The organism is Tsukamurella sp. 1534 (assembly GCF_000312385.1).
In the GTDB taxonomy this organism is placed as follows: domain Bacteria; phylum Actinomycetota; class Actinomycetes; order Mycobacteriales; family Mycobacteriaceae; genus Tsukamurella.
Genome location: NZ_HE997626.1, coordinates 1,651,702 through 1,708,892, shown reverse-complemented (window position 1 = coordinate 1,708,892; position 57,191 = coordinate 1,651,702). Strand labels below are relative to the sequence as shown.

Sequence of the window (57,191 nt, the reverse complement as noted above, 5' to 3'; positions counted from 1 at the left end):
ATGAACACGTCGATGCCCTGGCCGTCACCGCTCGTCGTGCCGACGAGGTGGCCGTAATCGAGGGGGTAGACGGCGCGCGGGAAACGCGGGTGGGCCGTGCCGGCCCGGCGGTCGACGATGACCTCGGACGTCCGGGCCAGCTCGTCGAGCGCGGCGAAGAAGCCGTCGGCACCATCAGTCATGCCGCAAGCGTAGGCGTCCCGCGACGGAGCCCGCATCAAGCGGAAGTACACGAACCCGCGCCCGCGCGCATGGTGTTCCTTCCCACAGCGCGACGGGGTAACGCGCGCGGCGGACCGACCGATTTCTCCCGTGAGGCGGCGTATGCCCCCACCACGACTATGACGCGAGACAGCGGAGGGAGAACACGACTGTGCAGGTAGGAACAGCCATCGCCGAACGGTACGAGCTCCTCCGGCTCATCGCGACCGGCGGCATGGGTCAGGTGTGGGAGGCCATGGACACGCGTCTCGACCGGCGCGTGGCCATCAAGGTGCTCAAGGCCGAGCTCTCCGGTGACCAGGACTTCCTGGCCCGGTTCCGCACCGAGGCCCGCACCACCGCGGCCCTCAACCACCCCGGCATCGCCGGCGTCTACGACTACGGCGAGACCGCGGACCAGGCCACCGAGGCTCCCCTCGCCTACCTGGTCATGGAACTCGTCGACGGCCAGACCCTGCACAGCGTGCTGCACCGGCACGGCCGCCTCAGCCAGGCGCAGACCCTGGACCTCATCGCGCAGGCCGGTCGCGCACTGCACGTCGCCCACAGCGCCGGACTGGTGCACCGCGACGTGAAACCCGGCAACATCATGATCACCCCCACCGGCCAGGTGAAGATCACCGACTTCGGCATCGCCAAGGCCGTCGACGCCGCCCCGGTCACCAAGACCGGCATGGTCATGGGCACCGCCCAGTACATCTCCCCCGAGCAGGCCTCCGGCGAGGACGCCACCGCCGCCTCGGACGTGTACTCGCTCGGCGTCGTCGGCTACGAGTGCCTCGCCGGCCGGCCGCCGTTCCGCTCGGAGTCGCCGATCGCCATCTGCGCGAGCCACATCCGCGACACCCCGGACCCGCTCCCCGCGGCCGTTCCGGCGCACGTCCGCGAGCTCATCGATAACGCCATGGAGAAGTCGCCGCACGCCCGCTACTCCGACGGCGGCGCGCTCGCCGAGGCGGCGACCGCCACCGCGAACGGACTGCGGCCCGCGGCGACGGGGAGCACGCAGCCCCTGCACACGGTGACCACGGCACTGCGGCCGTCCAGCGACCGCCCCGTTGCCACGACCGCGCCCTCGCGGAACACGAAGGCGCACCGTCGCACCGCGGTCGTCTACACCGCTGCCGCGACCGCCGTGATCGCGGCGCTCGTCACCGCCGCGACCGTCCTGTTCCCCGGCGCTGGGGATTCCGGCACGGACACACCGGCTTCCGGCCCGACCGCGAACGCAGGGGCGGCCCCGAGCGGGCAGGCGATCGCGCCCACGACGGGTGCGCCTGTCCCCGACCGGGTGGTCGGCCGGCACGTGCAGGTTCCCGCGCCCACCACCCCGCCTCCCGGGGCGACCTCGACGTCACCGTCGCCGACGACGACCAGCCCGAGCACACCGCCCAGCTCCACGACGACGCCGACCACCGAGCCCACGACGCCGACGACGACCACCACGGAGCCCACCGAGACGTCGACGCCGACCACGACGGAACCCGTCCCGACAACGACGACCGCCGCCGGCGCCGACGAGCAGGTCTAGACCCCACGCCGGCGCGGGCGACGGCCGCCCACCGGATCAGTGCAGCGCGATCAGTGCAGTGCGTCCCGGAGCGTCTGCTGGGCCACGCGGATCGCGAGATCGGCTCCGCGGGTGGAGCGGAGCGCGTTGAGCATCATGAAATCGTGGATGACCCCGCCGACGCGGATGTGCGTCACGGGGACGCCTGCCTCGCGCAGTTTCGCGGCGTAGGCCTCGCCCTCATCGCGGAGGACGTCGGCCTCGGCGGTGATGATCAGCGCGGGCGGGAGGCCCGCGAGCTGCTCGAGCGACGCCCGAAGGGGTGACGCGTAGATCTCCGCGCGCTGCGCCTCGTCGGTGGTGTACTGATCCCAGAACCACTGCATGCCCTCGCGGGCCAGGAAGTAGTGCTCCGCGAACCGGTGGTACGACGGGGTGTCGAACGCGCCGTCCGTCACCGGGTAGAGCAGCACCTGCTGCGCGATCTTCACGTCCCCGCGGTCCTTGGCCATGAGCGTCAGGACGGCGCTCATGTTGCCGCCCACCGAGTCCCCTGCCACGGCGAACCGCGACGCGTCGAGCCCCTTCTCCGCGCCGTGCGCGAACACCCACTGCGCCGCGGCGTAGTTCTGCTCGATCGCCGTTGGGTACTTCGCCTCCGGCGACAGGTCGTACTCCGGGAACACCGCGGCGGCGCCGGCGCCCACGGCGAGCTCACGAACGAGCCGGTCGTGCGTGTGCGCGTTCCCGAAGACCCACCCGGCGCCGTGGATGAAGAACAGGACCGGGAGCACGCCGGTGGCCCCGGCGGGCTTGACGATGCGGGCCCGGACCGAGCCGGTGGGGCCGCCCTCGACGGTGATCCACTCCTCGTCGACGTCGGGCTTGTCGACGTCCCCCGACTGCACCTCGTCGACGGTCCTCCGCCCCTCCTCGGGCGGGAGCTGATAGAGGAACGGTGGAGCATCTGTGGCCCGCGCGAACTCGGCCGCCTCGGGCTCCAGAACGGGATTGATCTCGGTCATGTCGCTCTCCTTCTGTGGTTGGGTCACTCAGCGGGTCACACATCGCCGGGCAGCAGGAGCACCTTGCCGACGGAGTCCTTCGATTCGAGCAGGTCCTGTCCCTTCTCGGCGTCCGCCAGCGGGAGGGCGGTGGAGATGACCGGCGCGATGAGGCCTCGTCCCACCAGGGGCCACTCGTCGGCGGCGACGGCCGCGACGATCTCGGCCTTCGAGCCCGGCCCGGTGAGGGGCCGGTTCCGCACGTTGAGCCCGATCACCCTGGCCCGCTTGCCGATCAATGCGCCCACGTTCACCTCTCCGGTGAATCCGCCCTGCATGCCGATGACCACGAGGCGGCCGCCGATGCCCAGGGCGTCGACGTTGCGCGCGAGGTAACTGCCGCCCATGATGTCGAGGATGACATCGACCTGCCCGGCGAGCTCCGCAGCGAAATCCTGCTCGCGGTAGTTGATCACGATGTCGGCGCCCAGCTCGCGTGCGCGCTCACCCTTGCCCGCCGAGCCGACGGTGACCGCGACGCGGGCACCCAGCGCCTTCGCCACCTGGATGGCGTGCGTGCCGATCCCGCTGCCGCCGCCGTGCACCAGGAACAGCTCGCCGGCCCGCAGACCGGCGTCCATGACGACGGTCGACCACACCGTGCTCGCCACCTCGGGCAGCGCGGCCGCATCGATGAGCGGGACACCGGCGGGCACCGGAAGCAGTTGCGCCGCCGGAACGACGGCGTACTGCGCGTATCCGCCGCCGGCGATGAGGGCGCACACCTCCTGCCCGACCGCGACGCCGTCGACGCCCGGGCCGAGCGCGGCGATCGTGCCCGAGACCTCCATGCCCATGATGTCGGTGATGCCGGGCGGCGGCGGGTAGAGGCCCTGGCGCTGCATGAGGTCGGCGCGGTTGATGCCCGCGGCGGCGATGCGGACGAGCACCTCCCCCGCGGCGGGGACGGGCGTGGCCACGTCGTCGAGGACGAGGTTCTTCTCGCCGTCGACGACGATGGCGCGCATGGTTTCCGGGATGCTCGTCATATCGGAGCCTTTCTGTGGAACGGGGTCAGCGGACCGAGAACGGGGCCGGCATGTGCAGTGCGGCCTGCGCCGAGGTGGTGGCGTCGAACCGGATGGCGCGCAGCGGTTTCAGCGAGCGAAGGTCATCGGCCATCCGGCCCTCACCGAGGGTGAGATCGAATCCCCGGGGCAGTAGCGAGGACCCGCCGGCGAGGACGTTCGTCTGGTTGAGGGTGGAATGCCACGCACCGTCGCGGCGGGTGTAGGAGGTGAGAGTGGAGACGCGCTCGCCGGAGGGGAAACGCTTCTGCTTCGGAGTTGCGGCGGAGAACCCGACATCGACGCCGCCGTCGCCGTTGGCGATCCGGGCGGTCGTACGCTCCTCGCCCACCGAGACGTCGAGGTCGGTGACCCACTTGGGGAATCCGTATCCGTCGTGACCGCGCACCTGGGCGATCTCCGTGTTGACCGGCAGCGCGAGGACGTAGGCGTGGATATGGTCGTCACCGAGCGCGGATGCGAGGTCGGCGACGCCCGGGCCGCCGTGCCGTGCTGGCCGGACGGCGACGCCCACGGCGGCCTCGGTGTAGAAGTCGATGTCGCACACGTCGTACCGGAACAGCATGAGGGAGACGACGCCCAGGCCGGGCGCGATCTCCAGTGGCGCGAGTTGCTCGGGGAGGCGCCCGCGGAGCGCCCGGCTCGGGGCGATCATCGTCAGCCTCGCCGAGGACATCGCGTAGTAGAAGTTCGGGGTGAACGTCGGCCCGATCGGCGACTGCACCCGGGTCTTGGGGAGCGAGCGGAAGAAGTCCACGCCCGGCACTCGGGGGTCCGCGGCGACCTCGTCGAGCGGGGTTCCATCCGGTAGCGGTCGAACAGGCCGCCCTGCGGGACCGCGACCGTCTTCCCTCCCAGCTCCACCTCGACGGTGCCTCCTGCTGTGTACGTCATTCCGGACTCCTCGCCATCGCCTGATGTATGCGTTGCTCACATCAGCGTACGACTCGATGTAAGCAGTGTCAACACCCGTCACGACCTGGGAGGGCCATGGTGCGCGGGGTAGAGGCGAGAGGTCAGCCGCGAACGCGGAGGGTGGCCTCGACGGTGGAGCGCACCGTGGAATCGACGACCTCCGCCGAGGAGGAGTCGAGCTTGCCGTCGATGAACAGGAACGCGAGGCCGTGCACCATGGCCCACGCACCGGTCGCGACAGCCTTCGGCGAATCGGAGGGGATCCCCCTCTCGACGATCCCGAGGAGGTACGCGGTGATCGCCTCGACCGCCGCGACGCGGTCCGCGTCCTCGGTGTCGCAGACGCCGCCGAACATCACCCGGAAGATCCCGGGCCGGTCGAGTGCGAACCGCACGTACGCCACGGCGATGTCCGCGATATCCGATGGCGTCGCCGGATCCGGGTGCGCCGCTTGAAGAGTCGCCGCGAGCTCACGGTAACCGACCGCCGCGACCGCGGAGAGCAGGGCGTTGCGATCGGCGAAGTGCCGGTACGGTGCGCCCGTCGAAACGCCGGCCCTGCGGGCCACCGCCCGCAACGACAGGTCCGCGTCCGAGCCGTCCTCGTCGAGTTGCTCGATCGCGGCGCGGACCAACGCGGCGGGGAGGTCGCCGTGGTGATAGGCGGGACGCGATTGCATAGTGCGAATCTACAACGCCCGCTCCGCGATCGCGGAAACCCCATGGTTGACGGACCCGTCGGACGGCTCTAATGTAAGCGGTGCACACATCAATCGTCCGGGGCGGCCGACACCCGAACCCGCTGGTACGGATCCCTTTCGGTCACGAACACCGGTATCGCACAGGAGGCACTCATGACAAAGCGCGTACTCACGGTGGTGACCAACGTCGGCCACTACGACGACCCGTCGCACAAGACCGGCCTGTGGTTGTCCGAGCTCACCCACGCCTGGCACGTCTTCGAGCAGGCGGGTTTCGAGCAGGTCCTGGTGAGCCCCGCGGGCGGCGCCGTACCGCTCGAGCAGCGGGCGCTGAAGTTCCCCAACTACGACAAGACCGCCAAAGCATGGCGCGCCGACCCCGAACGGATGGCGCTCCTGGAGAACACCGCCCGCCCGGACCAGGTGGACTCGGCCGATTTCGACGCGATCTACTTCACCGGCGGCCACGCAGTCATGTACGACTTCCCGGACAGCGAAGGGCTGCAGCGGATCACACGCGAGATGTTCGAGCGCGGCGCCATCGTCTCCTCCGTCTGCCATGGCTACTGCGGCCTGTTGAACACGACACTGTCCGACGGCTCGTACCTGATCGCCGGGCGGAGGATGACCGGATTCGCCTGGCAGGAAGAAGTTCTCGCGCGCGTCGACAAGCTGGTGCCGTACAACGCCGAGGAACGCTGCAAGGAGCGCGGCGCCGTCTACGAGAAGGCGAAGCTGCCGTTCGTCTCGTACGCCGTTGTGGACGGGAACCTGGTGACCGGACAGAATCCCGGGTCCGCCAAGGAGACCGCGCAGAAGGTGGCCGCGCTGCTCTGACCGCACCGGGACCGAACCGCCGCGGGCGGCACCGTCGCCCTCGTACCCTGGCACCATGCGCGAGGACACGGCCACCCGCACAGTGACGGCCGCGCCGGCCCAGGTCCGGCGCGCGTTCGCCGACGCCGACCTGCTTGCCCGGTGGCTGCCACCGTCGGGCATGACGGGCGTGCTGGACCGGCACGACCTGAGGCCCGGCGGCGGATTCCGGCTCCGGCTCGTCTACGACGGGCCGCACGGCGCGCCCGGCAAGCACGGGCCCGACGAGGACGTCTCCGAGGTGCGGATCCCGGAACTCGGCGACCGCGCCGTGTGGCTCGTGGACTTCCCGTCGGACGACCCCGCCTACGCCGGAACGATGACGATGACCTGGACCTTCCTCCCCGTCGACGGCGGAACCGAGGTGACCGTCCGCGCGACGGGCGTGCCGCCGGGCATCTCGCCCGAGGACCACGCGGAGGGGCTGGCCTCCTCGCTGGCGAACCTGGCGGCCGCAGTCGAAGACCGGTGATGCGCGACAATCGACGCCGACAGATCGGAGCGACGATGCAGCAGACCTGGCCCGAACCCTCGGAGCGGGTGAAGGAGCTGATCCGGCGCGGCGCGGAGATCGCGAGCAACCCGCCCGAGGAATGGGTCGCAGAGATCCACGCCGCGACGCTCACCGGTGCGATCACCTCCGTCATCGCCGCCGACCCCACCCTGGCCGAACTGGTACGGAAGTCCAACACCGCCGCGCTGCTGCTCTGGGCCACGCACAACCTGCGCGCGCCCGGCACCCGAGTACCGCCCAACACCGACGCCGAAGCCCTCGCCGTCTCCCGCGACCTGGTGCGCCGGGGCCTCGACCTGCACGGCATCGACTCCTATCGCACCGGCGTCAACGTGGCCTGGCGGCTGTGGATGGAGGTGTGCTTCGGCCTCACCGACGATCCCGACGAGTTGCGCGAGCTGCTCTCCGTCACATGGGAATCCATGTCCACCTACATCAGCGACACGATCAACGCCCTGGCGATCCGGATGGCCGGCGAGCGGAACCAGCTGACCACCGGCACCAACGCCGACCGCTTGGAGACCGTGTCACTCCTCCTCGAGGGCGCACCCCTGTCGCGGGACACCGCGGAACAACGCCTCGGCTACCGGCTCACCGGCCCGCACACCGCGGCCGTCGTGTGGACCACCGGCGACGCCGGCGACCTCGACGCCGCCGCCCGCGCCCTCGCCCGGCACGCCGACAGCCCGCGACCGCTCACCGTCGTCGCCAGCGCCTCGGCCCTGTGGATCTGGCTGCCCGGCACCGTCGCGCCGCCCGCGGCCGAACTGGCCCGCGACCTGTCCGACCACCCCGACGTGCGAGTCGCGCTCGGCCGGCCGGGCCAGGATCTCGACGGGTTCCGGCGCAGCCACCTCGACGCCGGTACCGCGCAGCGCCTACTGACCCGCCTCGGATCGCCGCGGCGCGTGGCCCGCTACGACGACATCGCGCTGATCTCGCTGGTCACCGGCGACACCACTAAGGCCGACGAGTTCGTCCGCGACACCCTGGGCGACCTGTTGAGCGCCGATCAGGACACGCGGGACACCGTCGCCACCTACGTGGCCGAGCAGTTCAACACCTCCCGCACGGCGGAACGCCTGTACACCCACCGCAACACCGTGATCCGCCGCCTGACCAGGGCGGACGAACTGCTCCCCCGCCCGCTCGCGGAGAATCCGACCGGCGTGGCCGTCGCCCTCGACGTGCTGCGCTGGCTCGGCGACGCGTGACGTTCTGCACCACCCTTCACCTGATCCGGGTGCACTCTGCGCTGGCCCGACCCGCCTCCGAGGCGAGAGAGTTAAGCATCGGTTCTATCACTGAGCCCCCGGACCAGGAGAGACACGTATGACGAGCACCATCCCGACCGAGCACCTCGACATCCTGGTGATCGGCGCCGGCATCTCCGGCATCGGCGCCGGCCATTACATCCGCACCGAGCTGCCCGCCAAGTCCTTCGCGATCCTCGAGGGCCGCGCGACGTTCGGCGGCACCTGGGACCTGTTCAAGTACCCCGGCATCCGCTCGGACTCCGACCTGCACACCTTCGGCTACGAATTCAAGCCCTGGGAGGCCAAGGATTCGATCGCCGACGCCCACAAGATCCTCGACTACCTGCGCGAGACCATCGAGGAGAACGACCTGGGCGACAAGATCCGCTACGACCACAAGGTGCTCTCCGCCGACTGGTCCAGCGAGGACGCCCGATGGACCGTGCAGGTGGAGCACGCCGGCGAGCAGTTCGCGATCACGGCGAACTGGGTGTTCTTCGGCAGCGGCTACTACGACTACGAGCAGGGCTTCACCCCCGAGTTCACCGGCCGCGACCGCTTCCAGGGGCAGATCGTGCACCCGCAGTTCTGGCCCGAGGACCTGGACTACGCCGGCAAGAAGGTGGTCGTCATCGGTTCGGGCGCGACCGCCGTGACCCTCGTCCCGTCGATGGCCGACGAGACCGAGCACATCACCATGCTGCAGCGCACTCCCACGTACATCATGCCGGTGCCCAAGCAGGACCCGCTGACCAACCTGTTCCATCGCGCGTTCGGCCACAAGATCGGCCACGACCTGTCCCGCAAGCGGTTCATCTGGCAGCAGCGCGGCGTGTACGTGTTCGCCCAGCGGTTCCCCGACCTGGCGCGCAAGATCATCCGCAGCGAGAACGCCAAGCGGCTGCCCAAGGGCTACCCGGTGGACGTGCACTTCAACCCGCCGTACAACCCCTGGGATCAGCGCCTGTGCGCCGTGCCCAACGGCGACCTGTTCACCGCGATCCGGCACGGCAAGGCGTCGGTCGCGACCGACCGGATCGCCACCTTCACCGAGACCGGCATCGAGCTGGAGAGCGGCGAACACCTGGACGCCGACATCATCGTCACCGCGACCGGCCTCAAGCTCAAGCTGTTCGGCGGCGTGCAGCTGTCCGTCGACGGACGGCCCGTGGACGTGACCCAGTCGGTGATCCACCGCGGCGCGATGCTCTCCGGCGTGCCCAACGTCGCGATCGCGATCGGCTACACCAACTCGTCGTGGACCCTCAAGGTGGGCATGCTGTTCCGCTACGTCACCACCCTGATCCGCTCCATGGACGAGAACGGCCAGGACGTGGCCGTGGCCGTCGCCGACCCCGAGATGCCGACCCGTCCGGCCCTCGACTTCGAGGCCGGGTACGTGCAGCGCGCGCTGCACGAGCTGCCCCGGCAGGGCGAGGCCGACGACTGGCGCATGTCGATGAGCTACTTCGAGGACGCCAAGCGGCTGAACAACGAGCTGTCGCTGGGCGAGGAGTCCGGACTGCGTCTCTCCTCCAGCAAGCGCATCGCACCCGCCGGGGTCTGACCAGCACCTGAGGCCGGCCGGCGCCCGGGGTTCCCGTTCGCAGCGACCGCCGCGCAGCCGCGCGGTAGCGTCGCTGCGGACGCCGAGAAACCCAGGGCGTCGGCCGTTTCCACGTCAGGGAGATCATGGGCAGCATCCACGCACACGAATTCGTCACGCTCGACGGGTTCTTCGACGACCCCGGCTTCACCGTCCCGTTCGGCTTCGACCCCGCGATGGGCGAGACGCTCGGCGCGATCACCGGAGCCGCCAGCGACATCCTGTTGGGCCGCAACACCTACGAGATGTTCGCGCCCGCGTGGCGCGACCGCACCCCGGACGACGACCCGGGCGCGCCGTTCTTCAACGAGACGCCGAAGCACGTGGTGGGCGCGAACCCGCTCGTCGAGGAGTGGAACAACACCCGGCCCCTCGGCGGCTACGACCCCGCCGCGATCGCCGGGCTCAAGGCCTCGGCCGCCGGCGACGTGTACGTCAGCGGCAGCGGCCGGCTGGTGCGCGCCCTGCTGCGGGACGGCCTGCTCGACTCGCTGCACCTGTTCGTCTACCCCGTGATCCTCGGCCGCGGGGAGCGCCTGTTCGGCGACGACGGGCTCACCCTCGCGCTGCAGGAGTCGCAGGCGTACGCCAACGGCGTCGTGCATCTCGCGTACGGGCGCGCCGGGGACTGATCCTCGTTCCTCGCGCTCGCCCCGTCGGGCACCCGCTGACCTGCGGGAATCCCTTTCAGGCGCGCGTGCCGCTACCGTAGTACGGATGCGTCCGACGGTCGGCCGCGGCGTGAGGGAGTGGATGAACGAGCAGCAGATCGCGGGCTACCGGGTGGTCCGTCGACTCGGTGGTGGAGGCATGGGCGAGGTGTTCCTCGTCCAGCATCCGCGGCTGCCCAGGCAGGACGCGCTCAAGCTGCTGCACACGTCCGTCAGCAGCAACGAGCAGTACAAGGCGCGATTCGAGCGCGAGGCCTACGTGCTGGCGCAGCTCAACCACCGCAACATCATCCACCTGTACGACCGCGGCGAGTTCGAGGGACGGCTGTGGATCTCGATGGAGTACGTCGCCGGCCCGGACACCGCGCGGATGCTCTCCGACCGGGGACCGATGCCCCTCGGGCTCGCGATCGAGATCGCCGACGGTGCCGGCGCGGCCCTGGACTACGCGTACCGCCAGGCCGCCATCACGCACCGCGACGTCAAGCCCGCCAACATCCTCGTCTCCTTCGACACCGACGGTTCGCCGCAGGTCAAGCTCGCGGATTTCGGCATCGCCAAGGCCGCGAGCGAAGCGGCCGGCGTCACGTCGACCGGGGTGACCATCGGGACCATGTCGTACATGTCCCCGGAGGCCTTCGACAACAAGCTCCTCGATAACCGGGCGGACCTCTACTCGCTCGGCTGCACCGTCTTCGAGCTGCTCACCGGCGCGCCGCCGTACCCGGGGGACTCCCCCGCCGCGGTCATCGCCGCGCACCTGAACCAGCCGGTGCCGCGGATCACGTCGCGTGCCCCGCACCTGCCGCCGCACCTCGACGCCGTGTTCCGCACCGCCCTGGCCAAGCGGCCCGAGGACCGGTACGCCTCGTGCGCCGACTTCGTGGCCGGGCTGCGCGGCGAGGCACCGGCTGTGCCCCCGCCCGGGACCGCCCCACACCCCGCGCCCGGCTTCACCGGGCCGCACACGGCCCCCTACACGCAGGCCGGGCCGGCCACCCGCGCCGAGCCGCCGAACGCGTCGTACACGGGCCCGTACACCTCGCCGTACCCGAGTCCCGAGCCGCAGGTCGCCGCTGCGCGAGGGGCGCTGGCGGCGTCGGGCGGCGGGCAACCGGCCCCGCAGCCGCGGCGGCGGAGCAGAGCACTGCCGATGGCGCTCGGCGCCATCGTCCTGGTGATCGGCCTGGTGGCCGGCGCGTTCTTCCTCATGAACCCCACGGGGGCCGGGAGCGACTCGTCGGGCGGGGCGCTCACGGCGCAATCCGTCCGCCAGATCACCTTCCAGGGCGATCAGGAGGCCTCCAAGAACCTGGCCAACGTCCTCACCGGCGACCAGCCCGCGTGGCGCACGGACCAGTACTTCTCCGGGCCCCAGTTCGGCGGCCTCAAGAAGGGCACGGGCTTCGTCATCACCCTCGACCGGGAGGCCGTCGTGAAGTCCGGCACGATCACCTCGCCCAGCTCCGGCTCGACGGTCGAGGTGCGCACCGCGTCCTCATCGTCGATCAGCTCGCTGGACGACACCACGAAGGTGTGGGACGGGACGCTGAGCAGCGGCACCACCGATTTCGCCGCGAGCGACGCGCCCAAGACCCGCTACGTGCTGATCTGGATCACGGGCCTGACCCAGGCGAACAACGGGAAGTGGCAGACCACCATCGAGCAGGTGCAGCTGCGCGGCGACTGACGGCTACCGGCGGTAGTCCCGCAGCGCCGTGGACACACCGGCGGCCATCGCGTCGAGCGCCACCACGGGCTTGACGTTGAGGTCGATGGCCTCGCGACAGTCCAGCACCGACTCCACGCACCGCAGCAGCCCCTCGGGCCGCGCGTATCCGGCCAGCCTGCGCGTCTGCTCCGCCTCGTCGGGATGCATGAGCGTGACCTCCGCGCCCGTCCCCTGCACCAGCGCGTCGCGGAACAGTGCGGCCAGGTCGATGAGCGCCCGGTCGAGGGAATCGCGGACGGTGCGCGTGCCGCGCGCCTTCTGCCGGCGCTCGAGGTCCTTGAGCTGGCCGGCGGAGCCCCGCATCACGCCCGCGGTGCCGCGGCCCGAGCCGCCCGCGCCGAGGGCCGTCTTGAGCTCCTCGGTCTCGCGCTCGTTGAGATCGGCGTTGATCTCCTTGGCCACGGCCTCGGCGTCCCGCAGCAGCTGCTCCACGACGCCGTAGACGCCCTCGGAGGTGGCCGCCCGGGCCAGCCCCAGCGCCTGCCGGCGCTGTTTCTGCGCCTCGGGATCGGTCGCGAGGCGCTTCGCCCGCCCGACGTGGCCGCCGGCGACGCCCGCCGCCCACTGCGCCCGCTCGGGTTCGATGCCGTCCCGTTCGAGCACTGCGGCGATGGCCGGTGCCGACGGAGTGACCAACGGCACATGCCGGCACCGGGACTTCAGGGTGACCGAGATGTCCTCGGGATCGACCGTGGGCGCGCACAGCAGGACGATGGTCTGCGCGGGCGGTTCCTCCACCATCTTCAGCAGCGCGTTGCCCGCCTGTTCGGTGAGCCTGTCCGCGTCCTCGATGAGCACGATCTGCCAGTTCCCGACGGACGGCCGGCGGGATGCGTCGGCGACCACCTCACGCATCTGCTTGACCGCGATCGACAGCCCGTCGGGGGCGATGGACCGCACGTCGGCATGGGTCCCGGCCAGCACCGTCGTGCAGGCGCGGCATTGACCGCAGCCCGGCACCGTCGGGTCGTCGCACTGCAGCGCCGCCGCGAGGGCACGCGCCGCCACGGAACGGCCCGATCCGGGAGGGCCGGTGAACAGCCAGGCATGGGTCATCGCCGAACCGGCGAGATCGGCCACCGTGCCGGAACTCTCGACCACCACGCGTGCGGCCGCGGCGGCGGCCCGCAGCCCCGTCACCACGGCCTCCTGGCCCACCAGCCGTTCGAACACCCCACTCACGCCACCCAGCCTAGCCCTCCCGTTCGAGACGAAGCGCACGCTAAGTTGGACCCGTGGCCACACCAGACAGCAGACTCAGTCGCGGGTTGCGGCTGGCGCGCTGGCTGGCCAAGACACCGTGGCCGATCTTCGCGCTCGACATCCTGCGCTCGAACATCCTCGGAGCGGTGTTCGTGTTCGGTTTCCTGCGGTTCGCGCTGCCCGTCAACCAGTCGGTGCAGTTGCAGGGGATCAGCGTCCTCAACCTCATGGTCTTCGTGGTGTACCTGCTGGTCTCGACGATCGGCGGCGCTTTCGTGGGGCTGCGCATGGTGCTGCCCGTGCTGCGCTGGCACAGGCGCAGCGCACCGAACGATCCGGACATCTCCCGTCGTGCCCTGACCCTGCCCGGCCGGATGGCGATGCTGCAGGCCGTGCTGTGGCTCATCGGCGGCGCGATCTTCGTGCTCATCAACATCGACGCGCCGCGCGGAACGCCCGTGGTGATCGCGATGACGGTGTTCCTCGGCGCCACCACGACCTGCGCCCTGAGCTACATGCAGACCGAGCGCGTGCTCCGCCCGATCACCGTCGCGGCGCTGGCGCAGGAACCGCAGGGCACCGCGGGGCTGTCCGTCACCAGCCGCATCCTGCTGAGTTGGGTGCTGGGCACCGCGACGCCCATCCTGGGCATCCTCATGGTGGTGTTCTCGCAGAACCTCGGCCTGGTCGACGAGGACGCCGACACCGCGATCGACCCGGTGTTGCTGCTGTCGCTGGTGGCGCTGGCGGCCGGCCTGCTGGGCACCGTGCGTGCCGCGAAGTCCATCGGCGACCCCATCCGCGACCTGTTCCAGGCGCAGCGCAAGGTGCGCGACGGGGACTTCCGGGCGTCGGTGAAGATCTACGACTCCAGCGAGCTGGGCCTGCTGCAGGCCGGGTTCAACGACATGGTGCACGACCTGGCCGAGCGGCAGCGGATGCGCGACATGTTCGGCCGCTACGTGGGGCAGGACGTGGCGCGCCAGGCCCTGGAGCACGGCACCCACCTGGGCGGCGAGATCCGCGAGGTGGGCGTGCTGTTCGTGGACCTGGTCGGGTCCACCCGCCTCGCCGTCACCGAGGAGCCCGCGGCGGTGGTGGACCTGCTCAACGACTTCTTCAAGGTGGTCGTGGACCTGGTGGACCTGCACGGCGGCTTCGTCAACAAGTTCCAGGGCGACGCTGCGCTGGCCATCTTCGGCGCGCCCCTGCCGCACCCCGACGCGGCGGGTGCGGCCCTCGCCGCGGCACGCGAGATGCGGTTCCAGCTGCGCGACGTGCTCGGCGGCACCGGCTTCGGCATCGGCGTCTCCGCCGGCCAGGTGGTGGCCGGGCACATCGGCGCGAAGGCCCGGTTCGAGTACACCGTGATCGGCGACCCGGTGAACGAGGCCGCGCGGATCACCGAGATCGCCAAATCGGAACCGTCGAGCCTGCTGGCCGCCGGTCGGGCCGTGGAGGCCTCCACGGAGGCGGAGCAGGCGCTGTGGAGCCTCGGAGAGGCCATCGAGTTGCGCGGGCGCGGCCAGCTCACCCAGCTGGCCCGCCCGCTCGACGTGGACTGAGCGCTAGACCGTCTCGTCGGCCGACGTCTCGGCGGCCTTCTTCGCCGGCGCCTTCTTCGCAGCCGATTTCGTGGCCGTGGCCTTCTTCGCGACGGTCTTCTTGGCCGCCGCCTTCTTGGCCGGGGCCTTCTTCGCCGCCGTCTTCTTGGCGGGCGCCTTCTTGGCCGCCGCCTTCTTGGTGGCCTTCTTCTTCACCGGACCGCGGGCGCGACGGTCCGCGAGGAGCTCGGACGCGCGCTCGTCGGTGATCGACGCGACCTCGTCGCCCTTGCGGAGCGAGGCGTTGGTCTCCCCGTCGGTGACGTACGGACCGAACCGGCCGTCCTTGATCACCATGGCGTTGCCGGAGACCGGGTCGTTGCCCAGCTCGCGCAGCGGCGGCGCGGCGGCGGCGCCGCGGCCCCGTCGCTTCGGCTCGGCGTACAGCTTGAGCGCCTCCTCGAGGGTCACCGTGAACATCTGCTCCTCGGTGGCCAGCGAGCGGGAGTCGGTGCCCTTCTTCAGGTACGGCCCGTAACGGCCGTTCTGGGCGGTGATCTCCTCGTTGGACTCGGGGTCGACGCCCACGACGCGCGGCAGCGACAGCAGCCGCAGCGCGTCCTCGAGGGTGACGGTCTCGATGTCCATGGTCTTGAGGAGCGAGCCGGTGCGCGGCTTGGGGCCGTCGGCCTTCTTCTTGCGCGTCTTCGGCTTCGCCGCCTCGTCGAGGTTCTCCGCGTCGGCGTCCTTCTCGGGCTCCGGCAGGATCTCCGTGACGTACGGGCCGAATCGGCCCTCCTTCGCGACGATCTCGTGACCGGTGGCGGGGTCCACGCCCAGCGGGCGGCCGTCCTGCGGGGTCGCGAACAGCTTCTCCGCGACCTCCTCGGTGAGCTCGTCGGGCGTCATCGACGCGAGGATGTTGGCGCGCTGCACCTCGGGCTCGCCCTTGTCGCCCGTGACGGTGCGCTCCAGGTACGGGCCGTAGCGGCCCACGCGCACGTAGACGACGTTGCCGTCGGCGTCCGTGTACAGCGGGATCGAGTTGATCTCCCGGGCGTCGATCGCGTCGAGGTTCGTGGCGACGAGGTTCTTCAGGCCGGGGCTGTCGGGGCCCGGGCCGTCGGCGCCGGAGACCGCCGCGCCGTCACCGCCGGGCCCACCGTCGCCGAAGTAGAACCTCGTGAGCCAGTCGACCCGGCCCTCGCGGCCGCCGGCGATCTCGTCGAGGTCGTCCTCCATCGAGGCGGTGAAGTTGTAGTCGACCAGGCCGCCGAAGTGGCCCTCAAGCAGTCCGATCACGGCGAAGGCGACCCACTGCGGGACGAGGGCGTTGCCCTTCTTCACGACGTAGCCGCGGTCCTGGATCGTCTTGATGATCGAGGCGTAGGTCGACGGGCGGCCGATGCCCAGCTCTTCGAGGGTCTTGACCAGCGAGGCCTCGGTGTACCGCGCGGGCGGGCTGGTCACGTGGTCGGCCGCGGCCAGCTCTGCGGCCGTGACCTTCTGGCCCTTGACCAGCTGCGGCAGACGGGATTCCGCGTCGTCGGCCTCGCCGCCGGACTGGTCGTCGACCGTCTCGACGTAGGCCGAGAGGAAGCCCGGGAACGTGATGGTGCGGCCGGACGCGGCGAACTCGCAGGCCTCGCCCGACGAGGCCGTGCCGCCGATCCGCAGGCTCAGCGTGGTGCCCTTGACGTCGGCCATCTGGGAGGCGACGGTGCGCTGCCAGATCAGCTCGTAGAGCCGGAACTCGTCGGAGTTGAGCACGGACGCCAGCGCGCCCGGGGTCTGGAAGGTCTCGCCCGCGGGGCGGATCGCCTCGTGCGCCTCCTGCGCGTTCTTCACCTTGCGGGTGTACTGCCGCGGGGTGGGGTGCACGTAGTCCGCGCCGTACAGCTGCCGCGCCTGGTCGCGGGCGGCGGCGATGGCCGTCTCCGACAGCGTGGTCGAGTCGGTACGCATGTAGGTGATGTAGCCGCCCTCGTAGAGGCGCTGCGCGATCTGCATGGTGCGGTCGGTGTTGAACCGCAGCTTGCGGCTCGCCTCCTGCTGCAGGGTGGAGGTCATGAAGGGCGCGTAGGGCTTGCGGGTGTACGGCTTCTCCTCGACGGAGGTCACCGTCAGGCTGGCGCCCTGCAGGCCCTCGACGAGCGCGTTCGCCCGCGCACCGTCGAGCACGGTGATCCCGGACGGCTTCTTGAGCCGGCCCTGCGCGTCGAAGTCGCGGCCGGTGGCCACGCGGTCGCCGTCGACGGTGACCAGGCGGGCGCCGAACGCGCGGGGCGTGGCCTCGGCGCCGGCGTCGAGCTGGGCCGCGATATCCCAGTACCCGGCGGTGCGGAAGGCGATCCGCTCGCGCTCCCGGTCGACGATGATCCGGGTCGCGACGGACTGCACGCGCCCGGCCGAGAGGCCCTGGTTGACCTTGCGCCACAGCACGGGGCTGACCTCGTAGCCGTAGAGCCGGTCGAGGATGCGGCGGGTCTCCTGCGCGTCGACGAGGTTCATGTCGAGCTCGCGCGGCTCCTGCGCGGCGGCCTGGATGGCCTGCTGGGTGATCTCGTGGAACACCATCCGCTTGACCGGGACCTTCGGCTTGAGCACCTCCTGCAGGTGCCACGCGATGGCCTCGCCCTCGCGGTCACCGTCCGTCGCGAGGTAGAGCTCGTCGGCCTGCTTGAGCAGGGACTTCAGTTCGGAGACGGTGGAGCGCTTGCTGGCGGACGTCACGTAGTGGGCCTCGAAGTCGTGGTCCACGTCCACGCCGAGCCGCGACCAGGACTTGCCCTGGTCGGCCTCGGGGAGCGGGTTGTCCCGGCTCGGGAGGTCACGGATGTGCCCCATCGACGCCCGGACCGTGTAGTTCGGCCCCAGGAAGTCGCCGATCTTCTTGCCCTTGGCGGGGGACTCCACGATCACGAGGCGCTGCAATCCGTCGCCGGCCGATCCATTTCCGCGTGCCGCCATGGCCCCTCCTGCCGTCTCCCGGTGGCGTCAGTGCACCACCTGGACCTCCCGTGTCACGTCCGACTCGGTGGTCATCGGGTGCACATTCTGCCGCACCTTTTGCTCCACCTTATATACAGGGTCCACTGCGCACCTCGCCGCACAACCCGGACGACGCCGGGTCAGGGCTGCGGCCAGTGGGCCGCGGCGTCCGGGCCGGGCGGGTCGCCGATGCTCTCCCGCAGGCGCAGGAGACGACGGTGCCCCGACACCCGGAGGCCCGGTTTCGTGCCCCTGGTGCCCACCAGGGTGGGCGCGACGCCGGCGCGCATGAGTGCCGTCGCGAGCACGGGCGCGGACTCGGGGGCGTGCGGATCGAGCGGCAGCAGGTAGTGCGCGCCGTCGACGTCGCCGGTCGCGAGCGCCCAGGCCCGGAGCGCACGGGGGCCGGGCACCCAGGCGGGCGGGGCGGTCTTGGCCGCGCCCCGGGTCCATTCCAGCGCCATCGGCTGCAGTTCGGGCGCCGCGAGCGTCCGGACCAGCGGGGTGCCCTCATCGGAGGTCCCGATCTGCGACCGCAGCCCCGCCTCGTCGATCAGCGCGGCGATCGCCTCGGCGCGCCAGAGATCGGCGACGACGACGGAGACGCGGGCCGCGCCGCCCAAGTGGACGATCTGTCCCGTGGTCGCGAGCAACCCGGCCAGATCGCGCGGCGACGGCGCGGTCTGTTCGGCCGAGAAGAGTGACAATTGGGACACGAGTTGAAGCGTAGTGCTCCGGGGACTACGGCACCGAGGTCGACACTCTGTCGTGACCGTCCCGAAATACACTTTCACCCCCTGGCCTGAAGGCGAGGGGGTGAAGCGAGAAACGCTTATCGCGTGGCGTTAAAGGTTTCTTAGAGGGCGCGGACGCCGGTGGCCTGCGGGCCCTTGGTGCCCTGGCCGACCTCGAACTCGACCTGCTGGTTCTCCTCGAGCGTACGGAAGCCGTTGCCCTGGATCTCCGAGTAGTGGACGAACACGTCATCCGAGCCGTCGGCCGGTGCGATGAAGCCGAAGCCCTTCTCCGCGTTGAACCACTTCACAGTTCCCTGTGCCATTGAGATGTTTCCTAACTTGTCTTTCTACCGGTGTAGGAACTCATCCCCGAGGGGACGGGTTCCTGGCCGGTTCCGGCCGCCATACTTTCTGGAGCCGTTTGCGGAGACCCGCACACAAAAACCTTCAGTACCACGCCCGCAACATCGATCCCCCGATGGTCCATAGGACCCCCGGCGGGAGCTGCGACCGCATACAGTCAATCACGATTTCGAACGAAGCGACAGCGGGCGGGCGGAATTCGCCCTCCGTTAACCCCGCGTCCGACGTTTCGTCCCCTTGTTCGACCTCCGAGTAGACTGGCGGATCGCCGTGACGGCCGGCGTCGCGGCCGTGGAGCCGGGCCCCGGAATCGAGGTGATCGCGTTGGACCCCAACACTTTCGGACGCGAACTCCTCGCCCGCATCCAGGCCGGCGCGGGCCCGGGGAACGACGGCCTGACCCATGTGACCGATATCCCGTCACGTCGAGCCCAATTCGCGGACTGGCCCGGCTGGTTGCCGCCCGCCGTGCGGGATGGACTCGTCGAGGACGGAATCGAGCGGCCCTGGCGGCACCAGGCGGATGCGGCCGAGCACGCGCACGCAGGCCGGCACGTGGTGATATCGACGGGCACCGCGTCCGGGAAATCGCTGGCGTATCAACTCCCCGTACTGGCCGCCCTCGTCGACGATCCGCGCGCCACCGTGCTGTACCTCTCCCCCACGAAAGCGCTGGGCACCGATCAGCACAAGGCCGCGGTGCGACTCGCGGCCGACTTCGGAATCGGCGACGCCGCGCCCGCGATGTACGACGGCGACACCTCGCAGGAGATGCGCCGCTGGGCCCGCTCCGACAGCCGCTGGGTGTTCACCAACCCGGACATGGTGCACGTGGGACTGCTTCCGCGGCACGCGAAGTGGGGACGCTTCCTGCGGGGCCTGAAATACGTAGTGGTGGACGAGTGCCATCACTACCGCGGCGTTTTCGGATCGCACACGGCGCTGGTGCTGCGCCGGCTGCTGCGCGTGGCGGCGCGGTACGGGAGCAGCCCCACCGTGATCTGCGCCTCGGCCACCACATCGGATCCCGCGGGCGCGGCGTCGCGGCTGATCGGCGCGGACTGCGTTGCGGTCGACGAGGATTCGTCCCCGCACGGGCCGCGGACCGTCGTGCTGTGGGAGCCGCCGCTGCTCCCCGACCTGGAGGGCGAGAACGGCGCGCCCGTGCGGCGCGCCGCCACCACCGAGGCGTCGCGGATGGTCGCCGACCTCGCGGTGGAGGGCGCGCGCACGCTCGCGTTCGTCCGGTCCCGGCGGTCCGCGGAGACCGTCGCGCTCTCGGCCCGCCGGATGCTCGCCGAGGCCGCTCCCGAGATCGCGTCCCGGATCGCGGCGTACCGGGCCGGATACCTGGCCGAGGACCGTCGCCGGCTGGAGGAGGGCCTCAACGACGGTGCGCTGCTCGCCGTCGCCACCACGAACGCGCTGGAGCTGGGCGTCGACATCGCCGGCCTCGACGCCGTCCTCATGGCCGGCTTCCCCGGGACCGTCGCCTCGTTCTGGCAGCAGGCCGGGCGCAGCGGCCGGCGCGGGCAGGGCTCGCTGATCCTGCTCATCGCGCGCGACGACCCGCTGGACACCTACCTGGTGCACCACCCGGAGTCGCTGCTCGGCAGGCCCGTGGAGGCCACGATCACCGACCCGTGGAACCCCTACGTGCTGGGGCCGCAGCTGTTGTGCGCGGCGGGCGAGCTGCCGCTGACCCGCGAGGAGGTGACCGAGCTCGGAGCGGTCGACGTGGTGGGGCGCCTCGCCGCCGACGGCTTGTTGCGGGAGCGGCCCGCGGGGTACTTCCTGGCCGCCGGAGTGGATCCCCATGCGCGGGTGAACATCCGGGGCGGCGCGGGCAGCGAGGTGCTGATCGTCGAGGAGGCCACCGGCAGGCTGCTGGGGACGGTCGACTTCACGCGCGCCCTGTCGACGGTGCACGAGGGCGCGGTGCACGTGCACCAGGGCGAGTCGTACGTGGTGGACGAGCTGGACCTCGACGAGGGCCTCGCGATGGTGCACGCCGAGGAGCCCGAGTGGACCACCTCCGCGCGCGAGGACCTGGACGTGCACGTGACCGCGGCGCACTCCTCCGAAGCGCTGGGCGAGGTGACGGCGGGCTTCGTCTCGGTGGAGGTGACGAGCCGAGTCGTGGGCTACCTGCGCACGCTGCGCTCGGGCGAGGTGCTGGACGCGGTGGAGCTGGACCTGCCGGAGACGACGCTGGCCACCAAGGCCGCGCTGCTCACCATGACGCCGGAAGCGCTCGACGGGGCCGGCCTCGCCGAGGAGCGGTGGCCCGGCGCCCTGCACGCCGCCGAGCACGCGGCGATCGGCCTGCTGCCGCTGGTGGCGTCCTGCGACCGCTGGGACATCGGCGGCCTGTCCACTGCGCTGCACGAGGACACGGGGCTGCCGTCGATCTTCGTGTACGACGGCTACCCCGGCGGCGCGGGCTTCGCCGAGCGGGGCTACGAGTCCCTCGCGACGTGGCTCGTCGCCACCCGGGACGCGGTCGCGGCGTGCGAGTGCCCGTCGGGCTGCCCGTCGTGCGTGCAGTCGCCCAAGTGCGGCAACGGGAACGACCCGCTCGACAAGGACGGCGCCGTCGTGGTGCTCGACCTGGTGCTGGCCGCCATCGCGAAGGGCTGAGGCGCCGCTACTTCGGCGGGAGGGAGCGGGCGTGGTCCACGCCCCGGCGCACCCACTCCCTGAGCTCCACATCGGAGGCGGTGGCATCGCTCGCCAGATCGAGCCAGCCGCGCAGCTCGCGCCCCCGCATCACGGTGTTGGTGACGTGCGGCCCGAGCAGTTCGTCCGCCGCGTCCGGGTGCACGCGCACCATGGCCTCGCCGCGACTGTTGGCCGCGATCGCCATGTGCCCGTCCACCAGGAACGCCAGGCCGCCGAACATCCGCTTCTCCGTGATCCCCGGCTCGCCGTCGATCGCGTCGCGTATCCGGTCCGCCAGGCCCTCGTCGTGCGCCATCGCTCCAGTGTGCGCCGTGCGCCGACGGTGCGCAGCCCAACGCGGCACACCGGCCGGCGCGGTCACCGCGGGCCCGCACGGGCGAACGCGACGGCCTCACCGGATCCGAAGGCCGCGAAGGACACCGGGACGCGCACGCGCACCGTCACCGCGAACTCCTGCACCGCGCACGCGGCCAGATCCGCCGAGTTCGCCCGCGCGAACCGGGCCGCGGCGGCGCACGCCGCCTCCGCGTCGACGGCACTCGCCGCGCCCGCCAGCGCGGCGAGGTCCGCCGCCGACTGCGCCCGGTGCCGCGCCGACACCGCCGCGCCCACGTCGACCACCATGACGGCGACCGCCACGATCGCGGCGATCATCACGGCAGCCAGCACCGTGGCCACGCCGTCCTCGCGCGCGGCCGCCTCCCGCAGCATGCGCATCACCCCTCACCCGGCTCCACCGCCGCGACGGCGGTGGCAGTGAGCGTCAGTCCCGGCAGCACCGGAACCGGGGCTCTGACCTGCACCGTCACCGAGTCACCGTCGCGCCTCGACGAGATCGCCGCCCCCGGCGGGCCGACCGCGGACACCGCGCGCGAGGCGCCGGCGTCGTCCCCGCGGGCGGCGAGCCGTGCCGCCTCCCGGGCGGCGTCGACGCACCGCACGTGCGCCGTGACCCCGACGATCGCTCCCACGCTGAACACCAGGACCGTGACCAGGCCGGCGACCGCGAACGCGGCCTCGACGGTGACCGCGCCCGCGTCGCCCGCTAACCGGTGGAGGTGCCCAGCGCCTTGCCGATGATCGACGTGAGGCCGCTGATGATGTTGTCCCCGGTGACCACTCCGTAGAGCACCGCGCCGAACGCCGCGGCGGCCACGGTACCGATCGCGTATTCCACGGTCGACATCCCCTCCTCCTGCAGCATCATCTCGGTCATCCTGCACCGCAATCGAATCCACATTCCATCCCCCTTTCCTCGAGCCGCCTCACAGCAGCCCGTCGCCGAGCACCGTGCCGGCGAGTCCCATCACGACCGGCACGATGCCGAGGCATACGAACGCCGGAAGGAAGCACAGTCCGAGTGGCCCCGCGACCGCGACGCCCGCGCGTTCGCCGGCCGCGACGGCGCGGTCCTCCGCCTGCGCGCGTTCGGCGCGCGCCAGGTCCGCGAGGCCCGCCGCCGGTGACGAGCCCGCGCGGGCGGACCGTCGCAGCATGCGGGTCAGCGCACTCACCTGCGGGTCGTCGGAATCGTTGCGCCATGCGGCCTCCGGATCCGAACCCAGCGCCAGCAGCTCGGCGGACCTGGACAGGACCGCGGCCAGTGCAGCGGGTGCGGATCCCGCGACGGCCCGCGACGCATCGGCCGTCGGCATTCCCGCGCGCAGGCACACCGCGAACAGGTCGTAGGCGGCGGCCGCCTCGAACGGATCCGGTTTCGGCGCCCTCCGGGGCAGCCGGGGAACCCGCGACCCGCGCCCCTCCGGTTCCGCGACGCACGCGCCGAGCCGAGACCGGGCGGCCACCGGCAGCACCGCGAACGCGACGGCGATCAGGACCAGCGCCGCCGCGAGGGGGCCGTGGCCGCTCATGCCCCACCGCCCTGCGTGCCGGCACTCCGCACGCCGGCACTCTTCGCCCCGCCGCTCCGGGTGGCGACGCTCTGAGCGGCGGCGGGGAGTCCCGCGGCACCGTCGGCGATGGCGCGCGACCACAGCAGCCCGGCGGACGTGAGGCACACGCCGACCACGAGCAGCGTGCCACCCGCGCCGGTGCGGAGCAGGAGCCCGAGAGGGTCCGCACCGATCAGCTGCCCCATCGCGACCCCGAGTACGGGCAGCGCCGCGAGTACCTGCGCGGTGGCGCGGGCACCGGCCAGCGCGGAATGTGCTCGCTGCGTATAGCGTTCGCGGGCACGAAGGTCATCGCGGACCGAACCCAGCAGGTCGCCCATCCCGATCCCGTGCCGCGTCCCCGTCTCCCAGGCCGCCGCGATCCGTCCCCATGCCGCGCTCTCGCCCTGGTGCCGGCGCAGGCCCGCCGCCACATCCCCGCCGAGCTCCGCGCGGCCCGCCATCTCGGCGAACACGGCACGGATCCGCGGGTCGTCGGCGTCCCGTCCCGCGGCGGCGCAGGCCGCCGCGGGGTGCGCGCCGACGGACAGCTCCGCCACCATCGCGTCCACGCCCGCGAGCACGGCGGACAGCCACTGCGCCTCCTCCCGCCGGACGCGCGAACGGGACCACAGCTCCCGCGCGGTGCCCGCCGCCAGCGCGGCGGCGAGGGCCTGGGCCGGGCCGATCAGCAGGGCGCCGGCGGGCAGGGCCGCCGCCAGCCATCCCCAGCGGAGCGCGGCCCGCGACCGCGTGGCCGAACCCGCTCGCAGCCGCGCCGCCGCCGGACCGCCGGGCCAGACCAGGGCCGCGGCCGCCAACAGGAGTACCGGAATCACCATCAGAGCGCCTCGCGTTCGTCCAGGAGCGCCCGCAGGCCCGCGAACGCCGGCGTGAACCCGCCGTCCCGCTCCCACGCCGCGCGGACGCCGACGAAACCGTCGCCGCCGCGCTCGACGACGCCGATGCTGCGCAGGCCGCGCCTGCCCGACGGGCTGCGATGCACCGCGAACACCACCTGGATTCCTTATCGGTAATTTCCCTGCACGACACGGTAATTCATCCTAGTCAGAGCTGGTTTTAATCGTCCACTACATGTAGGATTAGATGCATGTCAGTGGTCGGGTCTACCGTAAAACGCGATGGTGGGCGAGCCTCTTGCGAGTGGAGGGTTTCCGTGCAATTATTTCGCTATGGCACTCCATGGGGAGCTTCAGAAGACACTCGAGGCGTTCGTCGAGCAGCATCGTCCCGCGTTGGCGACCGTGCGTCTCGATCTGCCGGTGGCGATCACCGAGGTCGGGGAGATGTGGTCTCCGCGACATGCGGATCCGGCGGAGGTGTCCGGCGATGCGTTCTGTTCGGCGGTGCGGCACACGATGCGCGATATCTGGAAGAACGAACGCAACGACAGGCCCGGAGTCAATCTGCGGTGCATCCGGGGCCAGGGCGGCGGCGCCGTGTTTGTGAATCTGGGTACGGAGTTTCGGCTCCGGAAGTTTCTATCCAGGCATCTGCAGGCGGCGGTCGACCGGGAGGTCGTGCTGCCGCCGGAGGTCGAGCAGAAGATCGCGAACGGCGGGCTGCGGCCGGAGCAGATGAATCTGTTCGCCGGACCTGGCCAGATCCCCAAGCCCGCGAAGCGGAGCACCAGCGGGGACGACGAGGAGCAACGCGAGCACGACGGCATCTTCGCGTTGTGGTCGACGACGGACAACACAACGTTGGAGGCGCTGCACCTGGCGGTGGTTCGTGGGGTGGACAACCCGGCCAGTGCGGAGATCTTGGCGTTGGTGCCGTTCCCTCCGGTGGAGGAGTCACCGTTCTACGGACTGCAGAAGCCGAAGCCGATCGGCGGCGCCCCGTCGGACGACTTCGGGACCTACGACAAGCGCGCCCAGGGCACCGGCGACGACCACGACGACGGTGGGCCGGATACCACGCCCACGCCTGCGTAGCCGTCATAGCAGGGGGAAACTGGTATGCAGCGGGGACCTGCAGCGTTGAATCGGATGTGCAATGAGGGCGACGGTGAACGTATACGGACGCCGGGTGCGTCAAGCCCGGATCATGCGGAAGATGACCGCGAAAGCGCTGGCAGCTGAGTTGGGATGGCCGTCGGCGGCGCGACTGACCCGTTTGGAGAAGTCGATCACTAGCGAGATCAGTACCGATGAACTGGAGGCGTTTACGACGATTCTGCGGTTCCCGCCACGGTTCTTCACCACGGAGCCGCCGATGCGGATCCACCCATCGGACTTGCTGTTTCGGGCGCCGCAGTCGACGACGAAGACCGAGCAGGAGTACCTGACGGATTTCGCTTCGATGGTCGGGGAGTTCCTCGACGAGTTGCATTCGCGGTGGCAGCTGCCGGCGGTGAAGATCCCGATGGTCGATCCGTCGGTGCCGGTCGCGGAGGCGGCCGGGCGGGTACGTGATGCGCTCGGCGTGGGCCGGGACGAGCCGATCGACTACCTGACCCACAACATCGAGCACGCGGGTGTGCCGATCGTGATGCGGCGGATGCTCGCTGCCGCGACCCTGCGCGACGGCGACGGCGGCGCGGCCGCCTCGGAGAAGCACCTCGGGTATTCGACACGGGTCGGTGAGTTCAAGGCGCGGCCGCTGATCGTAGTGCGGCAGTCGACATCCTGGGAGCGGACACGGTGGACTCTCGCCCATGAGTTGGGCCACTTGAGCTTGCACTGGAGCGGCGATGTCACAGAGGACAAGGAGGAGCAAGCGTCGCGGTTCGCCTCGGAGTTGCTCGCCCCGTTGGCGCAGGTACGCAAGGAGGTTACGCGGACGCCGTCGCTGATGTCGTTGGTGCCGGTCAAGCAGAAGTGGGGCATTTCGATCGGCGCGTTGCTACGGCACCTGCACACCGGTGGCGTGCTCGACGACGACCGGTTCCGCAGCTTGCAGAAGCAGCTCTACCAACGGGTCAACCCGGATACGGGCCGGACCTGGGGCCGGACCGAGCCGGGCTGGGACGACCGGGCCGTGGAGCGGCCGCGTTTGCTGAGCAAGTGGATCGAGTTGGGCTTTTCCGTGCAGTCGCCGCAGTTGTTGGCGACCTACGACCTGATCTTCCCGGGCGATATCCTCGCGGATTTCCTGGTCGGGCAGCGGCCCGCCCCCTCCACCACCTCGTCCCCCACCGCCTCCTCCGCCGCGGCTCCCTCGGCTCCGGCCGTCGACACCGTCGCAGGTGCGCGGGGTGAGGACCGGGATGCCGCTGACGGTTCAGCGGATGTGATCGACTTCCGGCGGTTCCAGCAGCGGTCCCGGCGAGCCTGACCCGAGACATGTAGGCGGGCGGGACGGTGGCGAAGGTGCAGCGGGTGCGGTACCCGGACCGGCCGGGCACGTACATCGTGGTCGACGAGCTGGACCGGCCGATCAAACCGGCCCGGGAGTACCTGCGGTTCCTCACGGCGAGCGCGGCGTCACCGAACACGGTCCGCGCGTACGCGGCGGGGTTGGCGCAGTGGTGGACGGTGCTCGATCACAGTGGGCACCGGTGGGATGAGTTTCCCACCACCTTGTTCGGGCAGTTCCTGACGTTCCTGCGGACGGGGGATCTGCCCGGGACCCGGCGGATCGGCCCCGAGATCGTCGGCGGGTCGTCGACGGCGACGGTGCAGCTGCGGGCGACCGCGGTGCTCAGCTTCTACCGATTCCAGGCCGACGCGCACCATCTGCTGGGCCCGTACGAGAAGCTGTTCACCTCGCACGGGCAGTGGCGGCGACGGTCCCGGTACGTCGGGTTCCTCGACGGTGTCGGCCCCAGCCAACCCACCGATCACCCGATCTACCGGGTACGGCAACCCAACCGGTCCGCCACCCCTGTGCTGTTGCCGCGGGAGGTCACGGCGATCCTCAACGCGTGCGCCACCCATGACGGCACCCGCTGGTCCGGCGCCGGTCCCGGGCTGCGGAACCGGCTGCTATTCGCGATCCTCGTTGAGACCGGGATGCGGCTCGGTGAGTCGTTGTCGTTGCGGCATCACGATTTCCACATCGGTGGCGGTGGCACCCCGTATGTGGAGGTCGCCGGCCGCCAGGACCACCCACACGAGGTGCGATGCAAGACCGGGCCGCGGCGGATCTACGTCGGCGACGATCTAGCGGCCCTGTACTCGGAGTACGTGTGGGCGTTGATCGATGACGGCGCCGATCTGGAAGTGCCTGGTTTCAGTACGCATTTCGTGTTCGTCAACCTCACCCACGGCACCCGGTTCGCGCCGATGCGGCCGGAAACGGTGTACGCGGCGGTTCGGTCGATCACCCGCCGCTGCAACCACCCCGACACCGACACAGCCACCCACACCGACGCAGAGCCTGGGCAGCGGGCGCTGCAGCCGGGGTGGACGCCGCACTGGCTCCGCCACACTCACGCGACGGCGTTGCTGCTCTCCGGTGTCGCTCCGCACGTGGTGATGCGCAGGCTCGGCCACGCGGACGTGCAGACCACCCTGTCGACCTACGGGTGGGTCACTGAGGACGCCGAGATGCGGTCGATCGCGCAGTGGCGCAACTACGTCGCCGGATGGAAAGGCCTGCACGATGACCACCCCTGAGCCTGCGCCGCGGTTGTCGGCGGCGGCGGCGACCGCGTTCACCTGGCAGGCGCAAGCCGCCCTCGTGCCGGCGGCGTGGCGGGAGCCGATCTACCAGATCGACTCGCCCGAGCACCGGGAGGTGTTCCGGCAGAACTCGCGCTATCTCGGCCGTCGTCTGGACTTCACCCCGCAGGGCTGCCCGCCGCGGTTCGCCCGGGAGGTGGCCTGGTTCGTGTGGCTGTGCGACACCGACCAGATCGGCAAGATCGAACCGGCGTACCTGCGGTGGTGCTGCGAGGCGATCTCCCACGCCACCCAGAGCTTCACTCGGGAGCACGGGCATCCACCAGTGTCGATCACCGACCTCACCTCGGCGGCGCTGCTGCGGCACGCCCTGCGCGCCTACGAGGCCCGCAACAAGCGGCTCCCACCGGTGAACACCCGCCGCAGCATCACCCACCTGATCGAGCAGCTGCACCTGTACCTATCGGTGCGATGCACCGACCGCTCCTGGTGGGAGCACGACATCTGGGACCTGCGGGTCGATCCGCGGATCCCGCAACGCGAACACGAACCCAGCCACGACATGGCCGCCCGGCTCGGCGGCATCGAACCGGTGTGGCTGCGCGAAGGGGTACGGTTCTGGCTCCGCGTGTCCATCACCGCCGAGCTGCTGCGCTGGTCCTCCGCGGTGGAACGCTCGAGGATGGCGACCCGGCACCTGGGGCGGTTCCTCACCGACACCGGACACACCGATGATCCGGTCCTGGCCGATGACCCCGCGCAGCTGCGCACGATTTTCACCGAGTTCGCCGCATGGCTGCGCAGCCCGGCCGCCTCCGCCCGCCCGGACCGACGGCTGACCGGCTCGGCGATCGAAGCGACCGTGTCCCAGACGCAGGTGTTCTACACATTCATGGTCGACCACGCCGGGGAGGCGGCCGCGGCGACCGGCATCGCCCGGTGGGGCGAGGTCGGACCCGCGCACACCCGCCTGTGGGGGCCGGCGTTCCGCCGCCGCGCCGCACCGAGGAACCGGGAACTGACCTGGTACAGCACCGGAGATCTGCAGCGGATGCTGTGCTACCTCGACGTCCTCGCCACCGACCGCGGCCGCCACGTCACGCTCACCCACCCCGACGGCACCGTCTCCCTCGTCGCCGGCCTCGGGGACCCGCAGGCGGCACGGATCTGGCTCCTGCAGGCCCTCACCGGCCGGCGGGCCTCGGAGATCCTCATGCTCGACGTCGACCCGATCGAGCCCATCCCCGGGTTCGAACGCCCACCCACCGACCCGGCAGAGCACCCCACGAACAGGGCTGCCAGCAAGGTTACCAGCGGGGTTAACGACCGGGTTCCCGACAGGGCCGGGGACCGGGTTGGGGACAGGGTGGGGAGGGAGCCTGTGGCCAGCGACGACGCTGGTGACAGCGGGGTGTTCGTGGCGAAGTTGCGGTACCAGCAGACCAAGGTCGACGGGGTGATCCCGACGATCCTGATCGAGCAGGCCGTGGTCAACGTCATCGCCGAGCAACGGGCCTGGCTCGCCGCGCAGCACCCGGACTGGTCACCGCGGTACCTATTCGTGCCGCTGCGCGATCACCACCAGGGCCGGCGACACCGCCCCTACAACAGCTACCGGCAGGCGCTGAGCAACCTCGATCGGATCCATGGACTCACCGACAGCACCGGGCGGGCCTTGCGGTTCACCCAGACTCACCGGCTGCGGCACACCCGCGCCACCGAGCTCCTCAACGACGGGGTGCCCTTGCACGTGGTGCAGCGCTACCTCGGGCACAAGAGCCCCGAGATGACCCTCCGGTACGCCGCCACCCTGGCCGCGACGTCGGAGGCGGAGTTCCTCAAGCACAAGAAGATCGGCGCCGGCGGCGTCGACATCGCCCTGAGCCCCAGCGACATCTACGACATGACCCAGCTGGCCAAGCGCACCGACCGGGTCCTGCCTAACGGGGTGTGTCTACTGCCGCCGGTGAAGACCTGCGACAAGGGCAACGCCTGCCTGTCCTGTGGGCATTTCGCGACCGACGCAACACACCTCGACGAACTGCGCTCGCAGCACGCGGCCACCACCGCGCTGCTGCAGGCCCGCCGCGAGCAGTTCCACGCCCGGACCGGACGGAAGTTGACCGACGACAACATCTGGGTGCACCAGCGGCTGCGGGAGCTGCATTCGCTCGAGCAGATCATCACCCGCCTCACCACCGAGACCCAAGGCTGCAAAGACCAGGGCTGCGCAGGCCAGGACGGGCATCGCCACACTGCAGGGACGGTGACCGGTGCCGGCGCCGCCGATCGGCTGCCGATCCTGCAGATCCAGACTCGCGGGAGCCACGAATCGGCCCTGCGCACCGCTGCAGGCGGCGCCGCAGGCACTGCCGCGGGCGGCACACCGGCTGACGGCAGAGCAAGTGAAGGCGATGGCAGCAATGTCGATGCCGGCGGCGATACCGCCGGTGAGGACGGCGGCGCGTGAGCGCCAACGAAGCCTCTCGTGCCGCGTTGGCCGCGAGCGCCGAAATCCGGTCCGAGGCATCCAAGCGCAGTATCGAAAAGGCACTCACGGCGATGCGCCGCAACGGGGAGACCATCAACGTCCAGGCGGTCGCCCTCCGGGCCGGGCTGGCGCGCTCCACCGTCTACCGGCACAAGGAGCTGCTGGCGAAGGTTCACCGCCAGCGGCGCACCGCAGCGACCCCGCCACCAGCTGCTGCCGGCCACGAGGCGGCTACAGCGGATCCGGCTACCGGCGTCGTCGCGGCCATGCATCTGCGGATCCATCAGAAAGACGCCAAGATCGCGGAGCTGACCCGGCAGATCAAGCAGCACGAGGCCACGATCGCCCGGCTGCACGGAGTCATCGACGACCTGTCCCCGGACTGAGCGAACGCATCTCCCCCGGGGCATCGTTGCCGCCGACCTGGGGGGGCTATTGCCGCCAGCGGGCGCAGTCTGCTGCGGCCAGCGCCAGCACGGTCGCAAGGCGACGGAGGTCCGGCGCATCGCCCACCGGATCGCGGTCGACGAGATAGCCGATCGCGGTGTGGCCGTCGATATCCCGGGACGGCGCGCACATCCAGCACGCGGCAGTCCACGGGTCAGCGGCCTGGCGCAGGAGTTGCCAAACGGGTGAGCAGCGGCTCGTGCACGTGGCGGTCGGGGTGGAACTGCCAGGCGGGGAACACGAGTGTGCCAACGGCGAGCGGCACCGCGATGACAGCCGGGCAGGGTTCGGCGGCTCCTGGTGGATACTGGCGGTTATGGCGAGCGATGACAGGGCTGTGGAGTTCATTTCCGGGAACGAGCGGCTGGCCCGGATACTGTCGGATCCGGATCGGCGCGCACAGGTCGATGCCATCACCGCCGAGATGGATCAGATCGACGGCCGCTACCGCGACGCGGTCCAGGCCCTCAACGAGGCCGTGGCCGCGACGGAAGCCACCGCGGGCGCTCCGGCCGTCACCGAGGTCCTCCGGGCGCTCCAACGGCACCTGAGGACTGCTGGGGTCCGGGACCTCGGCATCACGCTCACGTTCAGTGATCACGAGGTGACGGTGCCGCTGGAACGGATCGCTTCCGCAGATCGCTGAGCGACGGGTTCGGTCCTTACTCGGATGCGTCGGGGATGAAGCCGCTCGCCGCAGCGTCCGCCGTGCAGAGTGTCCGAGCCCAGGTCCCCCGGTGCGCCAGGGCGCCGTCGTTGCCGCATTCCTCGCAGGTCCGCTCCGACCGCCGTTCGGCCACACGAATGAGCTCATCGAAGCCGGGCCGCGGCCGGTCGGGTTCGAATTCGACGTAGTAGCGCAGGCCGCCGAATTTCTCCTTGACCTGCACCAGCTGGTAGTCGGGGTCGATCGTCGCGACTTCCCGGTCGAGGTCGATGACGATCGGGTACCAGCCGGGCCGGATGTCGAGGGTCGGGTAGGCCCCGGGAAGGAAACGGGCACGGATACCCGCGAGGGCGTCGTCCGTCAGATCATCTGCCATGCCTTCGAGCCTGCCAGCCCGCCGTGCGTCGTGACGAGCCCGGTCCGTTTCGCCCATACTGCGAATTAGGCACCCCGGGGTCCATCGACCGCCTGGCGGTGGCCGAGGAGACCCACATCCCGCCCGGCGGTCGTGTCGTGCTTTCGATCCCGTTCGCCGATCAGCCGATCAACAGGGCATTGCCCGTTCACGCCGCCTGGGTGCAGGTGCATTGGCATTCGGTGAGTGTGCCGCCTGCGGCGGCGGTGTGCCGCCATTCGGGGCTGCCGGGCTCGAGTGGGTTGGGCGCGGTGCCTGCCGCAGTGTCGTCGCCAGCACCGGTGGGCGGGGTGCGGCGCCACAGTAGTGGGGCCAGGACTGCCCCCGCAGCGGCGATCAAGGCCAGGAGCGCCCAGGCGGGGACGAGCCCGAAGCGGTTAGCGCCCCAGCCGGAGATCGGGTAGGCCACCAGCCAGGCCAGGTGCGAGAGTGAGAACTGAGCGGCGAACACGGTGGCCACCTCGGTGGGGGCGGCGGCCGCGCGGAGCACCTTGCCGGTCGGTGTGATCGCCATCGCCGAACCGGCCCCGCTGGCCAGCCACACCACTGCGGTCACTGCCCACGAGGCGTGATCAGCCGAGGCCATGACTACCGCCCCGATGGCGGCGGCGGTGAGCAGCGCTGCACCGGTGAGCATCACCGCCCGTTCAGTGAGCCTGTCCAGAAGCCGCGGTACTGCGAGCGCCACTACCAGGGTGCCGCCGCCCGAGGCGGCGAGCATCCAGGCGACATCCGATTCGGTGCCGCCGAGCCGGTCCCGGACGTAGTTGACGGTGTTGACCACGACGATCGAACCGGCGGCGGCGACGGCGAAGTTCACCGCGAGCACGCCGCGCAGGCTGGGGGTACCGGCGAAGATCCGGACGCCGGCGAGGATCCGCTCTGCCGGCCCGCCGGAGGTGGCCGCGCGGTGCGAATCGGGGACGGTGGCGCGGAGCACCAGCGCGGCTGAGATCACGAACCCGGCGGCGGTGCCGAGGAAGAGCACGTTGAACTCGATCACCAACAGCGCTAGCGCCGCCACCACCGGGCTGGCCAGGCTCTCCATCGTGTACGCGACCTGGGACGCCGACAGAGCGGTGGTGTACTCCCGCTCGTCGGTGATGATGTCCGGGATCACCGCTTGGAAGGTCGGCGTGAACGCCGCCGATGCGGCCTGCAGGGCGCCGATCAGCAGGTAGATCTGCCACACCTGCGTCACGAACGGCAACGCGAGCACGATCGCCGCCCGGAGGATGTCGAGCGAGACCAGGAACGCTCGGCGGGGCAACCGGTCGACGTAGGCGGCGGCAATCGGTGCGATCACCACGTACAGCACCATTTTGATGGTCAGGGCGGTGCCCAGGACCACCGCGGCCGACGATCCGGCGATGTCGTAGGCGAGAAGGCCGAGTGCGACGGTAGTCAGTCCGGTGCCGAGCAGCGCGACGATCTGCGCGCTGAAGAGCAACCGGAAGTCCCGGTGGGCGAAGGGTCCCACGATGGCTCCTGACGGGTAGCGATTCGAGTTCGATCTCAGTGGTGGTGGCCGTGTCCCGCGTGGTGTGGGGCGTGGGGCGCAGCGGTGTGGTCGGCGGGCCCGTCGTCGACGGTCAAGGTGAAGTCGGCGGTGCGGACCGTGCCGCCGTGCTGGAAGTCGAGGAAGAGCCGGTACGTTCCCGCCGACGGTGCCACCGCATGGAATCGGATGTCGGGTCCGGCCGGGGTTGCCGGATCGGACGCGTCGCCCTCGGGGTGTATGTGCAGGTACGCGAGGTCGCCGGCGCGCAGCGCCACGAGATGGCCGTAGGCGGCGAGGTAGGGCTGCAGGTCGGTGACGGGCACACCCGCGCGGGTGACGGTGGCGCGCAACTCGGCGCCGCGGCCGACGGCCATGTCCCCGGCGAGGGTCACGGTGTAGTCGTCGATCGCCGAGGTGATGCTGTGCTCGGGAAGCGGATGGGGTTGGAAGTCTCCGGGTACCGCGAGGTCTGCGCCGAGCGTGAGTGCGGCACCTGCCCCCGTGGGGGCGAAGTCTGCGAACAGCCGCCATACACCCGGGGTGAGGTCGACATCGACCGACCACAGGCCCGCCGTGTCCATGACCGGGTGCAGGTGGTGGAACACACTGGTGTCGCGGAGCGCCGCGATGAAATGCAGGCGCTTGTCGTGCCGCTCGTCGAAGGCGGTCACGGGGGCGCCGTCCGGGCCGACGATGGTGAATTCGATCCGGCTCGTGCCGGCGGCCGCGGTGTGGAAGGCCGGGGTGATCCGGTACCCCTGCTCGGCAACCTGCAGCCCCTGAGGGACCGCGGCGGCGGAGTGCCCTGCGTGTGTGGTGTGGTCCATGGTGTCTCCTTAGGATTTGGGGCCGGGGCTCGCCCGTCTGGTCAGGCGCGGACCAGTCGGGCGATCGCCGTGGTCGCCTCGTCTAGTTTGGTGGTCAGTTCGTCTGGATCCGACTGCGCTGCTTGCACCACGCAGTGGCGGATGTGGTCATCGAGCAGCGCGAGCGCCAGGCCTTGCAAAGCGCTGGTCGCGGCGCTGATCTGGGTGAGGATGTCGATGCAGTACTGGTCCTCGTCGATCATCCGCCCGATCCCTCGGGCCTGTCCCTCGATCCGTTTGGCCCGCGCCAGATATCGGCTCTTGTCGGTCAGGTACCCGTGCTGCGACTGGCAGCAGTCCCCCGGGGCCGCGGGTGTGGTCGGTGCGGATTCAGCGCCGGCGGGCTCAACCGGCGTGGGGTCGGTGCCTGCGGAGACGGTGGTCATGCCGACGCCGCCGCGGTGTACTTGTGCGGGTCCGCGTCGAACTTCGGACCGCATCCTGCGCAGCACAGGTAGTAGCGGGTCCCGTCGAAGTCCCGGTACAGGCCCTTGCTGACCGCGGTCGCCTTGTGCACGGCAGTACCCGCCATCACGGGGCATTCAGCCATCTCGTCGACACTGGGTGCAGGGGCGGTCCGCGACAGCTCCAGCGGTTCTGCGGCGTCGCTCGCGTGGCCGCAGCAGGACTGGCCGGGTGCGTTGTCGGTCATGGGGAACCTCACTTCTCGTGGTCGGGTTCGACGGTCGAACCGGATTCGTATACCCCATCGGGGTATCTCGATTTATACCCCCTAGGGGTATCGACGTCAACTATCGACCTTTGATCGGAATCGCTTCCCGGATGAGAGTGGCTCCCTCTAGACATACCCCCCATGGGTATGCTATTCCTGAAGTGTCAGATACCCCACAGGGGTATGCATCAGGGAAGGGAGAGCGACATGACCACGAACGAGTACCAGGTGAGCGGTATGACGTGCGGACACTGCGAGATGTCGATCCGCGAGGAGGTCGGCCTGATCGCCGGTGTCGAATCGATCGAGGTGAGCGCCCGGACCGGACGGCTGCGGGTGACCGCGGCGCAGGGCATCGACGACGCCCGGGTCCTCGCTGCCGTGGAGGATGCCGGCTATTCGGCGGTGCGTGACCGATGAACCCATCACAGAAGCTCGCAGCGTACGGGGCCGGCCTGGTCGTGGCCTTCGCCGGCGCTTACGGGATCGCCGGTGCGGTGGTGCCGGACTCCGTCGTCGCCGGGTGGGAGCGCGGTAGCACGAGCACGCACGCCGGCGCGGAACACAATGCAGGCAGCGCCGCAGCCGCCAGCACCGCTGCCCCGGCCGCGGCCGCGATCAAGGGCGTCTCGCTCAGTGCGGACGGGTACACCCTGGGGCCCGTGACGGCCCCGGTCGTTCCGAACGTCGCCGGCGGTGTGGACTTCACGGTGCTCGACCGCCAGGGAGCACCGGTGCGCGAGTTCGACATTGCGCACGAGAAGCAACTGCACCTGATCGCCGTGCGCGCCGATGGCGCGCACTACCAGCACCTGCATCCGACGCTCGACACCGCGAGCGGCCGCTGGTGGGTGCCCGTCACGTGGCCCGAGGCCGGTACCTACCGGATCTACGCCGACTTCACCCCGACCGGCGCGAAGAGCTCGACCACGCTGACGCGGACCGTCCAGGTCGATGGGGCGGCCATCGCGCAGCGCCGCGAGGCCTCCCGTATCGCGCAGGTGGACGGTTTCACCGCCGTGCTGGGCGGCGATCTCGCTGCGGGTGGATCGAGTGACCTCACGGTGACGATCACGCGAGACGGGGCGCCGGTCATTGACCTGGAGCCCTATCTCGGCGCCTACGGGCACCTCGTGGCGTTGCGCGAGGGCGACCTCGCGTATCTGCACGTGCACGCCACCGGGGCGGAGCCGCTGCCCGGCGGCCGTTCCGGTCCCGACATCGGGTTCGCAGCGGAGGTTCCCACCGCCGGCAGGTACCTGCTGTACCTGGACTTCCAGGTCGATGGCGTAGTGCGCACCGCGCAGTTCGTCGTCGACGCCCGACAGGGCGGGGATGAGCAGGGCGGGAACGCGGGGGCGGCGCCGTCGCACGGAGTCGGGCACTAGAGCACCAAATGACACACGGAGGAAAGACATGAGTGTGAGAGCGCCTTCGGGCGGCAAGGACGTCGAACTGGTGATCGGCGGGATGACCTGCGCATCGTGCGCGAACCGGATCGAACGCAAGCTCAATCGTCTCGACGGCGTCGAGGCGACGGTCAACTACGCCACCGAGAAGGCCAAAATCCATGTGCCCGAGGGGTACGACACCCAGCAGCTGATCAACGAGGTGCAGCAGACCGGCTACTCGGCGACCGTACCCCAGGCCCCCGCAGGCGGGGCCCGGGCGGTGGGCGAGGGCAACGCCAACGATCCCGACAGCGGCGACGAGCCCGACCCCGAATTGACGTCCCTGCGGCAGCGCCTGATCGGCTCGGCCGTGCTGGCGGTACCTGTGATCGCGATGGCCATGGCCCCGGCACTGCAATTCACCTACTGGCAGTGGGCATCCCTGGCGCTGGCGGCGCCGGTGATCCTGTGGGGCGCCTTCCCGTTCCACCGGGCCGCGTGGATGAACCTCAAGCACGGCACCGCAACCATGGACACGCTCATCTCCATGGGCACCCTGACAGCGTTCCTGTGGTCGCTGTACGCGCTGTTCCTCGGCACCGCGGGCACCCCGGGGATGACGCACGGCTTCGAGTTCACCATCGCGCCGTCGGACGGTGCGGCGAACATCTACCTCGAGGTCGGCGCAGGCGTCACGGTGTTCATCCTCGCGGGCCGGTACTTCGAGAAGCGCTCGAAGCGGCAGGCCGGCGCCGCGCTGCGCGCCCTGCTCGAGCTCGGCGTCAAGGACGTGGCGGTGCTGCGCGACGGGGCCGAGGTGCGGATCCCCGTCGGGGATCTGGCGGTCGGCGACGAGTTCGTGGTGCGCCCGGGCGAGAAGATCGCCACCGACGGCATCGTGACCGCGGGGTCCTCGGCGATCGACGCGTCGATGCTCACCGGCGAATCGGTGCCCGTCGAGGTGTCCGCCGGCGATGCGGTCACCGGCGCAACGGTGAACTCCGGTGGCCGGCTGGTGGTGCGGGCCACCCGCGTCGGCGCGGACACCCAGCTGGCGCAGATGGCGCGGCTGGTCGAGGACGCGCAGACCGGCAAGGCGGAGGTGCAGCGGCTCGCCGACCGCGTGTCCGGGGTGTTCGTGCCGATCGTCATCGCGATCGCGTTCGCCGCCCTCGGCGGCTGGCTCGGCGCCGGCTTCCCCGTGGCGGCGGCGTTCACCGCGGCGGTCGCGGTCCTCGTGATCGCCTGCCCGTGCGCGCTGGGCCTCGCGACGCCGACCGCGTTGCTGGTCGGTACCGGCCGCGGTGCGCAGATGGGGGTGCTGATCAAGGGGCCGGAGGTGCTGGAGTCCACCCGCAAGGTCGACACCATCGTCCTGGACAAGACCGGAACGGTCACCACAGGCAAGATGACGCTCGTCGAGGTGATCGCTGAGGACGGCGTGGACGAGCACGAACTGCTGCGGCTGGCAGGCGCACTGGAAAACGCTTCCGAGCACCCGATCGCGCAGGCCATTGCCACCGCGGCGACGGAAGCCACCGGAGCACTGCCGGCGCCGGAGGGCTTCGCCAACATCGAGGGCCAAGGTGTGCAGGGCGTCGTCGACGGCCACGCCGTGATCGTCGGCCGCGAGTCCTTGCTGACGGACTGGGCGGTCTCACTAAGCGCGGACACGGCAGCCGCCAAAGCCCGCGCAGAATCCGAGGGCAAGACCGTCGTCGCCGTGAGCTGGGACGGCCACCCGAAGGGCGTCCTGGTCGTGGCGGACACTGTGAAACCGACTAGCGCCCAGGCGATCAGCGAACTACGGGCCCTGGGCCTGATGCCCGTGCTGCTCACCGGCGACAACACCGCCGTCGCGCAGCAGATCGGAGCGGAGGTCGGCATCGACGAGGTGATCGCCGAAGTCATGCCACAGGACAAGGTCGCGGTCGTCACACGGCTCCAGGAGCAGGGCAAGGTCGTCGCGATGATCGGCGACGGCGTCAACGACGCCCCGGCCCTCGCGCAGGCGGACCTCGGCCTCGCCATGGGCACCGGCACCGACGTCGCGATCGAGGCCTCCGACATCACCCTCGTGCGCGGGGACCTCCGCAGCGCAGTCGACGCGATCCGCCTGTCCCGCAAGACCCTGAGCACGATCAAGACGAACCTGTTCTGGGCCTTCGCCTACAACACCGCCGCGATCCCCGTCGCCGCGGCGGGCATGCTCAACCCGATGCTCGCCGGCGCGGCGATGGCCCTCTCCAGCGTCTTCGTCGTCGGCAACAGTCTGCGGCTCCGCGGATTCCGCAGCGTCTCCGCCAACTGAATCCCACACAGTAGAACCGCCACCGGCCTCCGGCCGGGCGTATACCCCCTACCGGAATGGAGTACATGATGGGTACCGAAAGCAAAGCAGGAGGAGGCACCACCCGTTGGTGGGCACTCGCCTTGATCGCCACCGCGCAGTTCATGGTCATCATGGACACCTCGATCATCGGCGTGGCCCTGCCGCAGATGCAGGCCGACCTCGGGTTCACCCAGCACAACCTGTCGTGGGTGTTCAACGCCTACGTCATCGCCCTCGGCGGCCTGCTTCTGCTCGGCGGTAGGTTGTCCGACCTGTTCGGCGCCCGCCGGATGTTCGCGACCGGTTGGCTCGTCCTGCTCGTCGGCTCTCTCGTCGCCGGGCTCGCCACCAACGTGGGCATCGAACTGACCGGCCGCGCCATCCAGGGCGCTGGCTCCGCATTGATCGCCCCCTCTGCGCTGACATTGCTGATGATGATCTTCGGAGCGAACCCGAAGGAGCTCACCAAGGCTCTCGCGCTCTACGGCGCAGCCGCCCCGGCCGGAGGTACCGCCGGTGTGTTCCTGGGTGGCGTGATCACCGAGTACATCTCGTGGCCCTGGGTCTTCTTCATCAACATCCCTATCGCCGCGATCGCCCTCATCGCCACCCCGGCCCTGATGCCCGGCGGGGCGATGGGCGGCCGTGGCTCGGTGGACATCTTCGGAGCGCTGACCGTCACCCTCGGCCTCGCCGCAGCGGTGTACGGCATCGTCCGTGCCCCCGAGGCCGGCTGGGGCTCCGGCGAGACCTGGATCGCACTCGGCGTAGCCGCGGTCCTGCTGGTGGCGTTCGTGGTCTCCCAGGCCGTGCGTCGTGAACCACTCATGCGGCTGTCGATCTTCCGCACCCCCAACCTGGGCGCGGCCAACCTCGCCCAAATCCTGCTCGGCGGCGCGTGGATTCCGATGTGGTTCTTCCTCAACCTCTACCTGCAGCAGGTCCTCGACTACACCGCGTTCCCATCGGGAGCAGCACTGCTGCCCATGACCGCGCTGATCATGCTCGGCATGATCGTGCTCGCGCCCCGAATCATGGGCGCGTTCGGGCCGAAGGTCCCCATCGTCGCCGGACTGCTGATCCTCGCCACCGGCATGGGATGGCTATCGCAGATCCGACCCGACGGCACCTTCTGGGTCGACGTACTGCCGGCCTCCCTCGTCGCCGCACTCGGCATGTCACTGGCCTTCATCCCCTCGCTGGGCACCGCGATCTCGTCGGCCCGCCCCGAGGAAGGCGGTCTGGCCGCAGGCATCGTCAACACCAGTTACCAAGTCGGATCAGCGCTCGGGCTCGCCGCCATGACCGCCGTCGCCGCCGCGTTCGGCGCCGACCAACTCGGCAACCCGCAGGCACTCACTGACGGATTCTCCGCCGCTTTCCTTGGCGCTGGAGCAATCGCTTTGGTCGGCTCCGGGATAGCTCTGGTCACGCTGCGGCGCACACCAGCCGCTGAGCTGGGGAAGGATACGGACGTGACTACGACCTGAACCAAGGTTCTCCCATCCGAACCCGGCGGAGCAAACCCGCCGGGTTCGGCGTGTGAACGCACCCGCGCGGCCTTCGACTACTGACGCCGCATCCGCCTGCTACCGCCGGTGCCGACCGGCCACAGCAGGTCGTCGATGGGACGTGCCGGACGGCTCAGATCCAGTCAGTGCGCCGGAGCGATGCAGGGCGCCCAACGCTATCGTCGCCGCGGCGCCGATAGCGATCAGCACCGCCCAGATCAACCCCGGAAACCCCAGGCGCACACCCAGCGACAACAGCGCGCCGGTCCCCAGGTTCCCGGCGAGGATCCCCACGCCGACGACCGTGTTGTACAGCCCGTAGTGGGTGGCGACCAGCCGATCGCCGGAAAGGTTGACCACGGTGTCCATCTCGAACGGAAAGACGGTCGCGGTCGCGATCGCCAGGCCGGCGGCAGCGACAAGCAGCGCACCGGCAGCGGTGGCCTTCCCGGCCAGCGTCGCGGTCGGTACCACCAGCAACGGCACGAACGCGCTGGTCATCACCGCCATACCCACTCCCAAGCTGCGGGTGGGGCCGAATCGACGGCGGAACCAGCTGGTGATCCGTAGCTGCCCGGCGACCGCGATGATCCCGGTGACCACGAACACCGACGCCACCAGGTACGTCGACGAGGGTTCGCTGCCGGTGATCGCCGCCGCGTGCAACGGCAGCGCCAAGTACACCTGGAACGAGAGCACGTACGATCCGATCATCGCGCAGGCGAACAGGACGAACTGCCGGTTCCCGGCCACGATCCGCCAGTCCGCCAGCACCGAGCGCCGCGGTTCGCAAGCAGGCGCACCCTCGCGGCGATCGCGAGGCAGAGCGAGGATCTGCGCGACGGTCAGCGCGGCGAACACCAGCGCGGCCACCAGCGAGGTCACGCGGAAGTCGAACGCCATGAGCAACACCCCTACCAGGGGGCCGACGAGGATCCCCGCCTGGTAGAAGATGTTGAAGATCGCGAACGCTTCGATGCGTCGGTCTCCGGCGTCCGCGGCGAGGTAGGCGCGCACCGCGGGGTTGAACAAGGCGCCGGCGAACCCGGTGGCCGCGGAAGCGGCAAGCAGGGCGGGCAGGGAATCAACCGTGGCCAGCAGAGCGAACCCGACGGTCCGCAGCAGACACCCGGCGACGATCAGCGGCTTGTAACCGAGCCGGTCAGCCAGCGTGCCGCCGACCAGGAACATGCCCTGTTGAGAAAAGTTGCGGATTCCCATCACCAGACCGATGGCCCACCCTGCAAGCCCGACGGGCCCGGCCAGGTATCCGGCGAGATAGGGCATGAGCATGTAGAAGCCGAGGTTGATGGTGAACTGGTTGACCATCAACACCTGGCTGGGCCGGTCGAAGGTGCGGAACGTGGCGATCGGTCCGGTCATCGCGCATTGAGAGGGTCGCGGACCGCCTTGCACCGTGACCATCGGGTCACCACGGTCGCGGTGGGGTCGGCGATGGTTACCGGCGCGGACGGCGGCGCCATGGTCGGGTCGATGCCGTTGGCGTGGCAGTACTCGTCGCTGTACACGGTTCCGTAGTACCGCTGTGGGCCGTCGGGGAACACCGCGGCGACGACTGTGTCCGGTGAGCGGGTGCCGGCGATCCACCCGGCTACCTGTGCGACTGCTCCGACGCTCCAGCCGCCGGTGGCGTAGTGCGTCGATGCCAGGGCCCGGCACGCCCACACCGATTCGGCGGGGGCGACCCAATGCACCTCGGAGAACGCCGAGTAGTCGACATTGCCCGGGTAGATGCTCGAGCCGAGACCGCGCATAAGCCGTTTGTGCGCGGGTTGACCGAAGATGGTCGATCCGATCGTGTCGACGCCGACGAGCTCGACGTCGGGCAGGAACTGCCGCAGAGTGCGGCTGATCCCGGCGGAGTGGCCCCCGGTGCCGACGGAACAGACGAGGACGTCGATGTGCCCGAGCTGAGTGAGCAGTTCCAGCGCCAGGGGCTGGTAGGCGCTGACGTTGTCCGGGTTGGTGTACTGATCCGGGCACCAGGCCGTTGGATCTGTGGCCAGGAGGGTTTGGACGCGGTCCCGGCGGGCCTGCTGCCACCCGCCGCTCGGGTGCGGTTCGGTGACCATATCCACCCGGGCGCCGTAGGCGGCGAGCATCTGGGTGAGGATCGGTTCCAGTCCCGGGTCGGTCACCAGTGTCACGGGATGATCGTGCACGATCCCCGCCAACGCCAAGCCGAGTCCCAGGGTGCCACTGGTTGATTCGACAATCCGTGCGCCTGGCGCCAGATCGCCGCGCGCTTTCGCCCGCTCGACCATGTGCAGAGCGGGCCGGTCCTTCATCCCGCCAGGGTTGAAGCCCTCCAGTTTCGCCCAGAAACCATGTCCGGCGGGTGCGAACGGCTCGGCGACCCGCATCACCGGTGTGTTCCCCACCAACGCGCCAGGCCGGTCCGACGACGCCGTAGGTTCGCCGAACTGCCGGTACGGCAACGCCGGATGATGCAGCGGTACTGGCGGTTGTTGGGCGGGAACCGTGGTCACGTGGAGGCTCACGTCGGGGTATTCCTTTCGGACGGCGAAGCAGGATCTCGCGGGTGTGCGGCGACGCCGCCCGCCCGCAGCAGAGTTCCGCTGCGGCATCGGCTGGGGAGCCGGTCGGGCGGCGCGCCTGTGGCCCGTCCGGGTGAAGGCGGGTCACATCGTGATCAGTCCGGTGAGGGGTTTCTGATCGCTTTCGACTGTGCGTGCCGTAACTGGGATGTTACGTTTGCTCAAGGTCAAGATTTGCTCAAGATCGCCGTCCCAGGTCGACCGTCGGCATACCGTCAGGCCACGATGGGAGGCATGGATGCGATTGTTGCCGAGCCCAGGCCGGCGGCGGTGACTGAGCCGCGGCCGAAGCTGGGCCTGCGTGCGATGGTCATCGAGGACGAACCCGACCTCGCCGAGGTCATCGCCGACTACCTGCAGCGCAGTGGGTTCGACGTGGAGATCAGTGGCGATGGCGCCGCCGCGGTGACCGCTGCGCATCGCCTGCCCCCGGACGTCGTCGTCCTCGACCTCGGCTTGCCCTCGCTGGACGGCGTCGAGGTCTGTCGGCAACTGCGCACTTTCTCCGATGCCTACGTGGTGATGGTCACTGCCCGCGCCGACGAGGTTGACACTCTCGTCGGGCTTTCGGTCGGAGCGGACGACTACCTGACCAAACCGTTCAGCCCCCGTGAGCTGATCGCCCGGATCGAAGCGATGCTCCGCAGGCCGCGCGCCGGAACCGTCAATGCCTCTGGCATGCCGCTGCCCGGGGAACGCCGCATCGATGAGCTGGTGATCGACCCGCAGGGGCGGGAAGTGAGCCTTGCGGGGACACCGATCGCGCTCACCCGAACTGAATTCGACTTGCTCGATGTGCTCTCCCGCCGACCAGGGATGGTGTTCAGCCGCGATCAGCTCCTCTCCGAGCTCTGGGGTCCCGGTTGGGTCGGCGACGCCCACGTCGTCGACGTCCACATCGCGAGCCTGCGTCGCAAGCTCGGTGACACCGCGGCCGAGCGCCGCTACATCCGCACCATTCGCGGGATCGGGTACCGAATGGGTGACGGCCGGTCGCAACGATGAGCACGCTGCTGTCCGGTCGGCGGGCCGGCGGGCGGCAACGTTCGGGGTTCACCACTCGCCTGTTCATCGCCCAAACCGTCGTGATCGCCGCAGGCGCCGCAAGCTCAGCGTTGGTCGCCTGGACGGTCGCGCCGCACCTGTTCCACACCCACATGGCTCACGCCGGCCTGCCCACCACATCCCCGCAGGCCAAGCACGTCGAAGAGGCGTTCGCCTCGTCGCTGATCGTGTCCGTGTCGGTCGCCCTGCTCTGCTCGGTGGTGCTGGCACTGGTGGTCAGCTGGCTGATCACCCGCCGGGTGCAGCGCTCGATCAGCGCCGTGGTCACCTCGACGGCGAACATCGCCGCTGGTAACCACGCCGTCCGTGTCCCGCCCAGCCGCCTGGGCCGTGAATTCAGCGACTTGACCCGCAGCGTCAACCGGCTCGCCGAGCAGCTCGACACCACCGAGGAGATCCGCCAGCAGATGCTCTCGGACCTCGCCCACGAACTCCGCACCCCGATCACCACGATCGCCGCGCAGATCGAAGCCGCCGAAGACGGCATCCGCACCCCGGGCGAGCAGATGTACGGCGTCATCCGCAGCGCCACCGGCAGGCTCAAACGCCTCGCCGACGACATCGATTCGGTCTCCCGCGCCGGCGAACGGCAATTGCGTGTCGAACCCGAACCGACCGCGGTCAACGACATCACCACTGGCGCTGTCCGTGAAGCGCAACCTGGCTACGACGAAGCGGGTATCCACCTCGTCCTCGGCCCGACCAGCACCGACCTCGTCGATGCCGACCGTGCCCGCATCGGGCAGACCTTGGCGAATCTGCTTAGCAACGCCCGCCGGCACACCCCACCGGGCGGCAAGGTCACGGTCAGCAGCCGACGCCGCGATCACAACCTGATCGACATCGTCGTCGACGACACCGGCGACGGCATCGCCCCCGAGCACCTCCCGCACGTCTTCGACCGCTTCTACCGCACCGACACCTCCCGCAATCGCGACGCCGGCGGAAGCGGGATCGGATTGACCATCGCTCGTGCGCTCGCCGAAGCCCACGACGGATCCCTCACCGCTACCAGCCGCGGGCCAGGCCGGGGCGCCCAGTTCACGCTAACGTTGCCGATCTACCAGTGCCGCAGCGGCAAGCGTGGCTACCCGGCGTCAGCCCCCGACACCACCGAGGTGTCGAACTCACCTCCCAGACAAGCCCACCGCAGAGTCCCCCAGAGAATCCCGGCTAGAAGGAAGAACCCATGAATCCCAAGCGACTGTTCACCACGGCGGCTGTTACCGCCACGATCGCGCTCGCCGTCACCGCCTGCGGCGACGGCATGTCGTCGATGAACCACAACACCGCCACCACCACATCGGTCTCAACTCAGACTTCGATGCCCGCCGGGCACTCAATGAGCAGCTCCCAGAGTTCTTCCCCCGCATCGCACCCCAGCATGCCGGGGATGCCAAGCATGCCAGGAATGGACCACGGCAGCCCCTCCACCAGCCCCGCCGCGCCATAGACACCGCCTCTTCCAGCCTCTCGACTCGACTAAGGGGATCACGCATGACACCGGTGACCAGACGAACAGCCCTCTTCGGCGGCCTCGCCGCTCTCGGCGTCGGAGCGCTCGCCGCGTGCGGCGACAAGACCGCCAGCACGCCCGGCGGCGCCTCCCGTCCGCTGCAGGGTCCCCCGCTGCAAGCAACACCCCAGGCGGGGCAGAAGGTCGTTGAAACGACACTCACCGCCCGGGAGAGCACGGTCGACCTCGGCGGCATCACTGCTCGGACGTGGGCCTACGACGATTCCCTGCCCGGGCGGGTCATCCGCGCCAACGCCGGCGACTTCCTTCGCGTGACCCTCGACAACAAGCTCCCCGCCGACACCAGCATCCACTGGCACGGCATCCGGCTGCGCAATCCGGCCGACGGCGTCCCCGGCGTCACCCAGGATCCGATCCGCCCTGGGGGCAGGTTTGTCTACGAGTTCACCGCCCCCGATGCCGGTACCCACTACTTCCACCCGCACGTCGGCGCGCAACTCGACCGCGCCCTGTACGCCCCGATCATCATCGACGACCCCAACGAACCCGGCGCCTACGACGCCGAATGGATCGTCGTCCTCGACGACTGGACCGACGGCGTCGGCAAGAACCCCGACCAGATCCTCGCCGACTTCCAAGCCAAGACCGGCCCGATCAAACCCGGCATGGACATGGGCGGCATGGACCACTCGTCGATGCCCGGCATGAGCAGCTCCCCGCTCGGCGATGCCGGGGACGTGATCTACCCGCATTACCTCATCAACGGCCGGATCCCGGCCGCGCCCACCGAATTCCGCGCCAAACCCGGACAACGCATCCGCCTGCGAATCATCAACGCCGGCTCCGACACCGTCTTCCGGGTCGCCCTCGGCGGACACAGCATGACCGTCACCCACACCGACGGCCACCGAGTGCAGGACAAGCATGCCCGGGCTCTCTACGTTGCGATGGGTGAACGATACGACGTGACCGTCACCGCAGGCGACGGCGCGTTCCCCCTCGTCGCAGCCGCAGAAGGCAAGAACGGCCAGGCACTCGCAGTCCTGCGCACCGGCTCCGGCGCCGCCCCCGCCGCCGACATCCGTCCCGCCGAACTGGACGGCCCCGTGCTCCTCGGCGCCACCGAGCTCGCCGCCGCCGACTCCGCACGCCTACCCGCCCGCGAACCGGAGTCGACGATCAAAGTCTCGCTCAACGGCCAGATGGACCCGTACGCCTGGGGTATCAACGGCAAGAAGCACGGCGAGGACACCCCTCTGAGCGTTACCAAAGGTCAGCGGCTGCGCATGCAGATCACCAACGAAACGATGATGCTGCACCCGATGCACATTCACGGGCACACCTGGGCGCTGCCCGGCAGCGGAGGACTCCGCAAAGACACCATCCTCATCAAGCCCATGGGCTCGGTCGAAGTCGACCTCGACGCCGACAACCCCGGAACGTGGGCCCTGCACTGCCACAACATCTATCACATGGAGATGGGCATGATGACGACCCTCAAGTACACGTAACACCGTCCAAGGCTGCAACACCGGTCAAGGGGGCAGACCCCGTAGGTGATGGCTGGTTCCGTCACTTGCATTGGTAGGAAGCGTGGCATGCGCCGAGAGTCTGAACTGGTATCGCCGCGCCGTCGCGCCCCCCGGGACCTTCGCCGCGGCACCGAGGTGCTCCTCGTCGCGATGTCGCTCACTGGGCGTGTCCACCAGGCTTCGCCGCCACGCCCGCCACACTGTGGCCACCGGTACCCGTTCGCAGTGGGGCGGGTTGTGACAGGGCCGGCTGCCGACGCATCTCGGCGGGTTCAGCAGACCGGTGCTGGTTCGGTCCTGGGGCAGAGATCCGCATGTCGGTTTGCGCTAACGCTCGGTAGTATTCGCACCGCCGGCTAACCAGGTAGCCCATGGCACCGACCAGTCGCCGTTCTGCCACTGCTCCAGCGGCGGGCCGCCGGTGTTGCGGACCTCCACCACGTCGCCCGGCTGGCTGATCCCGAAGAACCACTCGGCGTTCTCCGGGTGCAGATTGAGGCAGCCGTGCGATTCGTTGCGCAGGCCCTGCGCTTCGATGTTGTCGAGCGCGTGCAGGTAGATGCCGTCGTTGCTGATCCGCGTGGCCCAGCCGATGGTCTGCTTGTAGCCCAGGCGGGAGTTGATCGGCAGCCCGTAGGTGGACGAGTCCATGATCACCGGGTTCGCCTTGTCCAGCACCGTGTACACGCCGCGCTGCGTCCAAAAGTGAAGCGTCTTGCCGTTGATCACCTCAGTGCCGCCCTGCCCCATCGACGTGGGCATGGACCGCACCATCTGGCCATTGATGAACACCTGGACCTGCTTGGTGGTGTCGTCGGCGATCAAGACGTGGGATTCGCCGATGCTGAAGGTGATCGCGACGTCCTTCTCGCCCCACAGGCCCGGGCTGACCTCCCTTCCGAATACCTTCGCTTCGACCGTGACCTTGGTGCCCGGCGGATAGTAGTCCTTGGGCCGCCACGCCACGGTCTTGTCTGTCGTCCACATCCACGCGCCTGCGACAGGCGGGGTGGTGGTCGCCGTCAGCAGCTTCTGCGCCATCGCTCGGTCGGTGATCCGCTCGTCGAAGTGCACCACCGCAACCTGCCCGACCCCATACACGGCACCATCGTTGAGCGAGTTGCCGCCGGTGCTCTCGAAGTACGGCAGCGTCTTGTTGGTGCCGTCGACCATCACCGTGCTGAAGGTGCTCGTGTGCTCGCGCTGCTGGCCGAGCGCACCATACTTCACCACCAGCGTATAGAGGCCGTTGTAGGCAATGGGGGTCGCCAGCTTCCAGGACAGCATGTCGGGCGAAACGTTGCCCTCGACCGAGTCACCGTTCGCGTCGATGAGGGTGACCGAGACCAGCGTCGCATTGGCGACCGACACCGACACCGGCGCAATCGGGCTCACGTCCTTCGCGCCATCGGCGGGGGTGACGGCGACCTCCGCCGGGCCGGCCGTAGCACCAATGGCGGCAGTGATGCTCGAGGAGCCCGTGGCAGGGCGCCCGCCGTGCGGGACATCATCTGTGGCACACCCTGCGACGATGACCGGCACCGTGCCAACCGCAGTAAAAAGCAATGCACGTCGATCTATCTGACGCAGGCCGAGTTGATCAGTACGTCGGTCTTGAGCCGTCACAGCATGCCCCCTGCCGAGCGCGACGTAGGCTGAGGTCGTCGAGGCGCAAATGGAACCGAACGGCATATTGCAGATATTGGTGCGCATACATTACCCAATTGCGGCGGCGCGCCACATGTGGCATCAGAGCTCGGCATCAGCACGGAGCTGCTGCTCCGATCGAGGGGAGGCCAGCACTGCCGGCAACGGTAGCGCAGAATCCGACGGCCGATCGGCGACGATCCCGCCGGCCGGGATCGTGCGCGCGGCCGTGTGCGACATATCGCGACCGGTGTCGAGGTCATCGACGACCTCCTGCACCTTAGGTGGGCGCTCACTGTCCCACAGCACGTGCATGACTGCCGATTCCAACTCACCAGACAAGGCTCGCACTACTCCTTCGTGCTATCGCGGATAGTTGCAGGATCTTGACGGAATCTTGAATACCGCAGATCAGCACCCACGCAGACGCTGTCGGTGACGCTCGGGTGGTTCCGCCGCCGCTTCCGCATGTGACGACTGTGACGTACGGTTCGGATGGTGCGGCAGAGGTGACTGCCATCCAGGAGACCATGAAGCGGCAATGTATCTGCACACCAACTGATTCCGCCCCTCGGGGATGCCCGGGATGGCTAGGCGAGGTATCGGCGCCGGGTCGCTAGATCGAAGGAGAACTCGTGGCTGCACAGCGGCGATGGTCATCTCGCATACACCGCGCTTCGGGGATCGTGATCATCACCGCGCTGGTGATCGTCAGCCCGGCGCCGGTGCAGGCGCGGCACATAGCTACCGATCCCGGTGCCGGTCATCCGGTGGCTGTAGTGCCGACCCTAATCGTACGGGTCGCCGACCTCGAGCAGCAGATCGCGGCGTTGCAGGACGATGTGGATGTGCGACGGCAGTCAGTGAACAAGGCGGCGATCGACGTGGCGGTGTCAGCCGACGCGGCGAGGGCCGCCGGAAATGCGGTGATCGTCGCTGACCGTGAAGTCGCTGCGGCAGATCGCGGTGTCGCCGACGCGCAGCGAGAGCTGGACACGATGATCCGTGCCCTCTACGTCCAAGGCAATGTGACAGGAGGATTAGCGGATGCGGTGACCGCCCCGGATGGCCCCACCGCTCTCGACCGGACAGCGATCTTGCGCCGTCTGGCATCCGAACGGGCTCGCACCGTAATTCGGATGACCGAGTCCCGCCGGCGGGCAGAGCTGAGCCGCAGCGCAGCGCGCGCCGCGAAGATCGCGGTCGACGCCACGACCGGCGCGGCCGCTGACCGTCGACGCCAAGCCGAAACATCGGTGGCGATAACGCTAGAACGCTTGCGCCGGGCATCCGATCAACGACGACAGCTCAGCACTCGCCGCACGGTAGCCGCCCGGGCACTTGAACAAGCGAAGGCAGCGTCGGACGACCCGGCGAGTCAGCAGCGGATCTACGACCAGTTTGTAGTGGCCGAACAACAATCGGTCCCCGTGACGTCAGCACCCCCTGCCTCCCAGGCCGCCGCGACCACTGGGGCCGTGACCGCCGCACCCGGTAACGCTGCCTCATCGCTGTTGGGGCAACTGACCTCCTTGTTCGGGATCGGAGCGCCGGTGCCGCAGGCCCAGACCGCGCCTCCCGCGACCGCGACCACGCCAACAGCACCTGTGTCGGCCAGCTCGATGACCGGTCAGCAGATGATCGAGGCGGTCATCGGCCGCGGACTGTCCGTAGTGGGTACCCGGTACTCCTGGGGCGGCGGCGACATCAACGGCGCCACCGTCGGAGTCCGCGACGGCGGGGTCGCCGATAGCTTCCGGGACTTCGAAATCCCCGGGTTCGACTGCTCGGGATTGACCCTGTTCGCGTTCGCAGCCGTCGGGATCAAGCTGCCCCATTACAGCGGCTATCAATACAACATCGGCATGCGAGTGCCATTGTCGCAAATGAAGCGGGGCGACATGATCTTCTTCGGCCCCAACGCCAGCCAGCACGAAGCCCTCTACCTCGGCGACAACCAAATGCTCGAGGCCCCCGAGTCCGGGTCCACGGTCAAGGTCTCACCGCTGCGAACCGCCGGGGCAATGCCATACGCCGTCCGTCTGATCAACTCATGAGGCCCCACCTTGGCTGGCATTGTCGGGGTGGACATAGATGCTGTGCTCGATGACTCCGGCGTAGACGCAGCGGCTGGACACCGGTGACGCGGCGACCCACCCGGTGACCTGCCTGCAATCGTCGAGGGCGACGAATCGATGCGCCGGGAGGTGGCGGTGGTCGACTGCTGCAGGTCGTCGACGTTGAGGGGCTAGTTGGACGCGCGGGACATGAGCACCTCCGAGGCTGAGACACATACGCCCAAAACGCTTCCCGTGGTGTCGATATCAGCGCCCCGATCTGCTGCGCACCGCTCGCCGCCGGTGCGATGGACGCCGGAGCCGCGCTCGAGTCTCTCGCCCTGCGACTCAAGGCCCTCGCCGACCCTGCGCGGATCCAGCTGATCTCGATTCTCATGGCCGCCCGTCCCGGCGAGGTCAGCACGGGCGACCTCGCCGAAACGGTGAACCTGTCCTCGGGACCGTGAGCCACCTCGGCCAGCTGAAGAAGGCTGGCCTGGTCAGCTCCGACCGGCGCGGGCTCAACGGTCTTCTACCGCGCCGAGCCGGGTTCTCTCGAGGCACTGCGTGCCGCGCTGGCCACCCTGCTGCTGAGGTGATTCTCGTCAGTTCGGTTCGGCCGCTGGGCTGTCACGGATCGATCCCTGTTCCGGTTCCGTTCCATGGTTTCCTGGCCTTCGTCGTTGCTGGGTTCGAGCGCCTGGGCGCGCAGCTGGTGGCGGGTCTGCGGCCAAGCCCGGCGCCCTTCGCGGGTGTGGAGCTGGTGTTCGTGCACCAGGTGCCAGGCTGCGCGCAGATTGGCCGGGAAGCTCCGGGCGACGGCCTCACCGAGCATCGCCTCGTGGCGCTGGCCGTGTTCGCGCCAGATCAGGAATGCGTAGGTGCGGCGTGCTTTTCGACGGCGGGTGAACTTGATTCTGCCGAGTGCGATCGTGCCGTCATCGCAGATGATGCGGCGACGCAGTTCGCCGCCGGCGGCAGTGTCCTGCTCGGTTTGGTGTTCACGCAGGGTGGCCGCGGCTGAGCGCACCGCGTCGGGCGGTAGCGGCGCCGAACGCCACTTCCGGCGGACTGTCCGCACAGGAACCGGGCCGGTTTAGACGCTACTCAGCTGCGGACGCAGCCGCGGGAACGGCCACGAGTCACCGAACACGTCCTGCAGTTCCCGCGGTCGGGTCGCGGTGATCGCGGCGATGTCGGCGACGGCGTAGCGGCTGCTGCGCAGCGAGGTGAGGAACTCGGCGGCCGCCTGCGGACGGACCGGGTACGTCGAGCGCCGCTTGTCCCGCAGCAGGTTCCGGGCGTTGAGGGTGCGGAACCAGTACCGGTACTGCGATTCGGTGATGTCGGCGTGCACGTGCGCGCGGCGCACCAGCGCGGATAGGCTCACGCCCCACCGGCGCCGCAGATCGTCGAGGGCATCGATCCGGGCCGGCGTGATTCCCCGCAGCTCGTCTCGCAACGACCCGTAGGGGGCGAGGAACTCCGCTGCGAACCGATCCGCCCGGTTCTCGATCTCCTTGAGCCCCAACGACACCCCGGACAGTTCATCCATCACCAGGTGCCCCAGCTCGTGCGCGAGGGTGTGCCGCTGCCGGTCCTCGGGAGTGTCGGGGTTGAGCAGGATCACCGCCGTCACCGGGCCGGTGGTGCGGACGCTGATCGCGTCGACCTTGTCCACATCGGAGGGCATCGGCAAGATCATGATCCCGGCGCTCTCGAGCAGACCCGCGACATCGGAGACCGGGCCATGCAGCCGCCACGCCTTGCGCACCAGCTGGGCGGCCTCCTCCGGGCCCTCGTCGAGCAGGTCCACATCCAACTGTGGCACCGACCGCGGATGCACCGCGGTCGCGAGCGTGTCCTCATGGAGCCGATTGAGCATCCAGCCGGCGAAGTTAGCGTGCTGAATCAACCTGTCCTGCAATCGCTTGGTGACGGCTTGGCTGCGGAAGTGCACCCCCTCGGGCGGTTCCTGCGGCAACACCGTGCACAGCAGCTCCTCGGTCACATCGAGCACCTGCGCCCACAACGTCAGGTCAGCACCGCTGACTGATCCGTCGCCGCTCTCAGCGCGCGAGACGTAACTCGGAGAGCGACCCAGGGCATCAGCGACCTGCTTGGCGGTCAGTCCGCGGCGCTCACGAGTGGCGGTCAGCGTCGCGGCCACCGCGCCGCGGTCGGTCGACAGCGGCGAACGCGATGCCCGCGAATCAAGATCTGTCACCGTTCCCATAGCCAGAATCGTAGACCTTCCCACCCACACGGATCACGCTGACGTGCCGAACACCACGCAATGATTCCCCGCACACCGGTAATCTCTGCCGTCACACCAGCCCCACCGAGGGATCGGCCCCGCAGATGCGCCTGACGCTAATCGTCTGCTGCGGTGCCCTCGGCGGCGTTCGGGTTGGTGGGGATATCGAAGCGGCTGCGCTCCGCGGCCAGGCCGGCGCGGCGAGTCAGGACGGCGATGTCGGCTTCAGCGCGGAAGAGCCGATCCCGCAAATCCTCGTTCTCGGCACGCAGCCGAGCCGCTTCCTCACGGGTGGCGTCCGTCGTAGCCAGCACCAACGCGCGATCGGACGTCATCAACCACGGCACCCGGCGCCGACGCCAGGAGACCAGCATGCGCCGCGCCGCGTCCATATCCACCTCATGCGGCGCCCACAGGTACCGCTCGCCGAGGCGGGTGCGGGCCTGCACCCCGGTGATCCGGTTCGCGTCGTTGAGCGTTCCGGAGAGGTCGACGTTGGTCACCGCGAACTCGGCGGTGCTGACCACGTCGAACGGCAGCGTGTAGTCCTGGCACTGCTGCTTGCGCAGGCGCTGGCGTTCGCTCTGCGATACCTGCCTCCAGGGAGTGTCCCGCTCCACCTTCACGTGCAGGTTGCCGTGCACGATCAGCTCGGTCCAGTTGTGTGGCTCGTGCAGCCGCACGTGCGGCGGGTTCACCTCGTTGGTCCATTCGCGCAGCCCCTCCGACCACACCATCGCGGTTAGCAGGCCCCGCGACTTCGAGTCGTACCGGCGGCGCGACGCCGGATCCAGGTACAGCGCCTCGCACAGCTGCGTGCACGCCTCATCCGCAGCGAGCGCGATCGCGGCGATCGGCACCATGTGCGGCCGCAGCATTCGCAGCGCTTGCGTTCGCGGCGCCCTCGGACGCAGTCCCTCGATTCGCACCATGACGCCTCCCCAGAAGTCGTTACCAAACTTGCTGTCTATCTTGCAGAGGGGGTAACGATCCTGACGTTCGGACACGCCGCAGCGCAACCACTCGAAACTCGACGGCTCCGACCGGGGCCGAGGAGACCGGGGCCGAGGAGACCGGGGCCGAGGAGAAGACAAGGGAACCGATCGCCGAGCCGATGCGTCCAATAGGAGTGAGCACCGATCGCGACTTACCCGACGGCACCACCGAGAGCGACATCCGGGACGACTTCTACGACGGAGTCACCGTGCTGCCGCCCTGGGTCGAAGCCTGGTTCGCTCAGGAACGCGCACGCCACCGCACAGCCCGCGGCGAGAGCCACCCCGACGGAGACGACTGGAACCACTGGGAAGAACAGCTCAGCAACGACTGACCGCCCTCCAACCAACGTTCGCTACAGCTCAGATAACACTGACGCACACGAACACTGCTCCACCACAGAACACCGTCCGCTACAGAGTGAGACAGCCACCAAGTAGCTACAGATAAGAACGCCGCCGCGAGCTGCGCATGCAGCGCGTCCCGCCCCAGCCCGCCGAGGGCCGCGAGGGCCTCCAGCCGCGCGGGCACCTCACGTGGCGAATTCGCGTGCACCGTGCCGGCTCCGCCGTCGTGGCCGGTGTTCAACGCGGTGAGCAGGTCGACCACCTCCGCCCCGCGGACCTCGCCGACGACGATCCGGTCCGGCCGCATCCGCAGCGACTGCCGCACCAGATCGCGCACCGTCACCGCGCCGACGCCCTCGACGTTCGCGCCGCGCGCGATCAGCGACACCACGTGCGGGTGCACGGGGGCGAGCTCATGGGCGTCCTCGACGCACAGCACCCGCTCGCCGGGCGCGACCGCGCCGAGCAGGCCGTTGAGCAGCGTCGTCTTCCCGCTGCCGGTCCCGCCCACCACGAGGAACGCCAGCCGCGCCGCGACGACGCTCCGCACCAGGTCCGCGACCTCCGCCGGCACCGCGCCGGACGCGATGAGGGCGTCCAGGCTCTGCGTCGCGGGACGCAGCACGCGCAGCGAGATGCAGGTGCCGCCGTGGGCCAGCGGAGGCAGTACCGCGTGCAGCCGGATGCCGCTCCCGGCCCGGCCGCCCGGGACCGGAGGGAGGTGCCCGTCCACCCAGGGCTGCGCGTCGTCGAGGCGACGGCCCGCGCCGAGCGCCAGCCGGGCGGCGAGGCGGCGCACCGCGTCGTCGTCCTCGAACCGCACGTCGGTGCGGACGAGCCCCTCTCCGCGGTCCACCCACACCCGGTCGGGCCCCGCGACCAGCACGTCCGCCACGCGGGGATCGGCGAGCAGCGGTTCGAGGCGGCCCGCCCCCACGAGTTCGGTCTCGAGGTAGGCGAGGCCGTCCAGCAGCTCGGTGTCGCCGAGGACGCCGCCGCACTCCGCCCGCAGGGCCGACGCCATCACGTCCGGCGTGAGGACCGTCGCCGTGTGGGCGAGCCGCTCACGGACCCTGGCCAGGAGATCGCCGCCCCCGGCGCCCGCCCGGGTCACGCCGCGCTCCGGCGGACACCGTCGAGCACCCGGCCCGCGGCCACGGCGAGCGGCGAGCCCTTGCGCAGCCGCAGTCCGCCGCCGTCGAGCTGCGCGTCCAGGCCCGCCTGCGGGCGCATCGAGGCCAGGAGGGGAAGGCCGACGGCGCGCTCCACGTCGCGGGCCGAGAGGCCACCCGGCGCGGGGCCGCGCACCACGAGCCGCGCGGACCGGGCCCGGCGCGCGACCCCGTCGACGACGGACCGGGCCGCGGCGCAACCGCGCACCGTGGCGGCGACGACGACCAGCACGACGTCGGCCACCTCGAGGCAGGCGACGGTCGCGGCGTCGGCGCGCCGGGGTAGATCGACGACGGTGACTCCCACACTCCGCCTGCCCGCGTCCAGCACCGCGAGCAGCGCCTCGGCGGGGATCTCGGGCGCCGGCCCGCCGCCCACGGACAGCACGGCGACGGCGTCCGCCCTGCCGGGCAGAGCCGCGACCAGAGCGTCCGACGGGACGTGCCCGCCTCGCAACGCGAGATCGCCCCACCGGAGTCCCGGCAGGTCCGCGCAGCCGAGCAGGAGGTCGAGGCCGCCGCCCCACGGGTCCGCATCGACCGCCAGCGCCGTGACGCCCCGCCCCGGGGCCGCGACCGCGATCGCGCCGGCGAGCACCGACGCGCCCGCGCCCCCGTGACCGCCGAGTACGGCGACCACGCGGGAGCGCGCACCGTCGTCCGGCTCTCGGGCCGCGAGGAACCGGGCCAGCTCGCGCACCTGCCCGGGCAGCGCGAAGACCTGCGCCGCGCCCACGTCGACCGCCGCGGACAGCTCGGCCACCGAGGCCTCCGCCGCGACGATCGCAACGCCGTCGCGGCGGGGCAGGCCACCCGCGCGGGCCGCTTCCGCCATGGTCGAGGCGGCCTCCAGGTCGAGTACCAGTCCGGTGGCCGACGCCCACGCCGACCTGGGCCGGCCCCTGTCGATCTCCGTCACCGCTCGCGCCGCGGCCGCGGCGGCGCGCCGCACGTCGTCCGCCAGCGCCGGATCCGCCACCGCCATCCCGATCTCCATCCCCCGCATGCACCGAGCATCACCCGCACGCCCGCCGCCGCCTCCCCGGGAGACGCCCGCCTGTGGATGAATCGACCGGATCGCAAAAAGTTGTGGATGAATCCGGGCTCGCCTCTTGCGGGGTGTGAAAAGACGATCCGGCGGTAGGCTGAGGCGCGTGAGCTCAACCGCGCCCGACGAGGCCCCCGCGCGGCGGGTCGCCGCCTTCTTCGACCTGGACAAGACCGTCATCGCGAAGTCCTCCGCGCTGGCATTCTCCCGCCCCTTCTTCGACGAGGGCCTGCTCAACCGTCGCGCCGTGCTCAAGTCGAGCTACGCGCAGTTCCTCATGATGCTGACCGCCGCGGACCACGACCAGATGGAACGCATGCGCGAGAACCTCACGCAGATGGCGAAGGGCTGGAACGTGGAGCAGGTCCGCTCGATCGTGCGGGAGACCCTGCACGACGTGGTCAACCCGCTGGTCTTCGCCGAGGCCGCCGAGCTCATCGCCGGCCACCACGCCCGCGGCCACGACGTGGTCGTGGTGTCCGCGTCCGGCGAGGAGATGGTGCGGCCCATCGCGGAACTGCTGGGCGCCGACCACTCCGTGGCCACCGTGATGGCGGTCGAGGACGGCACCTACAACGGCGAGATCGAGTTCTACTGCTACGGCGAGAACAAGGTCACGGCGAT

Annotated in this window: 53 protein-coding genes and 3 pseudogenes (2 of these 56 only partly in view); 27 read left to right on the top strand and 29 right to left on the bottom strand. The window is 69.9% G+C overall.

Annotation, left to right across the window (positions count from 1 at the left end; all coding sequences use genetic code 11):
* Positions 1-182: the 5' portion of a hypothetical protein gene (locus tag BN39_RS08295; RefSeq protein WP_019201919.1), read on the bottom strand. The gene continues 175 nt to the left of window position 1, outside the view; 182 of the gene's 357 nt are visible here — the first part of the coding sequence; it begins with the start codon at positions 180-182; its stop codon lies off the left edge, out of view.
* A 191-nt stretch (positions 183-373) separates the two neighbouring features.
* Between BN39_RS08295 and BN39_RS08290 the strand changes: the two genes are divergently transcribed.
* Complete coding sequence (locus BN39_RS08290) at positions 374-1,753, top strand: serine/threonine-protein kinase (protein WP_019201918.1); 1,380 nt, start codon at positions 374-376, stop codon at positions 1,751-1,753.
* Between the two features lie 50 nt (positions 1,754-1,803).
* Here BN39_RS08290 and BN39_RS08285 read toward each other — a convergent pair whose 3' ends face one another.
* From BN39_RS08285 to BN39_RS08270, 4 genes and pseudogenes are all read right to left on the bottom strand, one after another.
* Positions 1,804-2,757 (bottom strand): alpha/beta hydrolase, encoded by a 954-nt coding sequence (locus BN39_RS08285; RefSeq protein ID WP_019201917.1) that lies wholly within the window; start codon positions 2,755-2,757, stop codon positions 1,804-1,806.
* A gap of 35 nt (positions 2,758-2,792) precedes the next feature.
* Positions 2,793-3,764: an NAD(P)H-quinone oxidoreductase gene (locus BN39_RS08280; RefSeq protein WP_019201916.1), complete on the bottom strand. Its 972-nt coding sequence runs from the start codon at positions 3,762-3,764 to the stop codon at positions 2,793-2,795.
* A 46-nt stretch (positions 3,765-3,810) separates the two neighbouring features.
* Positions 3,811-4,718, bottom strand: a pseudogene (locus BN39_RS08275) (acetoacetate decarboxylase family protein).
* A gap of 122 nt (positions 4,719-4,840) precedes the next feature.
* Entirely contained in the window at positions 4,841-5,419 is a 579-nt protein-coding gene (locus BN39_RS08270) for a TetR/AcrR family transcriptional regulator (RefSeq protein ID WP_019201914.1), read from the bottom strand.
* Between the two features lie 174 nt (positions 5,420-5,593).
* Between BN39_RS08270 and BN39_RS08265 the strand changes: the two genes are divergently transcribed.
* The 6 genes from BN39_RS08265 (at position 5,594) to BN39_RS08240 (ending at position 12,053) form a co-directional block, all read left to right on the top strand.
* Positions 5,594-6,277: a type 1 glutamine amidotransferase domain-containing protein gene (locus tag BN39_RS08265; RefSeq protein ID WP_019201913.1), complete on the top strand. Its 684-nt coding sequence runs from the start codon at positions 5,594-5,596 to the stop codon at positions 6,275-6,277.
* 55 nt (positions 6,278-6,332) lie between these two features.
* A complete protein-coding gene (locus BN39_RS08260; RefSeq protein WP_019201912.1) occupies positions 6,333-6,788 on the top strand; it encodes an SRPBCC domain-containing protein in 456 nt (151 codons plus the stop codon).
* A gap of 35 nt (positions 6,789-6,823) precedes the next feature.
* Complete coding sequence (locus BN39_RS08255; protein ID WP_040767022.1) at positions 6,824-8,044, top strand: CdaR family transcriptional regulator; 1,221 nt, start codon at positions 6,824-6,826, stop codon at positions 8,042-8,044.
* A gap of 118 nt (positions 8,045-8,162) precedes the next feature.
* Positions 8,163-9,653, top strand: coding sequence for an NAD(P)/FAD-dependent oxidoreductase (locus tag BN39_RS08250; RefSeq protein WP_019201910.1), 1,491 nt, complete (start codon positions 8,163-8,165; stop codon positions 9,651-9,653).
* A 125-nt stretch (positions 9,654-9,778) separates the two neighbouring features.
* The gene (locus BN39_RS08245) at positions 9,779-10,324 is read left to right on the top strand and encodes a dihydrofolate reductase family protein (RefSeq protein WP_019201909.1); all 546 of its coding nucleotides are present in this window, start codon (positions 9,779-9,781) and stop codon (positions 10,322-10,324) included.
* A gap of 85 nt (positions 10,325-10,409) precedes the next feature.
* The gene (locus BN39_RS08240; protein WP_081585963.1) at positions 10,410-12,053 is read left to right on the top strand and encodes a serine/threonine-protein kinase; all 1,644 of its coding nucleotides are present in this window, start codon (positions 10,410-10,412) and stop codon (positions 12,051-12,053) included.
* Positions 12,054-12,056: 3 nt separating this feature from the next.
* Here BN39_RS08240 and BN39_RS08235 read toward each other — a convergent pair whose 3' ends face one another.
* Positions 12,057-13,277 (bottom strand): DNA polymerase III subunit delta', encoded by a 1,221-nt coding sequence (locus BN39_RS08235; RefSeq protein ID WP_040766050.1) that lies wholly within the window; start codon positions 13,275-13,277, stop codon positions 12,057-12,059.
* 53 nt (positions 13,278-13,330) lie between these two features.
* On the opposite strand from BN39_RS08235, the gene BN39_RS08230 reads away from it, so the two are divergent.
* Positions 13,331-14,863 carry an adenylate/guanylate cyclase domain-containing protein gene (locus BN39_RS08230; protein WP_051158858.1) on the top strand — a complete coding sequence of 511 codons (1,533 nt, stop codon included), beginning with the start codon at positions 13,331-13,333 and terminating at the stop codon, positions 14,861-14,863.
* Positions 14,864-14,866: 3 nt separating this feature from the next.
* Here the strand turns inward: BN39_RS08230 and topA are convergent, their stop codons facing one another.
* From topA to BN39_RS08215, 3 genes are all read right to left on the bottom strand, one after another.
* On the bottom strand, positions 14,867-17,812 hold the full coding sequence (topA, locus tag BN39_RS08225) for a type I DNA topoisomerase (protein ID WP_040766049.1): 2,946 nt from the start codon (positions 17,810-17,812) through the stop codon (positions 14,867-14,869).
* Positions 17,813-17,973: 161 nt separating this feature from the next.
* The gene (locus tag BN39_RS08220) at positions 17,974-18,549 is read right to left on the bottom strand and encodes a hypothetical protein (protein WP_040766048.1); all 576 of its coding nucleotides are present in this window, start codon (positions 18,547-18,549) and stop codon (positions 17,974-17,976) included.
* Positions 18,550-18,689: 140 nt separating this feature from the next.
* Positions 18,690-18,893, bottom strand: a complete 204-nt coding sequence (locus tag BN39_RS08215; protein ID WP_013128449.1) for a cold-shock protein — start codon at positions 18,891-18,893, stop codon at positions 18,690-18,692.
* A gap of 364 nt (positions 18,894-19,257) precedes the next feature.
* On the opposite strand from BN39_RS08215, the gene BN39_RS08210 reads away from it, so the two are divergent.
* Complete coding sequence (locus BN39_RS08210; RefSeq protein ID WP_040767012.1) at positions 19,258-21,573, top strand: DEAD/DEAH box helicase; 2,316 nt, start codon at positions 19,258-19,260, stop codon at positions 21,571-21,573.
* A 7-nt stretch (positions 21,574-21,580) separates the two neighbouring features.
* On the opposite strand, the gene BN39_RS08205 is transcribed toward BN39_RS08210, so the two are convergent.
* The 7 genes from BN39_RS08205 to BN39_RS23170 all read right to left on the bottom strand — a co-directional run bounded on the left by BN39_RS08205 (position 21,581) and on the right by BN39_RS23170 (position 24,522).
* Positions 21,581-21,910 carry a TfoX/Sxy family protein gene (locus BN39_RS08205; RefSeq protein ID WP_019201902.1) on the bottom strand — a complete coding sequence of 110 codons (330 nt, stop codon included), beginning with the start codon at positions 21,908-21,910 and terminating at the stop codon, positions 21,581-21,583.
* Positions 21,911-21,972: 62 nt separating this feature from the next.
* Complete coding sequence (locus tag BN39_RS08200) at positions 21,973-22,326, bottom strand: Rv3654c family TadE-like protein (RefSeq protein ID WP_371190618.1); 354 nt, start codon at positions 22,324-22,326, stop codon at positions 21,973-21,975.
* Positions 22,327-22,331: 5 nt separating this feature from the next.
* Entirely contained in the window at positions 22,332-22,610 is a 279-nt protein-coding gene (locus tag BN39_RS08195; RefSeq protein ID WP_040767010.1) for a TadE family type IV pilus minor pilin, read from the bottom strand.
* Positions 22,611-22,660: 50 nt separating this feature from the next.
* Positions 22,661-22,855, bottom strand: coding sequence for a DUF4244 domain-containing protein (locus BN39_RS08190; RefSeq protein WP_040766041.1), 195 nt, complete (start codon positions 22,853-22,855; stop codon positions 22,661-22,663).
* Between the two features lie 25 nt (positions 22,856-22,880).
* Positions 22,881-23,486, bottom strand: coding sequence for a type II secretion system F family protein (locus BN39_RS08185; RefSeq protein WP_019201898.1), 606 nt, complete (start codon positions 23,484-23,486; stop codon positions 22,881-22,883).
* Entirely contained in the window at positions 23,483-24,349 is an 867-nt protein-coding gene (locus BN39_RS08180) for a type II secretion system F family protein (RefSeq protein WP_019201897.1), read from the bottom strand. The genes BN39_RS08185 and BN39_RS08180 overlap by 4 nt, the downstream gene beginning before the upstream one ends.
* The gene (locus BN39_RS23170; protein WP_192814841.1) at positions 24,349-24,522 is read right to left on the bottom strand and encodes a hypothetical protein; all 174 of its coding nucleotides are present in this window, start codon (positions 24,520-24,522) and stop codon (positions 24,349-24,351) included. The genes BN39_RS08180 and BN39_RS23170 overlap by 1 nt, the downstream gene beginning before the upstream one ends.
* Positions 24,523-24,649: 127 nt before the next feature.
* On the opposite strand from BN39_RS23170, the gene BN39_RS08175 reads away from it, so the two are divergent.
* The 6 genes and pseudogenes from BN39_RS08175 (at position 24,650) to BN39_RS08145 (ending at position 31,680) form a co-directional block, all read left to right on the top strand.
* On the top strand, positions 24,650-25,465 hold the full coding sequence (locus tag BN39_RS08175) for a hypothetical protein (protein WP_148281444.1): 816 nt from the start codon (positions 24,650-24,652) through the stop codon (positions 25,463-25,465).
* 61 nt (positions 25,466-25,526) lie between these two features.
* Positions 25,527-26,807, top strand: coding sequence for an ImmA/IrrE family metallo-endopeptidase (locus tag BN39_RS08170; protein WP_019201894.1), 1,281 nt, complete (start codon positions 25,527-25,529; stop codon positions 26,805-26,807).
* Between the two features lie 26 nt (positions 26,808-26,833).
* Entirely contained in the window at positions 26,834-28,090 is a 1,257-nt protein-coding gene (locus BN39_RS08165; RefSeq protein ID WP_019201893.1) for a tyrosine-type recombinase/integrase, read from the top strand.
* Positions 28,077-30,452, top strand: a pseudogene (locus BN39_RS23865) (tyrosine-type recombinase/integrase); the annotation flags it as partial. The gene BN39_RS08165 and the pseudogene BN39_RS23865, both read left to right, overlap by 14 nt.
* A gap of 110 nt (positions 30,453-30,562) precedes the next feature.
* Entirely contained in the window at positions 30,563-30,973 is a 411-nt protein-coding gene (locus tag BN39_RS08150; protein ID WP_040766040.1) for a DUF6262 family protein, read from the top strand.
* Positions 30,974-31,233: 260 nt separating this feature from the next.
* The gene (locus BN39_RS08145; RefSeq protein WP_148281443.1) at positions 31,234-31,680 is read left to right on the top strand and encodes a hypothetical protein; all 447 of its coding nucleotides are present in this window, start codon (positions 31,234-31,236) and stop codon (positions 31,678-31,680) included.
* 16 nt (positions 31,681-31,696) lie between these two features.
* On the opposite strand, the gene BN39_RS08140 is transcribed toward BN39_RS08145, so the two are convergent.
* The 5 genes from BN39_RS08140 to BN39_RS08120 form a co-directional block, all read right to left on the bottom strand.
* Complete coding sequence (locus tag BN39_RS08140; protein WP_237741633.1) at positions 31,697-32,134, bottom strand: hypothetical protein; 438 nt, start codon at positions 32,132-32,134, stop codon at positions 31,697-31,699.
* Between the two features lie 130 nt (positions 32,135-32,264).
* Complete coding sequence (locus BN39_RS08135; protein ID WP_019201888.1) at positions 32,265-33,596, bottom strand: MFS transporter; 1,332 nt, start codon at positions 33,594-33,596, stop codon at positions 32,265-32,267.
* A 35-nt stretch (positions 33,597-33,631) separates the two neighbouring features.
* Positions 33,632-34,444, bottom strand: coding sequence for a hypothetical protein (locus BN39_RS08130; protein ID WP_019201887.1), 813 nt, complete (start codon positions 34,442-34,444; stop codon positions 33,632-33,634).
* Positions 34,445-34,485: 41 nt separating this feature from the next.
* A complete protein-coding gene (locus BN39_RS08125; protein ID WP_040766038.1) occupies positions 34,486-34,869 on the bottom strand; it encodes a metal-sensitive transcriptional regulator in 384 nt (127 codons plus the stop codon).
* Entirely contained in the window at positions 34,866-35,135 is a 270-nt protein-coding gene (locus BN39_RS08120; RefSeq protein WP_019201885.1) for a YHS domain-containing protein, read from the bottom strand. Before BN39_RS08120 ends, BN39_RS08125 begins: the two co-directional genes overlap by 4 nt.
* Positions 35,136-35,363: 228 nt before the next feature.
* On the opposite strand from BN39_RS08120, the gene BN39_RS08115 reads away from it, so the two are divergent.
* From BN39_RS08115 to BN39_RS08100, 4 genes are all read left to right on the top strand, one after another.
* The gene (locus tag BN39_RS08115; RefSeq protein WP_019201884.1) at positions 35,364-35,576 is read left to right on the top strand and encodes a heavy-metal-associated domain-containing protein; all 213 of its coding nucleotides are present in this window, start codon (positions 35,364-35,366) and stop codon (positions 35,574-35,576) included.
* Positions 35,573-36,544 carry a hypothetical protein gene (locus BN39_RS08110; RefSeq protein ID WP_019201883.1) on the top strand — a complete coding sequence of 324 codons (972 nt, stop codon included), beginning with the start codon at positions 35,573-35,575 and terminating at the stop codon, positions 36,542-36,544. The genes BN39_RS08115 and BN39_RS08110 overlap by 4 nt, the downstream gene beginning before the upstream one ends.
* 28 nt (positions 36,545-36,572) lie before the next feature.
* Positions 36,573-38,858: a cation-translocating P-type ATPase gene (locus BN39_RS08105; RefSeq protein ID WP_040766037.1), complete on the top strand. Its 2,286-nt coding sequence runs from the start codon at positions 36,573-36,575 to the stop codon at positions 38,856-38,858.
* A 68-nt stretch (positions 38,859-38,926) separates the two neighbouring features.
* Entirely contained in the window at positions 38,927-40,369 is a 1,443-nt protein-coding gene (locus BN39_RS08100; protein WP_040766992.1) for an MFS transporter, read from the top strand.
* Positions 40,370-40,468: 99 nt separating this feature from the next.
* Here BN39_RS08100 and BN39_RS08095 read toward each other — a convergent pair whose 3' ends face one another.
* Both BN39_RS08095 and BN39_RS08090 read right to left on the bottom strand, forming a co-directional pair.
* On the bottom strand, positions 40,469-41,773 hold the full coding sequence (locus BN39_RS08095) for an MFS transporter (RefSeq protein ID WP_019201880.1): 1,305 nt from the start codon (positions 41,771-41,773) through the stop codon (positions 40,469-40,471).
* A complete protein-coding gene (locus BN39_RS08090) occupies positions 41,770-42,864 on the bottom strand; it encodes a PLP-dependent cysteine synthase family protein (protein WP_371190627.1) in 1,095 nt (364 codons plus the stop codon). The genes BN39_RS08095 and BN39_RS08090 overlap by 4 nt, the downstream gene beginning before the upstream one ends.
* Before the next feature lie 339 nt (positions 42,865-43,203).
* Here BN39_RS08090 and BN39_RS08085 point away from each other — a divergent pair, with 339 nt between their 5' ends.
* Genes BN39_RS08085 through BN39_RS08075 form a run of 4 tightly spaced genes read left to right on the top strand, consistent with a single transcriptional unit; the run spans position 43,204 to position 47,022 of the window.
* Entirely contained in the window at positions 43,204-43,974 is a 771-nt protein-coding gene (locus tag BN39_RS08085) for a response regulator transcription factor (RefSeq protein ID WP_019201878.1), read from the top strand.
* The gene (locus BN39_RS08080; RefSeq protein WP_019201877.1) at positions 43,971-45,227 is read left to right on the top strand and encodes a cell wall metabolism sensor histidine kinase WalK; all 1,257 of its coding nucleotides are present in this window, start codon (positions 43,971-43,973) and stop codon (positions 45,225-45,227) included. The genes BN39_RS08085 and BN39_RS08080 overlap by 4 nt, the downstream gene beginning before the upstream one ends.
* A complete protein-coding gene (locus BN39_RS23165; protein WP_148281442.1) occupies positions 45,224-45,487 on the top strand; it encodes a hypothetical protein in 264 nt (87 codons plus the stop codon). The genes BN39_RS08080 and BN39_RS23165 overlap by 4 nt, the downstream gene beginning before the upstream one ends.
* 44 nt (positions 45,488-45,531) lie before the next feature.
* Complete coding sequence (locus tag BN39_RS08075; protein ID WP_019201874.1) at positions 45,532-47,022, top strand: multicopper oxidase family protein; 1,491 nt, start codon at positions 45,532-45,534, stop codon at positions 47,020-47,022.
* 348 nt (positions 47,023-47,370) lie between these two features.
* Here the strand turns inward: BN39_RS08075 and BN39_RS08070 are convergent, their stop codons facing one another.
* Together BN39_RS08070 and BN39_RS08065 are read right to left on the bottom strand one after the other, a co-directional pair.
* A complete protein-coding gene (locus BN39_RS08070; protein WP_237741632.1) occupies positions 47,371-48,756 on the bottom strand; it encodes an Ig-like domain-containing protein in 1,386 nt (461 codons plus the stop codon).
* 36 nt (positions 48,757-48,792) lie between these two features.
* Positions 48,793-49,005, bottom strand: a complete 213-nt coding sequence (locus BN39_RS08065; protein WP_019201872.1) for a hypothetical protein — start codon at positions 49,003-49,005, stop codon at positions 48,793-48,795.
* 371 nt (positions 49,006-49,376) lie between these two features.
* Between BN39_RS08065 and BN39_RS08060 the strand changes: the two genes are divergently transcribed.
* From BN39_RS08060 to BN39_RS08050, 3 genes and pseudogenes are all read left to right on the top strand, one after another.
* Complete coding sequence (locus BN39_RS08060) at positions 49,377-50,747, top strand: NlpC/P60 family protein (protein ID WP_019201871.1); 1,371 nt, start codon at positions 49,377-49,379, stop codon at positions 50,745-50,747.
* A 210-nt stretch (positions 50,748-50,957) separates the two neighbouring features.
* Positions 50,958-51,346 (top strand): annotated as a pseudogene (locus BN39_RS08055) (Rv2640c family ArsR-like transcriptional regulator).
* Positions 51,343-51,771, top strand: a complete 429-nt coding sequence (locus BN39_RS08050) for a hypothetical protein (RefSeq protein ID WP_019201869.1) — start codon at positions 51,343-51,345, stop codon at positions 51,769-51,771. Before BN39_RS08055 ends, BN39_RS08050 begins: the two are co-directional and overlap by 4 nt.
* 72 nt (positions 51,772-51,843) lie before the next feature.
* Here the strand turns inward: BN39_RS08050 and BN39_RS08045 are convergent, their stop codons facing one another.
* The 4 genes from BN39_RS08045 to ssd all read right to left on the bottom strand — a co-directional run bounded on the left by BN39_RS08045 (position 51,844) and on the right by ssd (position 56,525).
* Positions 51,844-52,983 carry an ImmA/IrrE family metallo-endopeptidase gene (locus BN39_RS08045; RefSeq protein WP_081585960.1) on the bottom strand — a complete coding sequence of 380 codons (1,140 nt, stop codon included), beginning with the start codon at positions 52,981-52,983 and terminating at the stop codon, positions 51,844-51,846.
* A 137-nt stretch (positions 52,984-53,120) separates the two neighbouring features.
* On the bottom strand, positions 53,121-54,011 hold the full coding sequence (locus tag BN39_RS08040; RefSeq protein WP_148281441.1) for a hypothetical protein: 891 nt from the start codon (positions 54,009-54,011) through the stop codon (positions 53,121-53,123).
* Between the two features lie 229 nt (positions 54,012-54,240).
* Entirely contained in the window at positions 54,241-55,461 is a 1,221-nt protein-coding gene (locus tag BN39_RS08035) for a TadA family conjugal transfer-associated ATPase (protein WP_019201866.1), read from the bottom strand.
* On the bottom strand, positions 55,458-56,525 hold the full coding sequence (gene ssd, locus BN39_RS08030) for a septum site-determining protein Ssd (RefSeq protein WP_040766029.1): 1,068 nt from the start codon (positions 56,523-56,525) through the stop codon (positions 55,458-55,460). Before ssd ends, BN39_RS08035 begins: the two co-directional genes overlap by 4 nt.
* A gap of 148 nt (positions 56,526-56,673) precedes the next feature.
* Here ssd and BN39_RS08025 point away from each other — a divergent pair, with 148 nt between their 5' ends.
* A protein-coding gene (locus BN39_RS08025; RefSeq protein ID WP_019201864.1) for an HAD family phosphatase crosses the window boundary here: on the top strand, positions 56,674-57,191 show its 5' portion. 304 nt of this gene lie beyond the right edge of the window; 518 of the gene's 822 nt are visible here — the first part of the coding sequence; it begins with the start codon at positions 56,674-56,676; the stop codon falls past the right edge of the window.

What these genes read in the sequence shown, in the direction of transcription:
- BN39_RS08140 (WP_237741633.1), bottom strand. Translation starts at nt 32,134, where the DNA reads ATGGGCGAAACGGACCGGGCTCGTCACGACGCACGGCGGGCTGGCAGG.
- BN39_RS08240 (WP_081585963.1), top strand. Translation starts at nt 10,410, where the DNA reads ATGCGTCCGACGGTCGGCCGCGGCGTGAGGGAGTGGATGAACGAGCAG.
- BN39_RS08075 (WP_019201874.1), top strand. Translation starts at nt 45,532, where the DNA reads ATGACACCGGTGACCAGACGAACAGCCCTCTTCGGCGGCCTCGCCGCT.
- BN39_RS08185 (WP_019201898.1), bottom strand. Translation starts at nt 23,486, where the DNA reads ATGAGCGGCCACGGCCCCCTCGCGGCGGCGCTGGTCCTGATCGCCGTC.
- BN39_RS08095 (WP_019201880.1), bottom strand. Translation starts at nt 41,773, where the DNA reads ATGACCGGACCGATCGCCACGTTCCGCACCTTCGACCGGCCCAGCCAG.
- BN39_RS08200 (WP_371190618.1), bottom strand. Translation starts at nt 22,326, where the DNA reads ATGCTGCGGGAGGCGGCCGCGCGCGAGGACGGCGTGGCCACGGTGCTG.
- BN39_RS08175 (WP_148281444.1), top strand. Translation starts at nt 24,650, where the DNA reads ATGGTGGGCGAGCCTCTTGCGAGTGGAGGGTTTCCGTGCAATTATTTC.
- BN39_RS08120 (WP_019201885.1), bottom strand. Translation starts at nt 35,135, where the DNA reads ATGACCGACAACGCACCCGGCCAGTCCTGCTGCGGCCACGCGAGCGAC.
- BN39_RS08110 (WP_019201883.1), top strand. Translation starts at nt 35,573, where the DNA reads ATGAACCCATCACAGAAGCTCGCAGCGTACGGGGCCGGCCTGGTCGTG.
- BN39_RS23165 (WP_148281442.1), top strand. Translation starts at nt 45,224, where the DNA reads ATGAATCCCAAGCGACTGTTCACCACGGCGGCTGTTACCGCCACGATC.
- BN39_RS08125 (WP_040766038.1), bottom strand. Translation starts at nt 34,869, where the DNA reads ATGACCACCGTCTCCGCAGGCACCGACCCCACGCCGGTTGAGCCCGCC.
- BN39_RS08080 (WP_019201877.1), top strand. Translation starts at nt 43,971, where the DNA reads ATGAGCACGCTGCTGTCCGGTCGGCGGGCCGGCGGGCGGCAACGTTCG.
- BN39_RS08260 (WP_019201912.1), top strand. Translation starts at nt 6,333, where the DNA reads ATGCGCGAGGACACGGCCACCCGCACAGTGACGGCCGCGCCGGCCCAG.
- ssd (WP_040766029.1), bottom strand. Translation starts at nt 56,525, where the DNA reads ATGCGGGGGATGGAGATCGGGATGGCGGTGGCGGATCCGGCGCTGGCG.
- BN39_RS08100 (WP_040766992.1), top strand. Translation starts at nt 38,927, where the DNA reads ATGGGTACCGAAAGCAAAGCAGGAGGAGGCACCACCCGTTGGTGGGCA.
- BN39_RS08250 (WP_019201910.1), top strand. Translation starts at nt 8,163, where the DNA reads ATGACGAGCACCATCCCGACCGAGCACCTCGACATCCTGGTGATCGGC.
- BN39_RS08115 (WP_019201884.1), top strand. Translation starts at nt 35,364, where the DNA reads ATGACCACGAACGAGTACCAGGTGAGCGGTATGACGTGCGGACACTGC.
- BN39_RS08245 (WP_019201909.1), top strand. Translation starts at nt 9,779, where the DNA reads ATGGGCAGCATCCACGCACACGAATTCGTCACGCTCGACGGGTTCTTC.
- BN39_RS08255 (WP_040767022.1), top strand. Translation starts at nt 6,824, where the DNA reads ATGCAGCAGACCTGGCCCGAACCCTCGGAGCGGGTGAAGGAGCTGATC.
- BN39_RS08180 (WP_019201897.1), bottom strand. Translation starts at nt 24,349, where the DNA reads ATGGTGATTCCGGTACTCCTGTTGGCGGCCGCGGCCCTGGTCTGGCCC.
- BN39_RS08265 (WP_019201913.1), top strand. Translation starts at nt 5,594, where the DNA reads ATGACAAAGCGCGTACTCACGGTGGTGACCAACGTCGGCCACTACGAC.
- BN39_RS08205 (WP_019201902.1), bottom strand. Translation starts at nt 21,910, where the DNA reads ATGGCGCACGACGAGGGCCTGGCGGACCGGATACGCGACGCGATCGAC.
- BN39_RS08280 (WP_019201916.1), bottom strand. Translation starts at nt 3,764, where the DNA reads ATGCGCGCCATCGTCGTCGACGGCGAGAAGAACCTCGTCCTCGACGAC.
- BN39_RS08285 (WP_019201917.1), bottom strand. Translation starts at nt 2,757, where the DNA reads ATGACCGAGATCAATCCCGTTCTGGAGCCCGAGGCGGCCGAGTTCGCG.
- BN39_RS08130 (WP_019201887.1), bottom strand. Translation starts at nt 34,444, where the DNA reads ATGGACCACACCACACACGCAGGGCACTCCGCCGCCGCGGTCCCTCAG.
- BN39_RS08190 (WP_040766041.1), bottom strand. Translation starts at nt 22,855, where the DNA reads ATGTGGATTCGATTGCGGTGCAGGATGACCGAGATGATGCTGCAGGAG.
- BN39_RS08085 (WP_019201878.1), top strand. Translation starts at nt 43,204, where the DNA reads ATGGATGCGATTGTTGCCGAGCCCAGGCCGGCGGCGGTGACTGAGCCG.
- BN39_RS08215 (WP_013128449.1), bottom strand. Translation starts at nt 18,893, where the DNA reads ATGGCACAGGGAACTGTGAAGTGGTTCAACGCGGAGAAGGGCTTCGGC.
- BN39_RS08105 (WP_040766037.1), top strand. Translation starts at nt 36,573, where the DNA reads ATGAGTGTGAGAGCGCCTTCGGGCGGCAAGGACGTCGAACTGGTGATC.
- BN39_RS08270 (WP_019201914.1), bottom strand. Translation starts at nt 5,419, where the DNA reads ATGCAATCGCGTCCCGCCTATCACCACGGCGACCTCCCCGCCGCGTTG.
- BN39_RS08070 (WP_237741632.1), bottom strand. Translation starts at nt 48,756, where the DNA reads ATGCGCACCAATATCTGCAATATGCCGTTCGGTTCCATTTGCGCCTCG.
- topA (WP_040766049.1), bottom strand. Translation starts at nt 17,812, where the DNA reads ATGGCGGCACGCGGAAATGGATCGGCCGGCGACGGATTGCAGCGCCTC.
- BN39_RS08170 (WP_019201894.1), top strand. Translation starts at nt 25,527, where the DNA reads ATGAGGGCGACGGTGAACGTATACGGACGCCGGGTGCGTCAAGCCCGG.
- BN39_RS08045 (WP_081585960.1), bottom strand. Translation starts at nt 52,983, where the DNA reads ATGGGAACGGTGACAGATCTTGATTCGCGGGCATCGCGTTCGCCGCTG.
- BN39_RS08065 (WP_019201872.1), bottom strand. Translation starts at nt 49,005, where the DNA reads ATGCACGTGCTGTGGGACAGTGAGCGCCCACCTAAGGTGCAGGAGGTC.